The following is a 54721-nucleotide window of genomic DNA, read 5'->3' as shown; positions in this document are numbered from 1 at the left end:
TCGTCGGGCCGCTTTGCGGCACCGGCCGCGTAGCAGGCTTCCGGATCGTCGCCTCCGGCCGGCGCCGTGGCGGCGATGACGGCGTCCAGCGTGTCCCGTGCGGCCAGCAGGCCGGCCACGGCCTCGTTGATGCGTTCACGTTCCTGGTTCAGGTCGGGCAGCATGCCAGAACAGGCTGGCGCCAGGGTCTGCCCGTCGTCGACCATGCAGGGCATCAGTTCGGCGATCGTGACGGTGTTGAGACCGGCGCCGAGCAGCATGCGGATGCCCCGCACTGTGGCTATGTCCTCTTCCGTGAACTCGCGATATCCGCTTGGCCGCCGCGATGGCTTGAGCAGCCCCTGCTCCTCGTAATAGCGCAGCAGGCGTTGGCTGACCCCGGTCCGCCGGGAGAACTCCCCCATGCGCATGTGACGACCACCACGTTCAGTTGACTCTCACATCGATGTGAGACAGCAGTCTATGCCGCATGACGAACCAGCGATCAGCAAGCCCGCAGCACGCACCCGTTACCGTCATCGGCCTCGGCCCTATGGGCCTCGCCCTCGCCGAGACGCTTCTGGAACACGGCCACCCCACGACCGTCTGGAACCGCACCCCGGAGAAAGCCGACAGCCTCGTCACCAAGGGCGTCCACCGCGCGGGGACCGTCGCCGAGGCGGTGTCCGCGAGCCCTGTCACGATCATGTGCCTGAAGGACTACGAGACCATGTACGCGGTCCTCGACTCCGCTGGTGACGCCTTGAAGGGCCGCGCATTGGTAAACCTCAACTCCGGTACCCCGAATGAGGCGCACGCAGCGGTCAGCTGGGCAACCGAGCGAGGCGCCGCCTATATGGACGGCGCGATCATGGTGCCGCCGCCGCTCGTCGGGCACCCCGACTCCGTCTTCCTTTATAGCGGTTCACAGGATGTCTTCGACAAGCATCGGGCGACGCTGGCGGGCATGGGCACCCCCCGGTACCTCGGCTCCGACCCCAGCCTGGCGGTGCTGTACAACGCGGCACTGCTCGACATGATGTACGCGACCATGAACGGCTTTCTGCACGCCACCGCGCTGGTCGGGTCAGCGAACGTCTCGGCGGTCACGTTCGCCGATCTCGCACTCAACTGGTTCATGCCCTCAGTGGTGGACTCAACCCTCACCGAGCAGGCTCCCGACCTGGACAAGGGCAACTACCCCGGCGACGTGGGCACCATGGAGATGAACCTCAACGCGCTTGAGCACATCACCCGCACTTGTGTGGAGCAGGGCATTCACTCCGACCAGCCGCGGCTGATGAAGGCGATCGCTGAGCAGGCGATCGCCGAGGGCTACAGCGGCAAGAACTACCTGGCCGTGTTCGAAGTCTTCAAGAAGGCGACACACGCTTCGTGACCTCATACGACGCTGAGGCGCACTACTGACAGGGCGAACGTTGCCTGATGCGGCACTAGCCACGCCCGGGGCACGATTAAGCCCCTGCTGGGGGGTATGCATCGGAGGCAGCGGCACCTCACCCACCTGGGGAGCGACGTGGGGCACCAACCCGTCGCCCCCGAGAGGTACCGGACCCTGACGGAGGGCACCGGTGAGACGGTCGGACACTAAGAAAACGCCCCGCCGCCCGAAGGCGGCGGGCTCTCACACAGCTACTCGGCAGGCTCGTACGTGACGGTCTGATCAGGACTCTCGGCGGCTACGTGCCGAACACGGACACCGGGCACGCTCTGGAGGCGCAGACCCGGCCGTTCTACAGCCCCCGGCAGTTCGCTAACGGGTCGAACGCGTCCGTCGTCGTCCATGAGCTGGCCCATCAGTGGTACGGCGACCTGGTCTCCGTGCGCGGCTGGAAGGACATCTGGGTCAACGAGGGCTTCGCGCGGTACGCCCAGTGGCTGCGGTCCGTGCACGAGGGCGAGGGCACGCGCAGGAGCTGGCCAACTACGCGTACGCCTCGCACCCGACCAACGGTCCGTTCTGGACCGTGAAGCCCCATGACCCGGGGCCGGAGCACCAGTTCGACATCGCGGTCTACGACCGGGGCGCACTGGCCGTGCACGCGCTGCGCAACGAGATCGGGGACGAGGACTTCTTCGCGATCCTCAAGGGGTGGCCCGAGCGGTACGCCCACGGCAACGCGTCAGTGGCCGACTTCCAGCGGTACGCCGAGGAGGTCTCCGGCAAGCCGCTGGCCACGCTGTTCGACACCTGGCTGTTCCAGCCGTCGAAGCCGGACGCGCACGCGCACTGACCGACTGCCGGGCACCGACCGGCGGGGCTCAGGCGGCGTCCCCGTGGTCGTAGACGGTCACGGGGACGCCGCGCCGCGCGAGCCGCTCGGTGATGAGCGGCTCGACGCGAGACCACTTGCCGCCGGCCAGGCCGCAGCCTATGCGGGGCATGTGCACCGAGGCTCCCAGCTCGGCGGCCTTGTCGGCGAGGCGGGCGAGGGCCGTGTCGATCGCCTCGTAGCGGACCGGGACGCCCTTGCTGCCCGTGCGCATGCCGCGCTGGCCGATCATGTTGGCCACCCACACGTACGGCTCGACCTGGACGAACTGGACCGCGCCCAGTGCGAAGTCGTTCGTCGCGCGGTCGCGGTGCCAGGCGCGGTAGGCCGCCTCCGGCTCCGGCCAGCGGCGCGAGACGGCCAGGACGAAGCCCTTGCCCCAGCCGCCGAGGTCGTTGCAGACATGGGCGATCACCTTGACGCCCTTGACCGACGGGACGGTGGCGTCACCCCGGACATAGCTGATCTCCGACATGACGCCACCGTAGGGGCCACCACTGACAGTGACCGTGGACCGGTGGTTCTTCGCTGCTTGATGAGCTGCTTGATGAGCTACTTGGTGAGCCTGCCCAGCTCCTGCTCGGCGGCGTTCCGCGCCACCCTGCGGCGGACGCCGAACCAGCCGGCCACCAGCATCACCGCGATCACGGGCACGAGCAGCACGGTCTTGCGGCCGACCTCGTGGTCGTTCCACATCAGGACGATCACGGCCAGCAGGAAGGCGATCGTGACGATCTCCGTGACGGGGCTGCCGGGCAGCCGGAAGTGCGGCCGCTCCACCAGGCCCGCGCGCGCCCGGCGTACGAAGACCAGGTGGCAGATCATGATGATCACCCAGGTGCTGATGATGCCCAGGGAGGCGACGTTCAGGACGATCTCGAAGGCCTTGTCCGGCACCAGGAAGTTGAGGCCGACGCCGAGGACGCAGACCGCGCAGGTCAGCAGGATGCCGCCGTAGGGGACCTGGCTGCGGCTCATCACGCCGGTGAACTTGGGCGCGGAGCCCGCCATCGCCATGGAGCGCAGGATGCGGCCGGTGGAGTACAGGCCGGAGTTCAGGGAGGACATCGCCGCGGTGAGGACGACGAGGTTCATCACGTCACCGGCGGCCGGCACGCCGATCCCGGACAGCACCGTGACGAAGGGGCTCTCGTCGCCCGAGTAGAGCGAGCTCGGCAGCAGGAGGGCCAGCAGGACGACCGAGCCGACGTAGAACAGGGCGACGCGCCACATGATCGAGTTCACCGCGCGGGGAACGATCTTGTGCGGCTCGGCGGTCTCGCCCGCGGCGACGCCGACCAGCTCCAGGGCCGCGTAGGAGAAGATCACGCCCTGCATGACCAGGATGACGGGCATGGCGCCGTGCGGGAGGATGCCGCCGTGCTCGGTGATCATGCTCATGCCTGGGGTGTGGCCGCCCACCTCGTGCTGGGTGGCCAGCAGGAAGATACCGATCAGCATGAAGGCGACGAGGGTGGCGACCTTGACGATCGCGAACCAGAACTCCATCTCGCCGAAGATCTTCACCGAGATCAGGTTCACGGCCAGGACCACCGCGAGGGCGATCAGGGCGAGCACCCATTGCGGGATGCTCGTGAACATACTCCAGTAGTGCGTGTACAGCGCGATCGCGGTGATGTCGGCGATGCCGGTCGTCGACCAGTTCAGGAAGTACATCCAGCCGGCGACGTAGGCGCCCTTCTCGCCGAGGAACTCGCGCGCGTACGACACGAAGGACCCGGAGGAGGGCCGGTAGAGCACCAGTTCGCCGAGGGCCTTGACGACGAAGAAGGCGAAGACGCCGGCGACGAGGTAGGCGATCGCGAGTGCCGGGCCCGCGTCGCGCAGGCGCCCGCCGGCGCCGAGGAAGAGGCCGGTGCCGATGGCGCCGCCGATGGCGATCATGTTGACGTGGCGGGCCTTGAGGTCCTTGCTGTAGCCGGCGTCACCGGCGTCCGCGGGTCGTTCGGCCGCCTGGGGGTGGGCGGCGGCCTGTGCCGTGGCGACGGCTTCCTTGCTCACGGGTGGTACCAATCTCTGGTGCGCCCGGGCGGGGTACGCCCAGGTCGTCCGTACAGCGACAAGGCCCGCACCACCCTTCGCGGCACAGACCAAGGCAGCACCTTCCCACGACTCTGTGTTGACATGCGGTGTCTCATGTCACACAGCGTGACTTGTCACAAGATCCGTCAGTCGTCTCCACATGAGGCGCGAGAGGTGTCACAGCACTGGTGAGACAGCGATACTGCTGCACATGACGACGACCGACACCGAGGAGCCGACCCTCACGATCGACGAGCTGGCCGCGCGGGCCGGCGTCACGGTGCGCACGGTTCGCTTCTACGGCACCAGGGGGCTGCTGCCGCCGCCGGCGATCGGCCCGCGCCGGGTGGGGCACTACGGCGGCGAGCACCTGGCCCGGCTGGCGCTGATCGAGGAGTTGCAGCACCAGGGCATGACGCTGGCCGCCATCGAGCGGTATCTCAAACAGCTGCCGCCGGACCTGAGCCCGCGCGACCTCGCGCTGCACCGCGCGGTGGTGGCCTCCTGGGCGCCGGAGACGGTGGAGAGCGTCACGCGTGAGGAGCTGGGCCGGCGGGCGGGCCGGCCGCTGACGGACGACGAGGTGGACCGGCTCACGGCGATGGACATCGTCGCGCGGGACGGCGCGGTCCCGGACGGTGACGCCTACCGGGTCGACGCCGGGCTGCTCCGGCTCGGCGTCGAGCTGCTCGACGTGCCCTTCTCCCCCGAGACGGTCCTCGCCGCCCGTACGGCCCTGCTGGAGCACTCCCGCGCCGCCGCGCGCGACCTGTCGCGGCTGCTGCGCGACGCGGTCGCCGAACGCGACGCGCGGGACGTGCGGTCCCTGTCCGCACACATGCACCCGCTCGTGGTGCAGGCGCTGCTGACCACGTTCCAGCGGTCGCTGCGGGAGGAGCTGCGGGAGTGGCTCGGCGGGGACGGCGAGGGCGGCGAGGACTGAGCCGCTTTCTCAGCGGCCGTCGGTGAAGACCTCCCCCTTGTCCGCCTTCTCCACCAGCAGCGCGGGCGGCGTGAACCGCTCGCCGTAGCGGTCGGCGAGCTCCCGCGCGCGGGCCACGAAGCCGGGCAGACCGCCCTCGTAGCCGTTGATGTACTGGAGGACGCCGCCGGTCCAGCCGGGGAAGCCGATGCCGAGGATCGAGCCGATGTTGGCGTCGGCCACGGAGGTCAGTACGCCCTCCTGAAGGAGTTTGACCGTGTCGAGCGCCTCCGAGAAGAGCATGCGCTCCTGCATGTCCGCGAAGGGGATCTCGTAGCCGGGCTTCGTGAAGTGCTCCCGCAGGCCCGGCCAGAGCCCCGCCCGCTTTCCGTCGTCCCCGTACTCGTAGAACCCGGCGCCGCCGCTGCGGCCGGGGCGCTCGAACTCGTCGACCATGCGGTCGATGACGGCCTCGGCGGGGTGCGCGGTCCAGGTGCCGCCGGCCTCCTCCACTGCCCGCCTGGTCTCCTTGCGGATCTTCCGGGGCAGCGTGAGGGTCAGCTCGTCCATCAGCGAGAGCACCTTGGCCGGGTAGCCGGCCTGGGCCGCCGCCTGTTCCACGGAGGCGGGCTCGATGCCCTCGCCGACCATCGCCACGCCCTCGTTGATGAAGTGGCCGATGACCCGGGAGGTGAAGAAACCACGCGAGTCGTTGACCACGATCGGCGTCTTGCTGATCTGCCGGACCAGGTCGAAGGCGCGCGCCAACGCCTCCTCCCCCGTCCGCTCACCCTTGATGATCTCGACCAGCGGCATCTTGTCGACCGGCGAGAAGAAGTGCAGCCCGATGAAGTCCACCTGACGCTCGACACCCTCGGCCAGCGCGGTGATGGGCAGCGTGGAGGTATTCGAGCACAGCAGCGCGTCCGGGGCCACGACGTCCTGGACCTCCTGGAACACCTTGTGCTTGAGAGAGGTGTCCTCGAAGACGGCCTCGATGACCGCGTCACAGCCCGCGAGGTCGGCCACCTCGGCGGTCGGCGTGATACGGGCCAGCAGCGCGTCCGCCTTCTCCCGGCTCGTACGGCCCTTGGCCACCGCCTTGGCGCACAGCTTCTCCGAGTAGCCCTTGCCCTTGACGGCCGACTCCAGGGCGACGTCCTTCAAAACCACCTCGATGCCCGCACAGGCACACGAGTAGGCGATGCCCGCACCCATCATCCCGGCACCGAGGACGGCGACCTTCGCCACCTTGCGCGGCTCCACGCCCACGGGGCGGTTCGCACCGGAGTTGACGGCCTGAAGGTCGAAGAAGAACGCCTGGATCATGTTCTTCGAGGTCTGCCCGGCGGCCAGCTCGACGAAGTAGCGGGCCTCGATGACCTGCGCGGTCTCGAAGTCGACCTGGGAGCCCTCCACGGCGGCGGCCATGATGTTGCGCGGGGCCGGGTAGGGGGCGCCGTTCGTCTGCTTGCGCAGGTTGGCGGGGAAGGCGGGCAGGTTGGCCGCGAACTTGGGGTGGGCGGGGGTGCCGCCGGGGATGCGGTAGCCGGGCCGGTCCCAGGGCTGGGCGGACTCGGGGTTGGCGTCGATGAAGGCGCGGGCCGCGGCGAGCATGTCCTCGCGGGTGTCGGCGACCTCGTCGACCAGGCCGTTCTCCCGCGCTCGGCGCGGGTTGTACTGGGTGCCCTGGAGGAGCACCTTCAGCAGCGCGTCGGTGATGCCGAGCATCCGGACGGTGCGGACGACGCCGCCGCCTCCGGGGAGCAGGCCGAGGGTGACCTCGGGGCAGCCGATCTTGGAGCCGGGCGCGTCGAGGGCGACGCGGTGGTGGCAGGCGAGGGCGATCTCGTAACCGCCGCCGAGGGCCGCGCCGTTCATGGCGGCGACGACCGGCTTGCCGAGGGTCTCGATGCGGCGCAGGTTCCGCTTGATGGCCATGCCGCCGTCGAAGAGGTCCTGGGCGGTCTCCGGCGTGACGCGGATCAGGTCGCGCAGGTCGCCGCCGGCGAAGAAGGTCTTCTTGGCGGAGGTGACGATGACGCCGCGGATCGAGTCCTTCTCGGCCTCGAGGCGGTCGGTGATCACGGCGAGGGACTCGCGGAACGCCTGGTTCATGGTGTTCGCGGACTGGTCGGGGTCGTCGAGGACGAGGGTGACGACGCCGGTGTCGTCCTGTTCCCAGCGGATGGTGGTGCTCTCGGTCGTCATGACAGGGGTCTCCAGTGAGGTCTTCGGTGGCCGTGGTGCCGTTTCCGCGGGGATCAGACGCGCTCGACGATCGTGGCGGTGCCCATGCCGCCGCCGACGCACAGGGTGGCGAGGCCGTAGCGCTTGTCCTGGCGCTCCAGTTCGTCGACGAGCGTGCCGAGGATCATCGCGCCGGTGGCCCCGAGCGGGTGGCCCATCGCGATGGCGCCGCCGTTGACGTTGACCTTGTCCAGGGACAGGCCCATGTTCTTGACGAAACGCAGGACGACCGCGGCGAACGCCTCGTTGATCTCGACGAGGTCGATGTCGTCGATGGTCAGCCCGGCCTTGGCGAGCGCCTTGCGGGTGGCGGGGGCGGGCCCGGTCAGCATGATGGTGGGCTCGGAGCCGGACACGGCGGCGGAGACGATCCGCGCGCGCGGGGCGAGCCCGTAGCGATCGCCCACCTCCTTGGAGCCGATGGCGACGAGGGAGGCGCCGTCGACGATGCCGGAGGAGTTGCCCGCGTGGTGGACGTGGTCGATCTGCTCCACCCAGTGGTACTTCTGCAGCGCCACGGCGTCGAAGCCGCCGAGTCCGCCGATGTCGGCGAAGGAGGGCTTGAGGCCCGCGAGGGAGTCGGCGGTGGTGCCGGGCCGCAGGTGCTCGTCGCGGTCGAGGACGGTGAGGCCGGCGCGGTCCCGGACGGGCACGACGGACCGCTCGAAGCGGTTCTCCTTCCAGGCGTTGGCCGCGCGCTCCTGGGAGAGGGCCGCGTACTCGTCGACGTCGCGGCGGGTGAAGCCCTCCAGGGTGGCGATCAGGTCGGCGCCGACGCCCTGCGGGACGAAACCGGTGGCGAGGTTGGTCATCGGGTCGTTGAACCAGGCGCCGCCGTCCGAGGCCATGGGCACCCTGGACATCGACTCGACGCCACCCGCGAGGACCAGGTCCTCCCAGCCGGATCGCACCTTCATCGCCGCCATGTTGACAGCTTCCAGACCCGAGGCGCAGAAGCGGTTCTCCTGGACGCCCGCCACGGTGTCCGGCAGCCCGGCCGCGACGGCGGCGATGCGGGCGATGTCGGAGCCCTGGTCGCCGACGGGGCCGACCACCCCGAGCACGACGTCGTCGATCGCGGCCGGGTCGAGGTCCGGGAAGCGGGCGCGGATCTCGTGGATGAGGCCGACGACCAGGTCGACGGGCTTCGTACCGTGCAGGGCGCCGTTCGCCTTGCCGCGTCCGCGCGGGGTGCGGATCGCGTCGTACACGTACGCTTCGGTGGTCACTGGCAGGCCTTTCGCTGAGGGTATTTGCGGGGCTGTTCAGCTGTTCGTTCGAGGGGCCCTCGGCAGGTCCCAGTCGCGGGCCACCGCCTCGGTGTCTGCACCCGGCCGGGCGGGCCCGGTGCGGACGTCGGTGGGGGTCACGGAGAAGCGGGGCGCGGGGGCCGGCTGGGTGATGCCTCCGTGGTCGGTGAAAGTGCCGCGGGCGGCGAGGTGCGGGTGGTGCGGGGCCTCGCGGAGCGACAGGACGGGGGCCACACAGGCGTCGGAGTCCGCGAAGACGGCCGTCCACTCCTCCCGGGTACGGGACCTGAACCGGGCGGCGATGGCCGCGCGCAGTTCGCCCCAGCGGGCCATGTCGTCGCGGGCCGGTGCCCGGTCGGGGATGCCGAGCAGCTCCATGAACTCGGCGTAGAACCGCTGTTCCAGGGCGCCGACCGCCATGTACCGGCCGTCGGCGGTCTCGTAGGTGCCGTAGAACGGGCAGCCGCCGTCGAGGAGGTTGGCGCCGCGCCGGTCCTGCCAGCCGCCGGCGGCGAGCATGCCGTGGATCATCGAGGAGAGGTGGGCGGTGCCGTCGACGATGGCGGCGTCGACGACCTGGCCGGTACCGGTCGCGCGCGCGTGGTGCAGGGCGGCGAGGATGCCGACGACCAGGTAGAGGGAGCCGCCCGCGTAGTCGCCGACGAGGTTGGCGGGGACGGCCGGCGGCTCGTCGGGGGCGCCGATCATGCCGAGGGTGCCGGTGAGCGCGATGTACCCGATGTCGTGACCGGCACGCTGGGCGAGCGGGCCCTCCTGACCCCAGCCGGTCATGCGGCCGTAGACGAGGCGCGGGTTGCGGGCGTGGCAGTGTCCGGGGCCGACGCCGAGCCGTTCGGCGACGCCGGGGCGGTAGCCCTCGATCAGCACGTCGGCGCGTTCGGCGAGGTCGAGGACCTGGGCCGGACCGCCCGGTGCTTTCAGGTCGACGACCACCGAACGCTTGTTGCGGTTGGTGACGTCGTGCGCGGGGTCGATCGCGAGGCCGGGGCCGCCGGGGCGGTCGACGCGGACGACGTCGGCGCCCAGGTCGGCCAGGAGCATGGCGGCGAAGGGCCCGGGCCCGATACCGGCCAGCTCGACCACGCGCACACCCGTGAGCGGGCCCTCACTCGGCGTGCGCCCCGCCGTCCTCGCCTCCGACATCGAGCCCCCAGGTCCGTGACACCACTGATGTAACACCAGTGATGCTAGAAACGTGTTCCACTGGGCACAAGACCGGAGCGAGCAAGCGCTTAGCCAATTATGGGGCAGGCTCTCCTCCGGACTCGCGGTCCTCACGCTAGCCTCGGCCACCGGCAACGGCGCGTGCTGCGGGCCCAGAGGGTGCCGCAGGGTGACGAAGGGATGTCATGACCAGGCTGAACACGGCCGACCGGCCGTACGACATCGTGCTCTTCGGAGCGACGGGGTTCGTCGGCGAACTCACCGCGGAGTACCTCGCCGCGCACGCGCCCGACGGGCTGCGCTGGGCGATCGCCGGCCGCAGCGAGGAGAAGCTGCGACGGCTGCGGGAGAGGCTGCACGGCGCGGCGGACGTCGGCGTGCTGCGCGCGGACGTCTCCGATCCGGCCTCGCTGCGCGAACTCGCCGAGCAGGCGCGCGTGGTGGCCACGACGGTGGGACCGTACGTCCAGTACGGCGAAGCGCTGGTCGCCGCCTGCGCGGAGACCGGGGCGGACTATCTCGACCTCACCGGTGAGCCCGAGTTCGTGGACCTGACGTACGTCCGTCATGACGCCCGCGCGCGGGAGACCGGCGCACGGCTGGTGCACGCCTGTGGTTTCGACTCCGTGCCGCACGATCTCGGGGTGTACTTCACCGTGCGGCAGCTGCCGGAGGGCGTGCCGCTGGCCGTGGACGGCTTCGTGACTGCCGACGCCACCTTCTCGGGCGGTACGTTCGCCTCCGCGCTGGGTCAGTTCGCGCGCGGCCGGCAGCTGCAGGCCGCCGCGCGGGAACGCCGGCGGCACGAGCCCCGGCTGGTGGGCCGACGGGCGGCGACGCCGACGGGCGCGCCGCGGTTCGCCGGGGAGGTGGGGGCCTGGGCGCTGCCGCTGCCGACCATCGACGCGCAGGTCGTGCGGCGCTCCGCGAAGGCGCTGGACCGCTACGGCCCCGACTTCCGCTACCGCCACTACGCGGCCGTCCGGCATCTGCCCGTCGCGGTGGGCGGGGTGGCGGCCGTGGGTGCGCTCGTGGCGGCGGCTCAGGTACCGCCCGCGCGGCGCTGGTTGTCCGGCCGACTCAAGCCGGGTGACGGGCCGAGCGCCGAGAAGCGGGCGAGGAGCTGGTTCTCGGTCCGCTTCGTGGGCGAAGGCGGCGGCCGGAAGGTGTTCACCGAGGTCTCGGGCGGCGACCCCGGGTACGACGAGACGGCGAAGATGTTCGCCGAGGCGGCGTTGTCCCTCGCCCTCGACGACCTGCCGCCGGTGGCCGGGCAGGTCACGACGGCCGTGGCGATGGGGGACGCGCTGATCGAGCGGCTGCGGACGGCGGGCATCCGCTTCCGGGTGGCCGCGGCCCGCTGACGGACCAGGCCCTCTGCCTGTCCGGCGGATCGTGCCGCGGGCGCGGGGGCCGGCACGCCCGTCCGCCGCGTCCTTCCCGCGTCCTGATCCGCCGGACAGGCCCTACCCCGACCACCCGACGATCGTGTAGATCATCCCGCCGATCCAGGCCAGCCCCGCCCCCACGGCGAGCACCAGCCCCGCGACCACGGCCCGCTCGACGGGCCGGCCGGGGTGGTGGGCGGACTGCTTGGGTGCGCGGTGCGTCGTCATGCGGCCCAGCCTGTCGCGGCCGACGGTGGGCGCACATCCGTACGGATACTCAGGTGGCCGCTGAGCACCGGCCCGCGCCACGAGCACGCGCCGTCAACACGGATTTGAGACTTCTCCCGCTGTCGTCCCCCATCGGCCCGTCACCACCAGCGCTCCTGTTCGGCAAAGTGCCAACAAGGAGTTCAATGAAACCCTTGAAGGCATGAAGTTCCTTCTCGAAGTCACCATGGACGAGGGCGCGCTCGCCGAGGACCCCGCGGGCGAGTTGCAGCGGATCCTGCGGTACTGGGGCGGCAACCTGAAGCACTACGCGCTGCGGCCCGGCGACGGTTCGGTGGTCCACGACTCGGCGTACCGGGAGGTGGGCCGCTGGAGCGTCGAGGGTCAGGCCGGGTAGGCGGTGGCCGCCCGCAGGGCCTCGCGGCACAGGGCGTCCGCCCTTCGGGTGGTCTCCGGCAGGCGGTAGTCCCGGGCCAGGGCCAGCGTGTGCGCGCAGGCGTTGCCGAGGCTCACACGATGGCCGACGGAGACGAAGACCGGCTTGACGCCGTCGCGGGTACGGACGGCCCGTCCGACCTCCTCGGCGCCGGCGAGCAGCGGGGACGAACTGCCGCGGGGCGCGTCCGGGTCGTCGTACGTGAAGGTGAACGGGTTCTTGGCCACGCCGATCGTGGGCAGGCCGGTGAGCACGCCGAGGTGGCTGGCGAGGCCGAAACGGCGCGGGTGGGCCAGGCCGTAGCCGTCGCAGACGACCAGGCCGGGCGGGCAGGGCAGCGCGTCCAGGGCGGCGAGGACGGTCGGGATCTCGCGGAAGGCGAGCAGGCCCGGCACGTAGGGGAAGGAGATCCGGCCGACGGCGGTGGCCTCGGCGACGACGGCGAGGGTCGCGGCGTCCAGTACGACGGCCGCCGCCGCGACGACGTCCCGTTCGTCGTCGTAGGCGACGTCCACGCCGGTCACCCGGCCCGTGCCGGGCGGCGGACCCGGCTCGTCGAGCACCACGCGTACCCGCAGTTCGTCCTGGACGGCGCGGGCTCGTTCCCCGGTCGCGGGCCAGCCGGCGGGAACCTGCACGGTCACGGTCGTCATGGTGGCCGCAAGCCTACGGGACAGCCGGAGTAGGCTCGCGATCATGTTCGTACTGGAACTCTCCTACACCGCCCCGCTCGACGCCGTCGACGCGGTGCTGGAGGAGCACGTGGCGTGGCTGGACGAGCTGTACCGGCAGGGGGTGATCCTGGCGTCCGGGCGCAAGGAACCCCGCGACGGCGGGGTGATCATCGCCGTGGCGGGGGACCGTGCGCGGATCGAGGAGATCACCGCGGGCGACCCCTTCGTCAGGGCCGGCGTGTGCGCGTACCGCGTCACCGAGTTCGTCGCCACGAGAACGGCGCCGGCGCTGGAGCGGTACCGGGAGACCCTCGGCCGGTAGCCGTACGGCTCACTTGCCGAGCGCGCGCTTGAGATCGCCCTTGTTCATGTTCGAACGGCCGCTGATGTCGCGGCGCTTGGCCTCCTGGTACAGCTGGTCGTAGGTGGGGCCCTGGGGACCCTGCCGGTTCCCGGACCGCTGGCCGCCCCGCTTGCTCGGCGACTTGTCCTGCGTGGACGTACGGCTGGCGGTCTTGGACTCGCCGGACTGGGCGCGCTCCTTGTTCACCGTCCGGGCGGCGATCTCCTTGGCGCGGCCGGTGCTCTCGCCACGGTCCTCGGCGCTGTCCTTGATGTGCTCGTACTGCCGCTCACGTTTGGAGCTCGAACCGCGTGGCATGTCCGCTCACTTCCTCTCACGTTCAGCGAACGGATACCCACGTTACGGACGAACACCCGGACCCGCGCGCCGTCAGCGCTCCAACCGGGCGACCCTTCCCTGCTCGCCGGCGGCCCAGCAGCCCAGGTCCGGGGTGCAGTCCACGGTGTCGTACGACCCCGTGTCGACGGTCCGCCAGGTGCGGCCGCCGTCGGTGGTGAGGTCCGTGCCGGTGGGGCCGACCGCGAGGGCGGCGGTGCGGCTGTACGGGAGCCAGGCGACGCCGGACCGGTAGGAGGAGGGCGACCGGTCGGCGGACCGCCAGGTGGTGCCGCCGTCGGTGGTCCGCGCCGCCGCTCGCGGGGAGGGCCGGTCGGGGCGGAAGTCGCCGCCGACGGCGAGGCCGTGGGCGCGGTCCCGGAACGCGAGGGCGAAGACGCCCCGGGCCGGATCCCCGGCCGGGACCGGGGTGTCGGAGGCCGTCCAGGTGAGCCCGCGGTCGGCGGAGTGCAGCACGCGCGCGCGTGCCGCGCCGCCGGTGGCCAGCCACACGTCCTTCGGTCCGGACGCGACCAGGCACTGGCCACTGGCCGCGAACCCGGCCTCGCCCTCCTGCGCGGCCGGCATGCCCTTGTCCGGCAGCACCTTCCAGGAGCGCCCGCCGTCGCTGGTCGACAGGATGCGGAACTTCCCGTCCACCGGGTCGCTCATGGCGAGGCCGTGGCGGCGGTCGAAGAACGTGAGGCAGTCGTAGAAGGCCCGCGGGTCGGAGTTGCGGAAGGACTCGGTCCAGGTCGCCCCGCCGTCGTCGGTGCGGTAGACCCTGGACGCCTCGCCCTCGCCGATGGCCAGGGCCACGGCCCGGCGGGCGTCGAACGCCTCGATGTCCCGGAACTGCAGCCCGCCGGCGCCCGGCGGCGAGACGTTCCGCCAGGTGTCGCCGCCGTCGGTGGTGCGCAGGACGGTGCCCTGGGTGCCGGCCACCCAGGCGGTGTGCCGGCTGACGGCCGCGAGCCCCCGGAACCGGACGTCGGACGCCCCGGTCTCCTTCGTCTCCCAGTGCGGTCGCTGGTGCGCCTGCGCGGGGGCGGCCGCCGTCAGCGCGGCCAGCGCCGCCGCGCACACCGCCCCGGCGATCACCGCCCGTCCCGTACGCCCGCCACCGGTTCGGGCGGACCGTGCCGTGCGTCGCATGCTCCCCAAGCGCCTCATGCCGGGCGAAGCTAGCCCACCGTCCGGGCGCCGTCCAGAGGACCGTGTGCGGCGCGCGCGTGCGGGCACGAGTGCCACAAGTGCCGTACGAGGCACAGGAGGAGAGGCGCGTCACTCCCGCGCATGAACGCGGTGACAGAGGTCACTCGGTCGTCGTGTGCACGGATTGGCTGATTCCGTCGTCTCTTCCAGTGCCAGGCCCGCACCAACCGGAAGCCCGTCCAGCCGTCACGAGGGAGCAAGGCGTTGTCCACCGTCATCGAGCAGCCCGTCGAGGCGCGTCTCGTCGCCGCCGCGCCGCGTATGCCCAGCATTCCCGCCACGCTGCACTACGACCGCAGCGATCCGTTCGCCGTCCGGATGACCTTCCCGGCCCCGGCCACCCTCGAGGGCGTGGAGGTCTGCTGGACCTTCTCCCGCGAGCTGCTCATCACCGGGATGCGGGAGCCGGACGGTCACGGCGACGTACGGGTGCGCCCGTACGGGTACGACCGGACCGTCCTGGAGTTCCACGCGCCCGAGGGCACCGCCGTGATCCACGTCCGCTCGGGCGAGCTGCGCCGCTTCCTTCAGGCCACCGGTGAGCTGGTGCCGGTCGGCCTGGAGCATCTCCAACTGGACCTGGACCACGACCTGGCGGAGCTGATGCGGGGGACCTGCTGACGACGCCCTGACGCTCCCGCGCCGGCAGCCTGTTGAGTTCCCCGTAATCGGCGCCGCCCGTCAGGGCGCCGTAGGTCCCCGCGTCCAGCAGCTCCCGCGCGGCGCGGTGGACCAGGGCGTGCGCGGCCTGCGCGAGCCCGATCCGACGCTGACCCGTGCCACGCCCAGCGCGGCCAGTTCCGCGACCGGCGGCACGCCGGGACCGGCCATCACGTTCAGCGGTCCGTCGACGCCGTCGGCGAGCTCCTTGACGGTCCCCGGGACGACGGCCCCGGGGACGAAGACCCCGTCGGCGCCCGCGGCGGGGTAGGCGGCGGCCCGTTCCAGGCGGCTGACTCGACCAGCGGAAGCCGGGACAGGGCCGGCGGGAACCCGACCTGGACGTCGCCCCGGCCGGCCCGTCTCAGCCGCCCGCCGACGCCACGGCCCGCGCCGTTTCCGCGCTCACCGCTCCCCACACCTCGCCCACGATCTTCCGCAGCCCGGGGGCCGCCGCTCCGCCGCGCTCGGTCAGCTCCGCGATCCGGCCCTCCCGGCGCGCGTCGGTCGCGGCCGGCCCGAGGGCCCGCAGTTCCGCGGCGGCCGCCAGCGCGGCCGTGGCCGCGTTCCGCTCCGAGACCTCCCCGGCCGGTACCGGGCCCTCCAGGACGTACCGCGTCTCCTCCCGGAGCGCCCGCACCGCGGCGCCCCGCGCCAGGAAGTACTCCACGGACGGGAACACGCCGAGGACGCGCTTCTTCTCGGCGCGCAGGTACCCCTCGGCCACCAGTTGCTCCCGGACGGCGTCGAAGGTGAGCCGCGCGTGCAGCCTCACCCAGGTGCGCCACCGGTGCGGCATCGACTCGCGGACGAGGTCCAGCAGCCCGTCGAGGACGGCGTCCCCGGTGCGGGAGTCCAGGTCGACGGGGGTGGCGATGCCCTCGTCGTCGGTGAGCAGGCCACGCTGGGCCAGTTCGGTGAGCGCGCCGGCGCGCACCAGGTGGTGGTGCCGGGCGGCGTCGGTGGCCCCGGGGCGCGCCGGGTCCCAGGCCAGCAGACAGAGCCGGGCCGGCAGTGAGAGCGGGCCGTCGGGCACGGGGCCTCCTTGGGGCCGTGGGACCGGATTCCCGGTAAGGCGTTGACAGCCCAGCCGGTCTCTCGTACGGTGTATAGCGCTTCTGTTGCCGCCGATTGGAGAAGGACGTTGCTCGTCTGAGGTCCTGAGACACCGCGTCACACCTGTCTTGTGTGTACGCCGCGTGCGACCTCGGCGTTCGAGCCGTCCTTGCGGAGCAGGGCCTTTTTCATGCCCGAGCACTCCCCGGGGCTCCTCCTTCCCTCGTCCGACGGCGCTCGCCGCCTCCCGGTGTCTCGATACGCGTTTGCCCCTGACCGCTTCAAGCAACCGCGGAGACCCTGTATGTCTACTTCCATCACGTGTACGTCCCTCTCGTTCGCCTGGCCCGACGGCACGCCCGTCTTCGAGGGACTCGACACCGCCTTCGGCCCCGGCAGGACCGGGCTCGTCGGTGTCAACGGGTCGGGCAAGTCCACCCTGTTGAAACTGATCGCCGGGCAGCTCACCCCGGCCGACGGCACGGCCCGCGTGGCCGGCGAGGTCGGTTACCTGCCGCAGAACGTCACGCTCGACACCGCGCTGCGGGTCGACGAGGCGCTCGGCATCGCCGCGCGGCGGGCCGCGCTGCACGCCATCGAGGCGGGCGACGTGGCCGAGGAGCACTTCGAGACCGTCGGCGACGACTGGGACGTCGAGGAGCGCGCCCTCGCCACACTCGGCGAACTCGGCCTCGGTCACGTCGGGCTCGACCGCACCGTCGGCGAGGTCTCGGGCGGCGAGTCGGTGCTGCTGCGGCTGGCCGCGCTGCTGCTGCGCCGGCCCGACGTCCTGCTCCTCGACGAGCCCACCAACAACCTCGACCTGTACGCGCGAAGGCGGCTGTACGCGGCCGTCGCCTCCTGGCCGGGGGTCATGGTCGTGGTCAGCCACGACCGCGAGCTGCTGGACCTCGTCGACCAGATCGCCGACCTGCGCTCCGGCGAGATCAGCTGGTACGGCGGGAACTTCTCGGCGTACGAGGAGGTCCTGGCCGTGGAGCAGGAGGCGGCCGAGCGGATGGTGCGCGTCGCCGAGTCCGATCTGCGCAAGCAGAAGCGCGAACTGGCCGACGCCCAGGTCAAGCTGGCCCGTCGCAAGCGGTACGGCCAGAAGATGTACGAGCAGAAACGCGAGCCGAAGATCGTCATGGGGGCACGCAAGCGCGCGGCGCAGGAGTCCGCGGGCAAGCACCGCATCATGCACGAGGAGAAGCTCGCCGAGGCCAGGGAGCGGCTCGACGACGCGGTGGATGCCGTGCGGGACGACGACGAGATCCGCGTCGACCTGCCGTACACGGCCGTGCCGCCGGGGCGCTCGGTGCTGACGCTGCGGGACCTGGAACTGGCCTACGGCGCCCGCGTGGAGGGCGGTTTCGATCTGCACGGCCCCGAGCGGATCGCGCTGATCGGGCGCAACGGCGCGGGCAAGACCACGCTGCTGCGCACGATCGCCGGGGAGCTGGAGCCGGTGGCGGGCGAGGCGACGGCGCACGTCCCGCTGCGGTTCCTGCCGCAGCGCCTGGACGTCCTCGACGGTGGGCTGAGCGTCGCCGAGAACGTGGCCCGGTTCGCGCCGGGCGCCACCAACAACCGGATCCGGGCGCGGCTGGCGCGCTTCCTGTTCCGGGGCGCCCGGGCCGACCAGCAGGCGGCGACCCTGTCCGGCGGCGAACGCTTCCGGGCGGCGCTGGCCGCGCTGATGCTGGCCGATCCCGCGCCGCAGCTGCTGATGCTGGACGAGCCGACGAACAACCTGGACATGGCGAGCGTGCGGCAGCTCACCGGCGCCCTGGAGTCGTACGAGGGGGCGCTGGTCGTGGCCAGTCACGACCTGCCGTTCCTGGAGTCGATCGGCATCACCCGCTGGCTGCTGATGGAGGAGGGAGAACTGAGGGAAATCACGCCAGAAGCTGTCGGGTATCCCGCCTAGCGTTCCCGGCATGAGCGAGTTCATCAGCATCACCGGAGCCAGGGAGAACAACCTCCAGGACGTCACGCTCCGCATCCCGAAGGGCCGGCTGACCGTGTTCACCGGCGTTTCGGGGTCGGGGAAGTCATCGGTCGTGTTCGACACGATCGCGGTCGAGTCGCAGCGCCAGCTGAACGAGACGTTCACCTGGTTCGTGCGCAACCGGCTGCCCAAGTACGAGCGGCCGCACGCGGACGCCCTGGAGGACCTCTCCCCCGCGATCGTCGTCGACCAGCGGCCGGTCGGCGGCCACTCGCGGTCCACGGTCGGCACGATGACCGACATCCACTCGGTGCTGCGGGTGCTGTTCTCCCGGCACGGCACGCCCAGCGCCGGGGCGGCGACGGCGTACTCGTTCAACGACCCGTCGGGCATGTGTCCCGACTGCGACGGCCTGGGCCGCAAGGTGCAGCCCGGCTGGGACCGCATCCTCGACCCCGCCAGGTCGCTGGCCGGCGGGGCGGTCCGCTTCCCGCCGTTCGCCGCGGGCACCTGGCAGGGGCAGGCGTACACCAACACGGACGAGCTGGACCCGGACAAGCCGGTCGGCGACTTCACGGACGCCGAGCGGACGTTCCTGATGCGCGGACGGCCCGGCAGCAAGGTCACCGTCAACGGCACGGGCGGCACCTGGACCACCGAGTACGAGGGCCTCGCCGACCGCTTCGAGCGGCTGTATCTCAAGCGGGACCTGTCGGCGATGAGCGAGAAGACCCGGAAGCTGGTGCGGCGGTTCCTGATCGAGGGCGACTGCCCCGAGTGCGGCGGCGCCCGGCTGAACGCGGCGGCGCTCGCGACCCGGATCGACGGGCACTCCATCGCCGACTGCTCTGCCATGCAGGTCACCGACCTGATCGCCGTACTGAAGCGGATCGACGATCCGGTGGCCCGGCCGATCGCCGGTGCCGCGGTCACCGCGCTGGAGCGCGTCGAGGCGATCGGCCTCGGCTATCTCAGCCTCGACCGGGAGACCTTCACCCTGTCCGGCGGCGAGGGGCAGCGGCTGAAGACCGTGCGGCACCTCGGCTCCAGCCTGACCGGGATGACGTACATCTTCGACGAGCCCACCGTCGGGCTGCACCCGCGCGACGTCGGACGCCTCGGCGACCTGCTGCTGCGACTGCGCGACAAGGGCAACACCGTGCTGGTCGTCGAGCACGACCCGGACGTCATCGCGTTGGCGGACCACGTCGTCGACATGGGCCCGCGGGCCGGCGCGGGCGGCGGCCGGGTGGTGTTCGAGGGGACGCCGGGCGAGCTGGCCGGGGCGGACACGCTCACCGGACGGTTCCTCGGACGCCGTACGGCGGTGAAGGAGGAACCGCGGACGGCGACCGGGGAGCTGTGGGTGAAGGGCGCCGGCCGCCACAACCTGCGGGACGTGACGGTGGCCTTCCCGACCGGAGTGCTGACCGCGGTCACCGGGGTCGCCGGGTCGGGCAAGAGCACGCTGGTCGCGGAGCTGGTCGCCGCCCACCCGGACGCGGTGGTCGTCGACCAGTCCTCGATCGGCGTCTCGGCGCGGTCGACCCCGGCGACGTACCTCGGGATCATGGACACGGTACGGAAGATCTTCGCGCGGGAGACGGGCGCGGAAGCCGGGTTCTTCAGCTTCAACTCGGCCGGCGCGTGCGGCACCTGCGAGGGGCGCGGGGTCATCTGGACCGACCTCGCTTTCATGGACCCCGTGACGACGACCTGCGACGACTGCGACGGCCGGCGCTTTCGCGACGAGGTGCTGCGGCTGACGATCGACGGCAGCTCCATCGCCGACGTGCTGGCGATGACCGCCGACCAGGCACTGGGGTTCTTCGCCGACACGGGCGTACGGCGGCGGCTGCGCGCCCTGCGCGACGTCGGCCTCACCTACCTCACGCTCGGGCAGCCGCTGTCCACGCTCTCGGGCGGCGAGCGGCAGAGGATCAAGCTGGCCACGCGGCTGCACCGGACGGGCGCGGTGTACGTCCTGGACGAACCGACCACCGGACTGCACATGTCGGACGTCGAGGGACTGCTCGCCCTGCTCGACCGGCTGGTCGGCACCGGCAACACGGTCGTGGTCGTCGAGCACAACCTGGACGTGGTGGCGCACGCCGACTGGGTGATCGACCTCGGTCCGGACGGGGGCCGGGACGGCGGCCGGGTGATCTTCGAAGGCACCCCGCGCGAGCTGCTCACGGCCCGCGGCTCCAGCACCGCGGAGCATCTGAGGAGGGCCGCGAGGGGCTGACTGGGGGTTCCGTACGCACGCGTCCCCGCTGCATGATGGCGAGTCGGCGCCGCGCCACGGGCGCCGGACCGCCAGCGCCGATACGGAGACCCCTCGTGCCCAGCAAGAAGGCCCTCGTCCGCCGCCCCAGCCCGCGACTGCCGGAAGGACTGGTGACCCATGTCGAGCGGGAGAAGGTCGACCACGGCCTCGCGGTCGAGCAGTGGGACGCGTACACCGAGGCCCTGCGCGCGCACGGCTGGGAGACGCTGGAGGTGGACCCGGCCGACGACTGCCCCGACTCCGTCTTCGTCGAGGACACGGTCGTCATGTACCGCAACGTCGCACTCATCACCCGGCCGGGCGCCGAGGCGCGGCGTGCGGAGACGGCCGGAGTCGAGGAGGCCGTGGCCCGTCTGGGCTGCTCGGTCAACTGGGTCTGGGAGCCGGGCACCCTGGACGGCGGCGACGTCCTGAAGGTCGGCGACACGATCTACGTCGGGCGCGGCGGGCGCACCAACGCGGCCGGCGTCCAGCAGCTCCGGGCCGCCTTCGAGCCGCTGGGCGCGCGGGTCGTCGCCGTACCGGTGAGCAAGGTGCTGCACCTCAAGTCGGCGGTCACCGCGCTTCCCGACGGGACGGTGATCGGGCACCTCCCGACGACGGACGTGCCGTCGCTGTTCCCCCGATTCCTTCCGGTACCGGAGGAGTCCGGCGCGCACGTGGTGCTGCTCGGCGGCGGCAAGCTGCTGATGGCGGCGAGCGCGCCGAAGACGGCGGAACTGCTCGCCGACCTCGGCCACGAGCCGGTGCTCGTCGACATCGGCGAGTTCGAGAAACTCGAGGGCTGTGTGACGTGCCTCTCGGTCCGGCTGCGGGAACTGTACGGCTGAGCCGGCCCGAACGTCAGCCGTCCGGCTCCGGACTGCGAGTCTCGGGGGCTTCACCCACCCCGGTGGACGGCAGCTGATCAGGGGCCTTTACAGTGCGTTTAACCTACGGTCTCGTAACCTACGGTTTCGTAGCCTACGATCCCGTAGGTTCCCCGGCACCGCTCGCCGGGCGCTTTCCGCTCTGTCGTACGTCCCCTGGAGTTTCTGTGACGATCGTCTCCCCGCACCTCGGCAGTTCCGCCGAATGGACCGACGCCCGGCTGCTGTACGCGCTGGAGGAAGTGGTCGAGACCGAACTCAACCGGCACCTGAAGGTCACCAAGGACTGGATGCCGCACGAGTACGTGCCCTGGAGCGACGGCCGCAACTTCCCCGGCTTCTTCGAGGACGGCGAGGCCTGGGAGAAGGGCCAGTCGAAGGTCACCGAGATCGGCCGGATCGCCCTGGTGGTGAACCTCCTGACGGAGGACAACCTCCCGAGCTACCACCACGAGATCGCGAGCCTCTTCGGCCGGGACGGCGCCTGGGGCACCTGGGTGCACCGCTGGACCGCGGAGGAGGGCAGGCACGGCATCGTGATGCGCGACTACCTGCTCGCCTCGCGCGCGGTCGACCCGGACAAGCTCGAGCAGTTCCGCATGGCCCACATGAGTGAGGGCTTCGAGTCGGACAACCGGCACTCGATGCTGCACTCGGTGGCCTACGTCGCCTTCCAGGAGCTGGCCACCCGCATCTCGCACCGCAACACGGGCCACCAGTCCGGCGACCCGGTCTGCGACCGCATGCTGGCCCGCATCGCGACCGACGAGAACCTGCACATGGTCTTCTACCGCAACCTGCTCAAGGCGGCCTTCGAGCTGGCGCCCGACCTGACGATGCAGGCGGTGCGGGACGTGGTCGTGAACTTCCGGATGCCCGGTCACGGCATGCCCGGCTTCGAGCGGGCCGCCGCGCAGATGGCGATCGGCGAGGTCTACAACCTGCGCATCCACCACGACGACGTGATCCAGCCGGTGCTGCGCTTCCTGAAGGTCATGGAGATCGACGGACTCGGCCCCGAGGGACAGGCGGCCCAGGAGGAGCTGGGGCTGTACATGGGCGGGCTGGACGCCGAGGCGTCCAAGTTCGACGAGAAGCTGGCGGCGCGCAAGGCGCGGATGGCGGCGCGGGCGGCGGGCTGACCCGCTACCCGTCCGCCGTCGTCGGGTCGGGGCCGCGTCCCGTGCGTCGTGCGTCGCCCACCGGGTGGCGGCGCGTGACGCGCGGCCGGTAGCACCGGGTGCGGGCGGGGCGGTTCGCAGGGCCGGGATCAGTGCGCGGTGCGCCGCAGTGCCAGCCGCTCCTTCTCCGACAGCCCGCCCCAGACGCCGAAGCGCTCGTCGTTGCTCAGCGCGTACTCCAGGCAGGCCGAGCGGATCGGGCACAGGGCGCAGATCCGCTTGGCGTCCCGTACCGAACTGCCGGGCTCGGGGAAGAAGAAGTCCGCCCCGGTCTGTGCGCACAACGCCTCCTCCTGCCAGGCGAGGTCGGGCGTCGTGATCATCTCGATGTGCATGGACAGCAGCGTGCCGGACGGTGAAAAACGTTCGATCAACGCGGGATCAACGCCGCGCCGGCGGACCTGTGGCCGACCCCCGATGGTCCTCCGCTCCGTGCGGGGACGCACGGCGGCGCGCGGGAGCGGTTGTCAGCGGCGGGTGGAAGACTCGGCAGTGCAGGCAACGGGACCCTTCCGAGGAGGGCGATGATGCTCACCACCCGTTTCGTCACCGGCGCTCCGAACTGGATCGACGTCGGCGCATCCGACATCGGCGGCGCCGCTTCCTTCTACGGTGGCCTCTTCGGCTGGCGCTTCCGGTCGGCGGGGCCCGAGGCCGGCGGCTACGGCTTCTTCGAGCTGGACGGCCGGATCGTGGCCGGCGGCATGCGGACGACGCCGGAGCAGGGCCCGTCGTCCTGGACGGTGTACTTCCAGACCCCGGACGCGGAGGCCGCCGCCAAGGCCTCCGAGCAGGCCCGGGGCGGTGTGCCCATGCGGCCCATGGACGTGATGGACCAGGGCACCATGGCGATCCTCGCCGACCGGGCCGGGGTGCCGTTCGGCGTCTGGCAGCCGCGGCGGCTGGGCGGCCTGACCGTGGCCGGCGAGACCGGCGCGCTGTGCTGGGTCGAGCTGTACACGGCGGACATCGCGGCCGCCGCCGCGTACTACCGGGCGGTGCTGGGACTGGAGACCTCGGCCGTCTCCTTCCCCGGCGGCACCTACACCTGCGTCAATCCGGCGGGCGAGGGCGAGGAGAGCATGTTCGGCGGCGTCGTTCCGCTCGCCGACGACCCTCTGGAGACGGACGGCCACTGGCTGCCGTACTTCGCGGTCGACGACACGGACGCCGCGGTCGCCCGGACCCGGGAGCTGGGCGGCACCGTGCGGATGCCCGCGACGGACATCGAGGGCGTCGGACGCCTCGCCCGCCTCGCCGACCCGTGCGGCGCCCGGTTCGCGGTACTCAGGCCGATGCCGCCGCAGGCGTAGGGCCTGTCCGGCGGATCGGGTCGGGGGCCTTGGACGCGTCTGCCCGGCGGATCGGGACGCGGACCAGCCCGGGGTGTCCCCCCGGCCTCGATCTCCCCATTCCTTCTCAGGTGGTCGCGCGTCGGACCAGGGTCGTCGGCAGGACGACGCTGGAGGGCGTGTCCGGCCCGGTCGCCGCGTCCGCCGCGGAGTTCCCCGCCCCGGCGCCGCGGTCCAGGCCGCGCAGCAGCAGGCGGGCCATCAGCCGGCCCATCTCCTCGATGTCCTGACGGACCGTGGTCAGCGGCGGGTCGGTCTGCTCGGCGACGGGCAGCATGTCGTCGAAGCCGACCACGGCAACGTCGTCCGGCACCCGCCGCCCGCGCTCGCGCAGCACCCGCAGGGCGCCCGCCGCGGTGAGGTCGTTGGCCGCGAACACGGCGTCCAGGTCCGGGCATCGGTCGAGCAGTTCCCGCATCGCCCGCTCGCCGCCGCCCGGGGTGAAGTCCCCGCGCGCGATCAGCCCCGGGTCGGCGTCGGCTTGGACGTCGCGGAAGCCGGCGAGCCGGTCGGCCGCGGACGTCTGGTCGAGCGGGCCGGTGATGTGCGCGATGCGGGTGCGGCCGAGAGCCGCCAGGTGGCGGACGGCGTCGCGGGCGCCGCCGCGGTTGTCACTGTCCACGTAGACCACGTCGTCCCGGCCGTCGTCCCAGCCGGGGCGCCCGCCGAACACGGTCGGCACGCCGGCGCTGCGGACGAGGCCGGGCAGCGGGTCGTCGAGGTGCAGGGAGAAGACGAGCGCACCGTCGACGTGGCCGCCGGCCAGGTAGCGGCCGACCCGGGCATGGTCCTCGCGGCCCTCCGTGAGCAGCAGTACGAGCTGGTTGTCGTGGGCCGTCAGTTCCTTGCTGATGCCGCGGAGTTGCTGGGCGAAGTAGGGGTCGGCGAAGATCCGGGTCTCCGGTTCGGCGGCGACGACGGCGACCGCGTCATGGCGTCGCGTCACCAGGCTGCGGGCGGCCTGGTTGGGGACGTAGCCGAGTTCCTCCACCGCACGCCGGACCCGCTCGGCCAGCGCTTCCCGCACCCCGTGCGCCCCGTTCACCACCCGGGACACGGTGGCCCGCGAGACCCCGGCGCGCTCGGCCACGGCCTCCAGCGTGGGACGCGGCGCGGTCTCGGTCACGGGCACTCCTCCTCGGCGACTGCGGCTCAGGATAGCGGCAGGCCGTCGGGCAGGAGAGCGCGGGAGAGAGCGCTCTCGGCGCCCCGGATCCGCTTGCGCGGGGCGCCGGTGCGGCGTCAGGATCGGCGTATGTTCATGAGGAAGGCTCATGACGCCTGATCGGGTCGCCGTCCCCTCAGTGCTGGTGCGCGGGGGCCTCCTCCCCGGTCGCGGCCTCCTCCCCGGTCGCGGCCTCCTCCCCGGTCGCGGTCTCCGGCCCGTGCGCGTGCTCGTGCGGGTCGTAGCCGGGGATCGTGCCGTCCGCCTTCTTCACCAGGAACAGGCCCACCATCCCCATGTCGGAATGGCTCTGCACATGGCAGTGGTACATCCATGCCCCGGCGCCCACCCCCTCCCCCGCGATGATCTGGAAGCCGAAGGAGTCCGCCGGACCGGTGATCTTGTTGTCGATGACCTGGCTCGGGTCGTCGGGCCCGGTGAGCATGCCGGTGCGGTTGTCCGCCCAGCGGTGACCGTGCATGTGGAAGGTGTGGTAATACTCGCCGTGCGTAATCATGACGATCTCGACGCGGTCGCCCACGGTGGCCTCGAAGTTCGGCCCGGTGTGGGGCTTCCGGTTGTTGATGAGCATGTCGTTGAAGACGATCGTGTGCGTGGCGTCCGGCAGCACGTCGCCCTTGCGGCGCACGATCACCGGCCCGTACAGGCCCTTGCGGATGCCGCCGCTGCCGTGTTCCGTGCCGACGACGTGGTCGTGGTAGTGCCAGTAGCCCGCGCTGCCCGCCCGCCAGGTGCCGTCGCCGCGGCGGCCGGGCTTGTGGGTGCGCCACGTGTAGGTGCGGGTGCCGCCGGGCTCGACGTCGCTCTTGTTCATCGCCGTGCCGTCGCTGGAGATCTCGTAGTCCAGGCCGTGGACGTGCAGACTCGCCCGTACGTCCATCGTGTTCGTGAACTCGATGTGCAGCGTGTCGCCCTCGTTCAGTTCGATCAGCGGACCGGGGATGGACGCCTTGCCCTTCTCGAAGCCGTAGCCCATCTGACCGTCGGGCAGCTTCTCGGCGTACATCTTGATGTGTCTCACCTCGCCCCCGGCCGGTGCCGTCTTCGCGGTGACCCTCTGGGCCGCGCCGGCCGCGCCCGCGGTCTCCGGAGCGATGGACAACGATGTCGCGACAGCCGCGCCGCCCAGCAGTACCCGTCGATTGAAGCCTCGCCTGTCCATGCCGAACTCCCCACGTTGATAAGGAATTTGCGGAGACGTAGCCGTGATTGGCCGTGATGAACCTGTGGGACGGTACCGGCTGCGGCCGCGTTTATCCACACTCAGGACAAAGTTCGTTCGATCCCGGTCATACCTATTGGCGAACCATGCAAAGAGGTCTAACTTCCTTGGCGCTGCTGCCGTGACCGAGGAGGTGCCCATGCCCTTAAGAGGGTTGAGCGCGAGAAGAAGAGGCTGGGCGGCGTTCGCGACCGCCGGTTTCGTCGCCGCGGGACTGTTGGCGGGCCCCACCGCCAGTGCGCGACCGGCGCCGGACCCGTCCCTGACAACGATGTCGATCAAGTCGCCGCCCGGCGGCGCCAACGTACGTGTGCTGATCTTCTACGGTTCCGCCGCGGCCGGGGACGAGTCCCCGGTCGTGAACGCCGGGATCGCGGCCATCGAGCGGATCGGGCTGTCCGGCCCGGCGAAGGAGCGCTTCAAGGTCGAGGCCACGGACAACGCCTCGGTGTTCACCAATGAGAAGAGGCTCGGCCGCTTCAACGCGGTCGTGTTCCTCACCGGCGGTGGTGACGTCCTCGATCCGGCGCAGGAGGCGGGTCTGGAGGCGTACATGGAGGCCGGTGGCGGGTTCGTCGGCATCCACGACGCGGCCCGCGCGGAGCCGTACTCGGACTGGTTCACCGGTCTGGTCGGCGCCCGCCCGGCCGCCTCCAGCCCGACCAAGGTCCAGCGGGCCACCGTCGAGGTCGGCGACCGGCGCCATCCGGCCGCCAAGGACCTGCCGGTGCAGTGGAAGCGGCCCGACCAGTGGATGAACTGGGTGGAGAACCCGTCCGGCGACGTGCACACCGTGGCCCGGGTGCGCGAGTCGACGTACCAGGCCGGTGCGAGCGCCAACGGCTGGGACCACCCGGTCAGCTGGTGCCGGGACTACGACGGCGGCCGGTCGTTCTACACCGGCATGGGCGGCACGGTGTCGTCGTACGACGAGACCGATTTCCGCGCCCATCTGCGCGGCGCCCTCATGTGGACGACCCGCCTGGCGCAGGCCGACTGCAAGGCGACCATCGACGGCAACTACAAGGCCGAGCGGCTCACCGAGCCCAACCAGCCCGGCCGGAACGACCAGATCGGCGAGCCGCACGGCCTGGTCACCGCGCCCGACGGCCGCGTGTTCTACATCGGCCGCGGCGGTGCGGACTCCTCCCAGCCCGTGGTCACCGACTGGAACGACCCGGACATCGGCAAGGGCAAGGGCGAGATCCACGTCTGGGACCCGAAGACCGACAAGGTCACGCTCGCCGGTGAACTGACCGTCTTCGGCAACAAGGGCGGCGGCGACGAGCTGACCAAGGTCGAGGAGGGCCTGCTCGGCATCGAGCTGGACCCGCGGTTCGAGCAGAACGGCTGGGTGTACCTGCACTACACGCCGCACTCCGAGATCAACCGCGAGACGCACATGGCCGAGCGCCGGGTCTCCCGTTTCACGCTCGACCAGGCGACCGACAAGCTGGACCTGGGCAGCGAGAAGGTGCTGCTCAAGTGGCCGGTGCAGATCCACAGTTGCTGTCATGCGGGTGGCGGGATGGCCTGGGACTCCAAGGGCAACCTGTACATCGCGACGGGTGACAACAACTCCAGCGGATTCAGCGGCGGTTACTCGGGCAACAACCCGGAGCCCAACTTCAAGGGCGTGTCCTTCGCCGACGCGCGCCGCACCGCCGGCAACACCAACAACCTCAACGGCAAGATCCTGCGCATCCACCCGGAGCCGGACGGGACGTACACACTCCCCGAGGGCAATCTCTTCACCGGCGAGGAGACCGCCGAGGGCGGCGGCAAGACGCGCGGTGAGATCTACGTGATGGGCGTCCGCAACCCGGCACGCATCTCCGTCGACCAGAAGACCGACACCCTCTACGCCGGCTGGGTCGGCCCGGACGCCGGCTCTCCGTCGCCGACGTGGGGTCCGGCGAAGTACGACACGTTCGCCGCGATCACCGAGGCGGGCAACCGGGGATGGCCGTACTGCATGGGCAACAAGCAGCCGTACCGGGACCGGAACCTGCCGGACCCGTCGAAGCCGCTGGGCTGGTACGACTGCGACGCCCCGAAGAACGAGTCGCCGAACAACGACGGCCTGGTCAACCTGCCGCCGGTGACCGGCAACAACATCTGGTACTCGCCGCAGGGCGGCGGCCCCGACTTCCCGCGCGACGAGAACGGGATCCCGTCGTACAAGCAGGAGGAGGCCACCTACAAGCTGCCCTGGCTCAAGGGCGGCGGCCAGGCCGCGATGAACGGCCCGGTCTACCGCTACGACGCCGACAGCACCAGCGAGACCAAGTGGCCCGCGTACTGGGACGGCAAGTGGTTCGTCGGTGACTTCTACGACTCGGACCAGCCGCGCAACGCGGTGCTGATGGACCCGAAGACGCAAGGGGACGGCGGTCTCCCGGTGCACTCGGAGTCGCTGAAGAAGATCGTGCCGGTCGGCAACGACGGCATCAAGAACCTGATGGGCTGGAAGTTCGGCCCGGACGGCGCGCTGTACGTCCTCGACTACGGCCGCGGCTTCTTCACCTCGGACTCCAAGTCGGCGCTGTGGCGGGTCACCTACGAGGGCGGTGGGCCGACACCGGCCGCCGGACAGCTGGCGAGGGGGTCTGAGTGATACGTCGACGAAGAATGTGGGCGGCCCTGTTGGCCGGCCTGCTGATGACGCTCGGTCTGCAGGCGACGTCCGCGTCCGGGCAGCCGGCGGCGGAGACCGAGGCCGCCGCGGACCAGGTCCTCACCTGGACCGCCGGCAACGACATCGCCAAGTACACGTCCGCGCCCGAGACGGCGGTGGCCGGTCCGGCCACGATCGTCTTCGAGAACAGTGAGGCGACCGGCAACACCACCGGCATGCCGCACACGCTGACGTTCATGACCAGCGACCCCGAGTACAACCAGGACGTCCAGCTGAACATCCTGGCCAACCCGGGCGACGACCAGGGCGGCAAGCACACCGCCGAGGTCACCCTCACCCCCGGCCGCTACATGTACCACTGCACGATCCCCGGCCACGGGGAGATGAAGGGCGTGCTCGTGGTGACCGAGGGCGGCGGTGGCGAGGACACCACGGCGCCCGAGACGTCGGCGGACGTGGGCGGCACGCAGAACGCCGACGGCCAGTACGTCGGGACGGCGAGCGTGACGCTCGGCGCCACCGACGAGGGCGGCTCCGGCGTCGACCGGATCGAGTACGCGATCGGTGCCGACGGAGCCTGGCAGCCGTACACCACGCCGGTCGTCGTCGACCAGGTCGGTGACCACACGGTGCGCTACCGGGCGTTCGACAAGGCGGGCAACGCCGCCGCCGAGAAGAGCGTGACGTTCACCGTGGTCGCCCCGGACAGCGACGACACGACCGCGCCGGAGACCTCGGCGACGGTCAGCGGTGAGAGGGCCTCCGACGATCCCGACGGCGCGTACATCGACATGGCGACGGTGACCGTCACCGCCTCCGACACCGGTTCCGGCGTCAACACCATCGAGTACGCGGTCGGTGACGGCGCCTGGCAGGCGTACACCGCGCCCGTGATGGTGCACGAGGTCGGCGAGCACACCGTGCGCTACCGCGCGACCGACAAGGCGGGCAACGTCGCGGCGGAGAAGAGCGTCGCCTTCACCGTCGTCGCCGCTCCCCCGCAGGACACCGCCCCGCCGGTGACCGGCGCGACCGTGGAGGGCACCAAGGACTCCGACGGCGCGTACGTCGGCAGCGCGAAGGTGACCGTCAGCGCCACCGACGAGGGCGGCTCCGGCGTGGCCGGCGTGGAGTACTCGCTCGACGCCGGGCCGTACCTCGCGTACACCGAGCCGGTGGTCGTCGACCGCGTCGGACGGCACACCGTGGCGTACCGGGCGAGTGACCGGGCCGGCAACACCTCCGAGCCGCTGACCGTGAGCTTCACGGTGGTGGCGGGCGAGGTGCCGGCGCCGCCCTGCCCGGAGTACGACGAACGCCTCACGGTGATCGTCGGCACGGTCGACACGGGTGTGCCGAACCGGGTCACGAACAACCGGTGCCGGATCAACGAGATGATCGAGGACGAGAAGGAGTGGACGTCCCAGCAGCTCTTCCTGAAGCACGTGCGGGAGGTCATGGACGCCCTCCTGGACGAGGGGGTCGTCGACCGGCGGGAGTACCGGGCGATCAACAAGGCAGCCCGGCAGTCGAAGATCGGCGCTCCGGGTCAGACCGAGGGCTACCGCACGATCCTCGACGGCACCCAGGCGTCGTTCGCGAAGTGGGAGCAGGTGGGCGGTGGTTCGTTCGCGCTCAACCCGGACGGCACCATCACCTCCGGCACCACGAAGCCGGGCCTCGGCATGCTGTGGTTCCCCGAGCGCAAGTACGGCGACTTCTCGCTGAAGCTCCAGTGGCGTGACGACGCCCCGGGCACCGGAAACGCCAACTCCGGTGTCTTCGTGCGGTTCCCGCAGGTCCACGACCACCCGGAGGAGTCGCGGCCGGAGTGGGTCGCCATCAAGTACGGGCACGAGATCCAGGAGTTCGACAGCCCCAGTGGCGACATGTACAAGACCGGCTCGGTCTACGGCTTCGACCGGGTGGGTCTCGCCGGGGCCGGTGTGACGGAGAAGGGCACCTGGAACGACTACGAGATCCGCGTGGTCGACCAGCACTACTCCGTCTACCGCAACGGCGTGCTGATCAACGAGTTCGACAACATCGGCGGCCAGGACTTCACCCCGCCGCGCTCGGACGACCCGGGCACGGACGGGCGGCGGTTCGCCTCCGGCTACATCGGACTCCAGGTGCACGGCACGACGGACGTGGTCTCGTACCGGGACGTCCGGATCAAGGAGTTGTAGTTCAGCTCTCCTGACGAGGGCGCGGCTTCTTCGCGCGGCTCGGCTGTACCCGGCTGGGTTCCCCCGGCATCTTCGGATACTCGGGCGGGTACGGCAGATCACCGAGCCCGTGGTCGTGCTCGTCCTTCGTCGCCAGTTCCAGCAGGGCGTCGAGGGAGTACGCCTGATCGTCCATGCCCGCGTGCACGTCGCCGAGTTCGGCGAAGCGCGCGGGCATGGTCGTGATGTCGAAGTCCTGCGGGTGCGCGACGCCCACCTCGTCCCAGCGCAGCGGTGCGGAGACGGGGGCGTGCGGGCGGGGGCGCACTGAGTAGGCGGAGGCGATGGTGCGGTCGCGGGCGGTCTGGTTGTAGTCGATGAAGATGCGCTCGCCGCGCTCCTCCTTCCACCACTTGATGGTCACCTGCTCGGGCATCCGCCGTTCCATCTCGCGTCCGACGGCGATGGCGGCTCGCCTGACCTGGGTGAAGGTCCAGCGTGGCTCGATCGGCACGAAGACGTGGATGCCGCGCCCGCCGGAGGTCTTGGGCCAGCCGCGCAGGCCGCCGAACTCCTCCAGTACCGCACGCAGTTCGTGGGCGGCGCGGGCGGCGTCGTCGTAGTCGGTGCCGGGCTGCGGGTCGAGGTCGATGCGCAGTTCGTCGGGGTGGTCGACGTCGTCGCGGCGCACCGGCCAGGGATGGAAGGTGAGGGTGCCGTACTGGGCGGCCCACAGCACCGCGGCCTCCTCGGTGGGGCACATCTCGTCGGCGCTGCGTCCGCTGGGGAAGGTGATGTGGGCGGTGGGGATCCAGTCGGGCATGCCCTTGGGCGCGCGCTTCTGGTAGAACCACTCGCCGGTGACGCCGTCCGGGTAGCGCTGAAGGGTGGTCGGCCGGTCGCGCAGGGCGCGCAGGATGCCGGGGGCGACCGCCTGGTAGTACCGGGCCACGTCGAGCTTGGTGTAGCCGTGCTCCGGGAAGAAGACCTTGCCCGGGCTGGACAGCCGCACGGTCCGTCCGCCCGCTTCCAGTTCCACCGCTTCCGCCATGCGAGCCACGGTAGGCGCACCGCCGGTACCTCGCACATCAGCGACGGCCCGCCCGGGTCCGCGCTCTCGAACCCACGTTCCCGGGCGGTACCGCGTCCGGCGCGGTCACCGGCACTCGGCCGGCTTCCTGCCGCCGTGCCGCGCCCCCGTCCTACTCGGCCGGCCTCCCGTTGCTCATCCGGACCAGGCGGCCGGTGAAGCGCCGGGCGACCATGCGGTCGTGGGAGACCATCACCAGCGCGCCCCGGTAGTGGTGCAGGGCTTCCTCGAAGTCCTCCACGAGCGCGGGCGAGAGGTGGTTCGTCGGCTCGTCCAGCAGCAGCAGGTCCACCGGAGCGAGCAGCAGACGGGCCAGTGCCAGTCGGCGCAGCTGCCCGGTCGACAGGTCACCGACCGCCGTCGTCAGGTCGGGCGGCCGGAACAGGCCGAAGCCCAGCAGAGCGCCGCGGTGGTCCTCGGGGACGCCGGGCTGTCCAGCGGCGAAGGCGGCCAGCAGGGTCCGCCGCGGGTCGGTGATCGCGGTCTCCTGGGGCAGCCAGCCGATGCGGTCCGGCCGCGCGCACGTGCCCCGGTCGGGGCGCAGATCGCCGGCGAGGACGCGCAGCAGCGTGCTCTTGCCGGCGCCGTTCGCCCCGGTGACCAGGATGCGCTCGCCGGGTTCGACGGTGAAGCCGGGCAGGTCGAGCCGGTCGCCGACGACGACACGGTGGAGATCGGCGACCGGTCCCTGGTGACCGGCCTCGCCACCCGCGACCCGGGCACCGAAGCGCAAGGGCTCCGGGGGCCGCGGCACCGGGTTCTCCTCCAGGCGCCGTACCCGCTCCTTCGCCTGCCGGACTCGCGCGGAGATCTGCTTCTCCACGTTGCGCTGGTGGCGCTGGTTGTCGCGGTCGGCGTTGGACCCGCTCCGGGGTCCGGCGGCCATGGTGTCGGCGGCGCGGCGGGCCAGGGCGCGCTGCTCCGCCAACTCCCGCTGCCAGTCGGCGTACTCCTGTTCCCAGCGACGCCGGGCGCCCGCCTTGGCCCGGAGGTACCCCGCGTAGCCGCCGCCGTGCCGGTGGACGGTGCGGCGCTCGCCGTCCACCTCCCACAGGGCGGTGGCGACGCGTTCCAGGAAGAGTCGGTCGTGGGAGACCGCCAGCACGCTGCCCCGGTGGGAGCGCAGACGCTCCTCCAGCCACTCCACGGCCGGGACGTCGAGATGGTTGGTCGGCTCGTCGAGCAGCAGCAGTTGCGGTGCGGCCGCCAGCAGGCAGGCCAGGCCCAGGCGGGCCTGCTCGCCGCCGGAGAGGCTGCCGAGCCGCCGGTCGGGCGCGATGCGCTGCAGACCCAGCCCGTGCATGGCCGCCTCGACACGGGCGTCGGCCGCGTAGCCGTCCCGGGCCTCGAACGCCTCCAGCAGCTCCCCGTACGTGGCGAGCAGCCCGTCGAGTTCGTCGCGGCCGGCCTCCGCCAGCGCCTGCTCGGCCCGGCGCAGTTCTCGCTCCAGGGCGCGCAGGTCGGCGAGGGCGTGGTCGACGGCGTCCTGGACGGTGTCGTCCGGGGGGAGGTCGGGGGTCTGCGGCAGGTATCCGGCGCCGCCCGGGGAATGGACGCGGATCCGGCCCGCGTCGGGCCGGTCGAGGCCGGCCAGCAGGCGCAGCAGTGTCGACTTGCCGGTGCCGTTCTCGCCGATGACGCCGATGCGCTCGCCGAGGGACACCGACTGGTGCACGCCGTCCAGCAGCGGCCGGCCTCCGGGCGCGCGGACGACGTCGTCCAGGACGACCTGGAACGAGCCCGGGCCGGGCCCGGACGTGGAAGGGGTTGTGGGGCAGGTGAGGGCGTCAGAAGTACGCCGGTGCATGGGTGATCCGCCATATCGGAAGACGTGAACAGGGCCGATACGGAGCGGGCAGCCGGAATCACGCCGCTTGCGCGCGGCGGCATCGGCGCCCGGACTCCCGGGGCGGTATCAGATGTAGAAGTAGTAGAACCTGATCACGCGTCCAGCTTAACAGGCGAGGAATCCGAGCCGCTCATACAGTCGGATCATGGATCTGCCCGTGATGCCGCCCGTGAAGCCGATGCTCGCCAAGTCCGTGGCGAAGATCCCGCCGGGCATGCACTACGAGGCGAAGTGGGACGGGTTCCGGTCGATCGTGTTCCGCGACGGTGCCGAGGTCGAACTCGGCAGCCGTACCGGCAAGCCGCTGACCAGGTACTTCCCGGAGCTGGTGGAGGCGGTGCGGGAACGGTTGCCCGAGCGGTGCGTGGTGGACGGGGAGATCGTGATCGCACGGGAGGGGCACCTCGACTTCGACGCGCTCACCGAGCGGATTCATCCGGCGGACTCCCGGGTGCGGATGCTGGCCGGGAAGACGCCGGCCTCGCTCGTGGCCTTCGATCTGCTGGCGCTGGACGACGATTCCCTGCTCGACGTGCCACTGGCCGACCGGCGGGCACTGCTGGTCCGGACGCTGTCCGAGGTGACGCCGCCCGTGCACGTGGCACCGGCCACGGACGACATCGAGGTGGCCCGGCAGTGGTTCGAGCAGTACGAGGGGGCGGGACTGGACGGAGTCGTCGCCAAGCCGCTCGACCTGCGGTACCGCCAGGACGAGCGGGCCATGTACAAGATCAAGCACGAGCGCACGGCGGACGTGGTCGTCGCCGGCTACCGCCTCCACAAGAGCGGCCCCGTGGTCGGCTCACTGCTCCTCGGCCTCTACGACGACCAGGGCGTCCTCCAGCACGTGGGGGTGAGCGCGGCCTTCACCATGAAGCGGCGCGCCGAACTGGTGGAGGAGCTGAAGCCGTTGCGCATGGACGACGCCCGGGGCCATCCGTGGGCCGCCTGGGCCGAGGAGTCGGCGCACGAATCGGCCCGGCTGCCCGGCGCCCCCAGCCGCTGGTCGGGCAAGAAGGACCTGTCCTGGGTGCCGCTCAGGCCGGAGCGGGTCGTCGAGGTGGCGTACGACCACATGGAGAACGGGGCGCGCTTCCGGCACACGGCCCGCTTCCGCCGCTGGCGCCCGGACCGGGCACCCGAGAGCTGCACGTACGCCCAGCTGGAGGAGCCGGTCCGCTACGACCTGGCGGAGATCCTCGGCGGGCCCTGACGAGGGCTCCCGAGGTCTTACGGCTTCCCCCAGGGCCTCACGGCTTCATCAGGACCTTGACCGCGCCGTCCTGCTTCTTCTGGAACATCTCGTACGCGTGCGGCGCGTCCGTCAGCGGCACCCGGTGGGTGGCGAAGTCGTCGACGCCGAGCGGGTCCTCGTCCGTCAGGAAGGGGATGATCTCGTCGCTCCAGCGGCGTACGTTCGCCTGCCCCATCCGCATCTGGATCTGCTTGTCGAACAGGGTGAGCATCGGCATCGGGTCGGCCATGCCGCCGTACACGCCGGACAGCGAGATGGTGCCGCCGCGGCGCACCAGTTCGATGGCGGTGTACAGGGCGGCGAGCCGGTCGACGCTGAAGCGCTCGGCCAGCGGGCCGCCGATGGCCCGGGGCAGCATCGCCGAGGCCTGCTGGGCGAGCTTGGCGGCGGCGCTGCCGTGCGCCTCGGTGCCGACCGCGTCGATCACGGCGTCGGGTCCGCGGCCGTCGGTCTCGTCCTGGATCGCCGCGACGAGTTCCTTCTCGTTGTCGAAGGAGCGCAGGTCGTACGTCTCCACGCCCCGCTCGCGGGCCCGCCGCAGCCGCTCCGGCACGAGGTCCACGCCGAACACCCGTCCGGCGCCCTTGACCTGGGCGACCCGGCAGGCCATGTCGCCGATCGGGCCGAGGCCGAGCACGGCGACGCTGCCGCCCTGGGGGACGCCTGCGTAGGTGACCGCCTGCCAGGCGGTGGGCAGGACGTCGGAGAGGTAGACGAAGCGGTCGTCGGCCGGCCCCTCCGGCACCTTGATGGGGCCGTACTGGGCCTGCGGCACGCGCAGGTACTCGGCCTGTCCACCGGGGACGGCGCCGTACAGGCGGGTGTAGCCGAACAGCGGGGCGCCCATGCCCTCGCCGGTGACCTGGGTGGTCTCGCACTGGGTCGGCAGTCCGGTGCCGCACATGAAGCAGTGCCCGCACGCGATCTGGAACGGCACCACGACCCGGTCGCCGGGCCGCAGACCGGTCACCTCGGAGCCGACCTCCTCCACGATGCCCATGGGCTCGTGGCCGAGGATGTCGCCCGGTGTCATGAACGGGGTGAGCACCTCGTACAGGTGCAGGTCGGAGCCGCACAGCCCGGAGGACGTGACCCGGATGACCGCGTCCGTCGGTTCCTGGATCCTCGGGTCGGGCACCTCCTCCACCCGCACGTCCCGCTTGCCCTGCCACGTCACTGCCTTCATCGCCTCGCGCTCCCTCCGTCGCCCGTGCCCGTCGGTCTTGCGTGGCGGCCGGGTACCCGGGGCTCCCGCCACCGAACCGCCGCCCGGTTTCGGCCGAACAGCGGATTCTGTGCCGCTTTCCGTGCGCCGTACCAGATTCGATCAGGTATGGCAATAAATGCTTCAAGAAGCGCACAATCAATGACACGGGACGGGCGGACGGGTGGTCGGAATGCGACGAGGGACGCACAGGCGGCGCGGCGCCGCACTGCTGACCGCGGTGGTGGCGGTCTCGCTGGCCGCGGGCTGCACCGCGGGACCCGGTGCGAAGGAGGACGGGCGGGCGCCGCAGCCGGAGCGGACGCACCGTGCGGACGGCTCCGGCTCGGTGCTCGCCGTGAAGGTCGACAACGTGCGGGCGGCCCGGCCGCAGACGGGCCTTGACACCGCGGACGTCGTCTACGCGGAACCGGTGGAGGCCGGGCTGAGCCGCCTGATGGCGATCTACGCGACCGAGTTGCCCGAGAGGGTGGGTCCGGTGCGCAGCGCCCGTGAGTCCGACCTGGAGCTGCTGCGCCAGTTCGACCGGCCGACGCTGGCCTTCTCCGGCGCGCAGAGCAAGCTGCTGCCGCTCATCGACGAGGCGCCCCTGCGCGCGGAGCCGCCGGGCGAGGGGTCCGACGCCTACGTCCGCGACGACGACCGGCCCGCCCCGCACAACCTCTACCTGCGGCCCGGCCGGCTGCTGCCGGAACCCGCGGGCGCCGACGCCCTGGCCACGGGCTTCCACTACGGCGAGGCTCCCGAGGGCGGCCGGTCGGTGTCCTCGCGCACGGTGCGCTACCCGTCGGCGTCCTTCGGCTTCACCTGGTCCGAGAGCGGTGACCGCTGGCTGGTCTCCATGGACGGCGCCCCCGCCCGGACGGCCGACGGCGGACGCCTGGCACCGGCGACGGTCGTCGTGCAGCACGTGACCGTGCGCGAGTCGGACTTCGGCGACTTCCGCGGCAACAACTCACCGTACGTGGAGTCGGTGGGCTCGGGACGGGCCGAGGTGCTGCGCGACGGGCGCTCGTACGACGCGGCCTGGAAGCGCGGCACGGCGGCGGACGGCACGTCGTTCACCACCGAGGACGGCACGGCGCTGAACTTCGCCGAGGGCCAGGTGTGGGTGGTGTTCGTCGATACGACGAAGGCCGACACGACGAAGGCCGACACGACGAAGGCGCGCTGATCAGCTCGGGGCCACCGCCGGCTCGGCCGGGTTGCGGAGCCCTTCGGCGGCGTCCGCGACCCGGCGGATCAGGTCGAAGAAGACGGCCTGCTCGTCGACGGAGAGCGGGGCGAGGAAGACCTGGTTCATCCGGGCCGTCCGCACGGTCAGCTTGCGGTGGACGCGCAGGCCTTCGTCGGTCGCGCGCAGCAGGAAACGACGGCCGTCCTGCGGGTCGCGGACCTTGTCCAGCAGCCCGCGACGGCCGAGCCGGCTGATCACCTCGGCGATGGTGGACCGGTCCAGCCCCACCCGCTCCCCCACCGTGCGCTGATCCAGACCCGGCTCGGCGACCAGCGCATTGAGGACCGCGAACTGCGGCGAGGTGGTCTCCTCCGAGACCATCGTGTTCCACAGCAGGTAGTGCGCCTGCTGCAGCCGCCGGGCCAGGTGCCCGGGGTGGGTGGTCAGGTCGACCGCGGCCATCTGCGCTCCTGTGGTCATTTCCATCGGTGCACTGACGATACATCGGGCGCACGGCGACTGTCCGCAGTCCCATCAGGCGATTCACCTCGCACTTTGTGAGGTCTTGACGCCCCGGCCGTCCGGTGGCAGCGTGTGGGAAACCTCGCTGAAATACTCAGTGCCCTGACTAATTCGCGGATTGAGTCCGCGATCCGGGGCGCCTGGAAGAGATGGGGCTTCTCGGATGGACAAGGTGGTGGCCACGGCCGGTGAGGCGGTGGCCGACGTGCCGGACGGCGCATCGCTGGCGGTGGGTGGTTTCGGGCTGAGCGGTGTGCCGAACGTGCTGATCCAGGCGCTGTACGAGCGCGGGACCGACGAGCTGTCGGTGGTCTCCAACAACTGCGGGGCGATGGACTCGGGGCTGGCGGTTCTGCTGGCCGCGGGACGGATCGCCCGGGTGACCGGGTCCTACATCGGGGCGAACAAGGAGTTCGCCCGGCAGTACCTGGGCGGCGAGCTGGAGGTGGAGATGATCCCGCAGGGCACGCTGGCCGAGCGGCTGCGGGCCGGCGGAGCCGGGATCCCCGCCTTCTACACCCCGGCCGGGGTGGGCACGCAGGTCGCCGACGGCGGGCTGCCGTGGCGTTACGACGGTTCCGGCGGCGTCGCGCTGACCTCGCCGCCGAAGGAGGTCCGCGAGTTCGACGGAGCGCGGTACGTGCTGGAGCGCGGTATCCGTACCGACTTCGCACTCGTCCGGGCGGCGAAGGGGGACCGGCACGGGAACCTGGTGTTCGCGAAGTCGTCCCGGAACTTCAACCCCCTCGCGGCGATGGCCGGGCGGGTCACCGTCGCCGAGGTGGAGGAGCTGGTCGAGCCCGGCGAGATCGACCCGGACGCGGTGCACCTGCCGGGGATCTTCGTGCAGCGGGTCGTCGCGCTGACGGCGGAGCAGGCGGCGGACAAGAGGATCGAGCGGCGGACGGTGAGTTCCTGATGGCCTGGACGCGTGAACAGATGGCCGCACGGGCGGCCCGGGAACTGCGGGACGGGCAGTACGTCAACCTCGGCATCGGCCTGCCCACGCTGATCCCGAACTACCTCCCACCGGACGTGGAGGTGACGCTGGAGTCCGAGAACGGGATCCTGGGCACCGGCCGCTATCCGACCGAGGCGGAGGTCGACCCCGACCTGATCAACGCCGGCAAGGAGACCGTGACGGTCCTGCCGGGCGCCTCCTTCTTCGACTCGGCGCTGTCCTTCGGCATGATCCGGGGCGGGCACATCGACGTCGCCGTGCTGGGGGCCATGCAGGTCTCGGCCGGCGGCGACCTGGCGAACTGGGCGATCCCGGGCAAGATGATCACCGGGATCGGCGGGGCGATGGACCTCGTCCACGGTGCCCGCACCGTCATCGTGGTGATGACCCACACCGCCAAGGACGGCTCACCCAAGATCCTCCAGGAGTGCGCGCTGCCGCTCACGGGCAAGGCGTGCGTGGACCGGGTCATCACCGACCTGGGCGTCCTCGACGTGACCGACGACGGCCTGCTCCTGGTCGAGACCGCGCCCGGGGTGAGCCTCGACGAGATCACCGCCAAGACCGATGCCAAGCTCGTCATCGCGGAGGGACTCAAGTGAAGGACGTCTACGTCGTCGACGCGGTCCGCACCCCGTTCGGCAAGTACAACGGCTCCCTGGCGGGCGTACGCCCGGACGACCTGGCCGCCCACGCGATCCGGGAACTCCTCGCCCGCACGCCCGATCTGGATCCGGCCCGGGTCGAGGACGTGTACTTCGGCAACGCCAACGGCGCCGGCGAGGAGAACCGCAACGTCGCCCGCATGGCCGCCCTCCTGGCCGGCCTGCCCACCACCGTCCCCGGCGTGACCGTGAACAGGCTGTGCGCCTCCGGCCTCGAAGCGGTGATCCAGGCCGCGCGGGCCATCGCCGTCGGCGACGCGTCGATCGCCCTCGCGGGCGGGGTGGAGTCGATGACCCGGGCGCCGTACGTGCTGCCCAAGTCGGACCGGCCCTTCCCGGCCGGGCACACCGAGCTGTACTCGACCACGCTGGGCTGGCGCATGGTCAATCCGAGGATGGACCCGCAGTGGACCATCCCCCTCGGCGAGTCGGCCGAACTCATCGCCGACAAGCACAAGATCACCCGCGAGCAGCAGGACGAGTACGCCCTCACCTCCCACCTCAAGGCCGCCCGCGCCCAGGCCGACGGCCTGTTCGACGGCGAACTCGCGCCCGTCCCGGTGCCGCGGCGCAAGGGCGACCCGGTCGACTTCGCCGCCGACGAGTGCGTGCGCCCGACCGCCTCCCTGGAGGCCATGGCCAGGCTGAAGCCGTCCTTCCGCACCACCGACGGCACGGTCACCGCCGGGAACGCCTCGCCGCTCAACGACGGCGCCGCGGCCCTCCTCCTCGTGGACGAGGAGGGCCTGAAGGCCACCGGCCGCGAACCCCTCGCACGCATCTCCGCCACCGGTGTCTCCGCGACCGACCCGCACTACTTCGGCCTCGCCCCCGTCGAAGCCGTGGGCCGCGCCCTCGCCAAGGCCGGCAGGACCTTCGCCGACCTCGACGTCCTCGAACTCAACGAGGCCTTCGCCGCCCAGGTGCTGGGCTGCGTCGCCGAGTGGCCCGAGTTCGACCCCGCGATCCTCAATCCCCAGGGCGGCGCCATCGCGCTGGGCCACCCGCTGGGCGCCTCCGGTGCCCGCCTCGCCGGCACCGTCGCCCACCAGCTCGCCCGCAAGGGCGGCGGCACCGGTGTCGCCACCCTCTGCATCGGCGTCGGCCAGGGCCTCGCCCTGGTCCTCGACCGCTAGTCACGTCACCCACGGGAAACCCCATGACTCTCACTCAGCACGACATCGACGCGGAGATCGCGGCCGAGCACGCCGCGTACGAGAAGCGGATCGCCGACGGCGCGCCCGTCGAGCACCATCCGCGCCGCGACTACACCCCGTACCGCTCCTCGGTGCTGCGCCACCCGAAGCAGCCGCCGGTCGCCATCGACGTCACCAAGGACCCGGAGCTGGTGGAGTTGTCCTCCCCCGCCTTCGGGGAGCGGGACATCACCGAGATCGACAACGACCTGACCCGGCAGCACACCGGGGAGCCGGTCGGCGAACGCATCACCGTCTCCGGCCGACTGCTCGACCGCGACGGCAAGCCCGTGCGCGGCCAGCTCGTCGAGATCTGGCAGGCGAACTCGGCCGGGCGCTACGCCCACCAGCGCGAGCAGCACGACGCGCCGCTGGACCCGAACTTCACCGGCGTCGGCCGCACCCTCTCCGACGACGACGGCTTCTACCGCTTCACCACCGTGCAGCCGGGCCCCTACCCGTGGCGCAACCACGTCAACGCCTGGCGCCCGGCCCACATCCACTTCTCGGTGTTCGGCTCGGCGTTCACCCAGCGGCTCGTGACGCAGATGTACTTCCCGAACGACCCGCTCTTCCCGTACGACCCGATCCTGCAGTCCGTGACCGACGACGCGGCGCGGCAGCGGCTGATAGCGACGTACGACCACAGCCTGTCCGTGCCCGAGTTCTCGCTCGGCTACCACTGGGACATCGTGCTCGACGGCCCGAACGCCACCTGGATCGAAGAAGGACGCTGACCGCCATGACGAAGATCGACACCAGCGGCCCGGAGACCGTGCTGCCCACGCCTTCGCACACGGTCGGCCCGTTCTACGGCTACGCGCTGCCCTTCCGCGGCGGCGAGGACATCGCGCCCGCGGGTCATCCGGACACGATCACCGTGCACGGGTACGTGTACGACGGCGAGGGCAACCCGCTGCCGGACGCGCTCCTGGAGGTGTGGGGGCCGGACCCCGACGGCAAGCTGCCGACCGCCGACGGCTCGATGCGGCGCGATCCGGCGTCCGGCGGCTTCCTCGGGCGCAACGGCGTGGAGTTCACCGGCTTCGGCCGCATCCAGACCGACGCGAACGGCCACTGGTACGCGCGGACGCTGCGGCCCGGGGCACGCGGAGCCGGCGCGCCGCACGTCAGCGTGTGCGTGTTCGCACGCGGCCTGCTCGTGCACCTGTTCACCCGGATCTACCTGCCGGGTGACGAGGCGGTGCTCGCCGCCGACCCGCTGCTGTCCCGGGTGGACGCGGAGCGCCGCGACACGCTGATCGCCGCGGAGGAGGGCAGCGGGACGTACCGTTTCGACATCCGCCTTCAGGGCGAAGGCGAGACGGTCTTCCTGGAGTTCCAGTGACATCAGCTGCCGACACTGGCCTGCTCGCCCCCGGGTGGGCGGGCTCGCCGGCCGCCGACGCGACCGACGACCGCGCCCAGTTGCGGGCGCTGCTCGACGCGGAGGCGGCCCTGACCCGGGCCCAGGCCGGGCTGGGGCTCGCCCCCGCCGAGGCGGCGGCCGCGGTGACCGAGGCGGCCGACCCGGCCCGTTTCGACGTGCGCTCCCTGGCCGAGCGCGCCCGCGGTGGCGGGAACCCGGTCATCCCGCTGGTGGCCGACCTGACGAAGGCGGTCGGCGAGGAGTACGGGCCGTACGTCCACCGGGGCGCGACCAGCCAGGACATCCTGGATACGGCGACGATGCTGGTCGCCGCCCGCACCCTGGGCCTGCTCCTCCCCGACCTCGGCCGCACGGAGCGGGCGCTGGCCCGGCTGGCCGCCGAGCACCGGGACACGGCGATGCCGGGCCGGACGCTCACCCAGCACGCCGTGCCGACCACTTTCGGGCTGAAGGCGGCCGGCTGGCGCACGCTGGTCCTCGACGCGCGGGACCGGATCGTCACCGTACGCGACACGCTGCCCGCCCAACTCGGCGGTGCTGCGGGCACCTTGGCCGCCTTCGGGGCGTACGGCGCGACCGACCCCGCCGAGCTGCCGGCGGCGTACGCCCGTGAACTCGGTCTGCGGGCGCCCGCGTTGCCCTGGCACACGCTGCGCACCCCGGTCGCCGACCTGGCCGGCTGCCTCGCCTTCGCCGCCGGGGCGCTCGGGAAGATCGCCGCGGACGTACTGACGCTGTCCCGCACCGAGCTGGGCGAGGTCGCCGAGGGCAGCGGCGGCGGCTCGTCGGCGATGCCGCACAAGGCCAATCCCGTACGGGCCACCCTCATCGCGTCGGCCGCCCGGCGCGCGCCGCAGCTCGCGGCCACGTTGTACGGCTCGCTGGTCGCCGAGGACGAGCGGCCGGCCGGGGCCTGGCACGCCGAGTGGGAGCCGCTGCGCGACCTGCTGCGGCTGGCCGGCGGCGCCGCCCGCGACGCCGCCGAACTGACCGAGGGGCTGCGCGTGCGTCCGGACGCGATGCGTGCGCACCTCGGCCTCACGCACGGACTGATCGTGTCCGAGCGACTCTCCGCCGAGCTGGCGCCGCTGCTCGGGCGGGCCCGTGCCAAGGAGCTGCTCACCGAACTCGCCGAGCGGACGTACGCCGAGGACCGCGATCTTGGCGAACTGCTCGCCGAGGTACCGGAGTTGTCCGGGCTCGACCTCGGCCCTCTGACCGACCCCACCCGTTACACCGGCTCCGCCGGAGCCCTGACCGACCGCGCTCTGGAGCGACGTTGACCATGCTCAACCACCTGACCGAAGGCCCCGCCTCCGCTCCCCCGCTGCTGCTCGGGCCCTCGCTGGGCACCTCGTACGCCCTGTGGGACGAGGTGGCGCCCGAGCTGTCCATCGGGCACCGGGTGATCCGCTGGGATCTGCCGGGGCACGGAGGTTCGGCGGCGGAGCTGATCGGGCCGGGCGCCACCGTCGGCGACCTCGCCGGCCTGGTGCTCGCGCTCGCCGACTCGCTCGGGGTGGAACGGTTCGCCTACGCCGGGGTGTCGCTGGGCGGCGCGGTGGGTCTGCACCTGGCCGTGCACCATCCGGAGCGGGTGTCGTCGCTGGCCGTCGTCTGCTCGTCGGCGCACTTCAACGGTGCGAAGGCGTGGGAGGAGCGGGCGGCGGCGGTGCGTGCGGAAGGGCTGGCGAAGCTCGCGGACGGGGCGGACGGCCGGTGGTTCACGCCCGGGTTCACCGTGCCGAGGCTGGTCCAGGACCATCGGGACGCCGACCCGGGGGCGTACGCCGCCTGCTGTGACGCGCTGGCCGCGTTCGACCTGCGGGACCGGCTCGGCGAGATCTCCGCGCCGACGCTGCTGATCGCGGGCCGCGAGGACCCGGCGACCCCGCCGGCGCATCTGCGGGAGATCGCCGACGCGGTGCCGGGCGCGACGCTGACCGAGCTGCCGGGGGCCTCGCACCTGGCGCCGGCGGAGCGGCCCGAGGCGGTGCTGACCGCACTGCGGACGCACTTCGACGGCGGTGCCGGGCGGGGCATGGCGGTGCGGCGCGAGGTGCTCGGGGACGCGCACGTGGACCGGGCGCAGGGGCGGCAGACCCCGTTCACCGCCCGCTTCCAGGACTTCATCTCGCGCTATGCCTGGGGCGAGATCTGGACGGACGAGACCCTCTCGCGCCGCGAGCGCAGCATGATCACGCTGACGGCGCTGGTCGCGCACGGCCACTACGAGGAGCTGGCCATGCACGTACGGGCGGCGCGGCGCAACGGCCTGACGCCGGACGAGATCGGCGCGGTGCTGCTGCAGACGGCGGTGTACTGCGGGGTGCCGGCGGCGAACTCGGCGTTCGCGGCGGCCCAGCGGGTGCTGGCCGGGGAGGACGGCAGCGCCGAAGAGGACGGCGCCACCCGCTGACCTCAGCCCACCTGTCCCGCGGCCAGCGCCTCGCGGGCCCGCGCCACCAGTCCGTCCGCACCGCACGAGTCCGCCAGCGCGAGGCCCCGGTTCAGCTCGGCCTCCGAGCGGGCCGCGATGCCGTACTCCACGCGGGCGGCGGCGTGCTCGTACTGGCAGGGTGAGGCCTCCAGATAGGCGACGGCCTGCGCGGCGAGCCGGACCGCGCGCTGCCCGGTCTCCAGCGCGGCGGCGCACCGCAGGGCCTCCCCTATGGCGGTGTCCGTGCCGAAGCGCTCGGCCTGGCGGCGGGCGTCGGTGACCAGCCGGGCGGCGCGGCCCGGGTCCTCCGTGGCAAGGGCCCGCGCCAGCTCGGTCGCCCAGGGATGCACCACCGGATTGTGCCTGCCGCGTGCGGCCGCCGCCTTCTCGGCCGTCTCCAGCTCGTTGACGCCCTCCTTGGCGCGGCCGGTCGCGAACAGCAGCCGGGCCCGCACGGGGCGGGGGTCGGGCAGCACGATCGTGGACGGGTACGGCGGGTCGAAGCCGTAGCGGTCGGCGACGGACCGGGCCTCCTCGACGTGGCCGCGGGCGAGCAGTGTGTCGATCAGGTTGCAGGTGGCGGACCAGTACAGCGGCAGGCCGCGGCCGACCCGTTCGGCGATGCGCAGCGATTCGCGCAGGGACTTCTCGGCCTCCCTCAGTCTGCCCCGCCTGCGGTGGCCGAGACCGACGTAGGCGTGCGCGAGGGCGAGGTGGCCGCCGCTCCAGCCGGCTGTCTCGTAGGTGCTCAGCGCCTCGGTGAAGAGTGCCTCGGCGCGGTCGAGCCGGTCGGTGTAGGCGTAGCAGTTGGCCAGCATCATCGGCAGTTCGAGGCCCCACTCGGTGTCGGTCCAGCCGAGCCCGGAGGCGAGGCGGCCGTTGACCAGGGCCCGGTCGCACAGTTCGACGACCTCTTCGGCGTTCTCACCGCGCGTCATGGCGTCGAAGCCGCGCAGGATGAGCAGGGCGCGTTCCGCGTTGTCGCGGCCGGTGCAGGTACCGGCGAGTTCGGCGAGTCGCTCGGACCGGCCGGGCGAGGACGTCTCCCCGGGGTGGATGCCCTCCCACATGTACTGGACGGCCTGCAGTCGAAGCCGCACGGACGGGTCCGGGTTGCGGGCGGCCTCCGCCCGGACGGTGCGGACGGCCTCCTCCAGCTGGTCGTTGTGGAGCAGGGCCTCGGAGAGCCGGAAGACGGCGTTGACGCGCTGCTCGCCGTCCAGGCCGGGCATGGCGAGGGCGGTGCGCAGGTGGCCGATGGTGGTGGCGGGCGCGGTGAGGAGCGTGGCGCAGCCCAGTTCGTAGAGCACGCGCGCGTGGGTGTCGGGCAACGGCGGCTCCTGGAGGGCGCGTTCGAGGCAGCGGCGGGCCGCGTCGGGGGCGCCGACGGCGAGGTGCTCGCGGGCTGCTTCGCGCAGCTGCTCGACGACTTCCTGGTCGTCGTCGGGATACACCTGGAGCAGGTGGCGGGAGGCGGCCGCGGCGCCGAGTCCGGAGTCGGTGACCAGCTGGGCCGCTATGCCGTGCATCGCCGTGCGCAGCGCGTCGGGGATGGAGTTGTAGACGGCGGTGGCGATCAGCGGGTGGACGAACTCCAGGTCGTCCGCCGCGGGCTGCCCGGCGGCGGGGTCGGGCACGGAGAGGATGCGGGCGCTGCACAGCAACTCGGCGCAGCGGGCGGCGTCGCCGCGGTCGAGGGTGGCGAGCCGGGCCACCATGTCGACGGTGATGCCGCCGCCGAGAATGGCGGCGGCCCAGGCGAACCGGGTGGAGTCGACGCCGAGTTGCTCCAGGCGGGCGACGAGGCCGCCGCCCCGGGCCGAGCGGTTCAGGTCGCGCAGTTCGGCGGCCTGCGACTCGACCGGTTCCAGTTCGCTGTCCTGGACCTTGGCGAGGAGTTCGACGGTCTCGTAGGGGTTGCCGCCGGTCACGGCCCACACCTCTCGGCAGAACGCGGCGTCGGCGTGAGCGCCCAGCGTGGCGCGGGTGAGCCCGGCCGTCGCGGCGGGGGTGAGGGCGTTCAGCGGGGCGAGGGGCCGGCCCGCGGCGGAGGCCGCGTCCAGGTGGCGGGCGCTGTCGCCGCTGACGTCACCGGGGCGGCGGGCGAACACGACCAGCACCGAGGTCTCGTCGAGCCGTTCGGCGAGCGCGGCGAGCCAGCGCAGGGTCTCCTGGTCGGCCCAGTGGGCGTCGTCGATCAGCAGGACCAGCGGCCACTCCCGGCGGGCCAGCCGGCGTACGGCGGCGACCAGGCCGTCGCACACGCCCTGCGGGTCGGCCTGCCGCTCGCCCGGGTCCGCTATGCCGAGGGCGGGGCCCGCGATCTCGTACCAGTCGCCGAGGTACTCGCGCGCCTCCTCCGGGAGCATGGACACGAGTGCGGGCTGGAGCAGTTGGCGTACGACGTTGAAGGGGACGGACCTGAGTGTCTCGCCGCCGCGCGCGGACCAGACGGTGCAGCCCCGGGCCTCGGCGAGGCGGCGGGTCTCGGCGAGCAGCGCGGTCTTGCCCAGTCCGGCCTCGCCCCTGGCCTCCAGCAGGGTCCCGGAGGACGAGCGGTCCGCGCACAGGGTGTCGACCGCCCGCGTGATGGTGGCGACTTCCTCGTCGCGCTCCCAAAGGGCGGCCGAACCGGCGGCCGTTCGCCCTACCTCCGTCATCCCGCTACCTCCCCGAGTCGCCCGAATGACGTACAGACCTTGAGCCTAACCGTCCGATCGCGCAAGTGCCGGGGTGTCGGGACAGCAGTTGCCGTGACGGGTGACATGCGGTAAAGCGCGGACGACGCGCCGGCCCCGTCATCAGCCAAGGCACTGTTCGGCGACCGTCAACCCGTCGTGAGCGGCGGCGGGGCGGCGGGGCGGCGGGCGGTCCCGTGTCGCCGAACCCGGGCCTCTCATCCCGCTTTCACCGACGCCTCCTACGGTGGGCACATGACGCAGGAGACTCCTCCCGGGTGGTACCCGGACCCCGGACAGAAGAATGACGGTCCCGCCACCGAGCGCTGGTGGGACGGCAAGGCGTGGACGGACCAGGTGCGTTCCACGGGTCCGGCCGCCGCGTGGGGGCCTCCTACGCAGCCGCCGGCGCACGACACCGCGCCCGGGCCGTATCCCGTGCACCCGGGTTATCCGGGACTTCCCGTGCAGGCGCCGTCCGCGCGGCGGCGCCGGCTGCGCACCGGCATAGCCGTCGCGGCCGCCGTGGCCGTGCTGGCCGGCATCGGGGTCGGCGTGTACGTGCTGGCCGACGACGGTTCGGGCGGCAACAGCGCGGGATCCTCGCAGCAGGACCGGCGCGGTCCCGGTGGCCGGGACGACCCCTTCGGCGACTCGGGCGGCGGCGAGGGCGGCGAGTCGCCCTCGCCCGGCTCCCCGGACGGGTCCGAACCGCCCACGATCGACAGCGGGTCGGTGACGGACCCGGTCAGCGGGATCAGCCTGCCCATTCCGGACGGCTGGTCCGGGCAGCAGTTGGAGGTCGGCGCGACGGTGACGTCGGACGACAGCTACAAGTGCCCCGGCGACACCTCCAAGACCTGCACCAAGGGCGGCGCCTACTCGGCTCCCGCGGTGGTGCTGGGCACCAAGGGCGGCACCGCGGAGGAGGTCGCCAAGGCCGACATCGAGGCGAACGCCGAGGAGTCCTACGGCGGCGAGTCCTACGGCGCGATCACCTCGCACGAGGAGCTGGCGTCCAAGGCGGTCACGGTCGCCGGGCAGAAGGGCTACCTGGTCCGCTGGAAGGCGGTCACCAGCAAGGGCGCCGACGGCTACGTCGAGTCGCTCGCCTTCCCCTCCCCCGCCGATCCCGAGCGCATCGTCGTCGTCCGCTTCGGCGTCGACGTCGGGGAGAAGGAGGCGGTGATCGACGAGATCACCAAGGGCATCGAGGTGGACTCCAGCGGCGGGGGCGGCGGACAGGACGTGTAATGCCTGACGGCAGGGGTGGCCTGGGGTTTCTAGCCGGTCGGCCGTTGATTTCTGCGGCGTGTTGGGAGCTTCTGGAATCGGTTGCGGTTGACCGTAGGTGACCCGGGTTGACCCTGGTGGGCGAGATCTGTCTCCCATGCGTCTCCCATGGAGAATGACGAGCGGCCCCCGGCGCGCATGGCGCTGGGGGCCGCTCTATATGAACCAGGGTGGGGCCTGCCACCCTGGGAGGCGACGAACGCCCCACCCTGGCCACTCCATTCAACGCGTGCACTGTGCAATCGTCACGGGGTAATCGTTCACTCGTTCGAGTGAGTTTGCTCTCCCTTTACCCAGGGGCGGGGTAGACCACCCACCCGCCGACGAGGGGGTACTCACGACGAGTGGGCGGCCACGTCGACGCGGGCCGGCTCAGGGTCCGCGTCGAGTCTGCGCGGGGCGAGCCTTCCACCCTCGCGACCGATGCCCCCGTGACACCACCGTGTGTGGACGGCACGCGATTGCGGCCGGTTCACACGGGGTGCGGGGCGGTTGCACGCTGTTCAACTTTGCGGAAAGCCCTCCCGAAGATGCCCTCCGCGTACCCGGCTCTGATCGAAAAATGCCTGATACATCAGGCTGACTTATGATGATCTTCGTCAGAGCGTTTGTCGAGTGCACGAATCCGATGACGACGCCTGGCTCCTAGAGCACAGCCACGTCCTCGGCGACCGCATCCGCGCCGCACGCATCCACCGCAACCTCACCCAAGAACGCCTCTACCTAGGCGCCGGCATCAGCCGTGACGTCCTGCAACGCATCGAATCCGGCCGCCACAACCCGACCCTCTTCACCTTGTTGCGGATCGCGCGTGTCCTCGACGTACCCCTGGCCGACCTCGTGAGGTGAGCGGCCCGCCCCCGACGGGGGACGGAGACGGGCCGCGGTCAGATGGTCACGGCTTGGGCGGGATCACGAATCCCCGGACAGGCCGTTCCTCCTGCGGGTCACGCGAGGCGGGCTGCTGCGAGCGCTTCCACGCCGTCACCAGATCCGCGTAGCGCGGGTCGATCCATTCAGACACGGTGCCTCCCTTCGCCAGGCAGGCTACGCGACGCCGGGCTTCGGCTTGGGCGTGATGATGATGGTGCACTCCGGAGCGTGCTGGCATTTCGCCGCCACCGAGACGAGGGTCTCGTCGGACGGCGGCCCCCAGAGCTCCGGGTCCGCTTCCCAGCCGAGTGCCGCGATGGTCTCGCGGGTCCGGTCCAGGATGGGCGGGTCGTAGTTGGTGGGGTCGTAGCCCGGATAGTGGTGCACGAACTTGCCCTTGCCGCCGAGCCTCTCGCACAGTTCGGCGTACATCGCGGTGTGCAGGATCAGGGCGTGCCAGCCCTCGTCGACGATCCGCGACGGCGCCAGGCCGAGGTCCGGGTTGGTCGCGCAGGCCGCCACGAACTTCAGGCCCTCGTCGACGATCCGGCCGGCCAGCTCCTCGGACATGTCGGGGTTGGCGTCCATGACGGTGCCTCGGACGCTGGCGAACTGCTCGTCCGTGATGAGCATGCGCACCAGCTCGGGCACGGGCACGGTGGGGTTGTCCGGCGGGTCCATGGGGCCCGGAGGTATGGTCACGGGATCTCCTTCTGCTGGTACGGATGGGGATGGCCCGCCCGAGTCGGGGCGCCTTGCCGGGATGACCCGGCTCGGGCGGGAGTCTGCGGAACTGTCACCGGCGCCCGTCACGGACCAGGCGGTACAGGGCACGGCTGATGTCGCAATGCTCGGCCGCATCGGTGCACTGCTCACACATCGCAGCGTGGTTGAACAGTCCTCGGTGCGCCCGGTCGGCCGTGTGCCGGGGGCAGGCGCGCGGCCACCAGCGTCCCTCGGGGCCGGTCTTCTCGCCGAGGTCCACAGCGGTTTCTGTCGTGAGCTGCTCGGTGCCCCACACGCAGACGGCGCCGCGCGCCTGATCGGCGGTCAGGGCGTCGAACGGCGGCAGGAGTAAGAGGGCCAGCACGTCCGGCGGTATGGCGTGTGTGCTGGTTGTCGCGTCGCTCGGCATGACGGGGCCCCCTACAGGCGCAGTGCTCTGGCTCACACCGTGACCGTAAGGGGCCTGCATCGAAGGCAGAGGCAGGAATCCTGCCCCTCTGCGTCAGGCGGCCAGCAGCCCGAGCTTGACCGCCAGCTCCGACGCGCGCCGGCGTCGCTCTGGCTGCTTCGCTTCGGTCTCTTCCAGGACGATCCGGCGGGCGTACCCGTTGTACTTGATCGTCTCCGGGGCAGCCTCGTGTGCCTTGTCCAGCGTCGCCAACGCCACGTCCGGCTGCCCGTCGAGTTGGTAGCCGCGGGCCTCCTCGATGCGATGCCGGGCTCGGCGCGGGCGGGACTTGATGACGGCCTTGTCCGCCTTGGCGGCCTGCCGCACGGACTCCCCGCCCTGGTGCAACTCGACTGCAACTGTCACCGCGTGAGCACCCATGATGGCCCGGGAGAAGGACGTCACGGGGTGGTAGTAGTCCACGGGCAACTTCTTTGACGTCTTCTCCGCCTTGTCCCACCAGCCCCACGCCGCACCCGTCTCGCCGCGCCGGGCGGCGGTGTAGCCGGCCTCGAACTGCAAGGCTCCCGCGATGGCCAGCACGTGGGCGGGGGCGTCGGGGAGCTGGGGTTCGAGGTAGCGGAGGGCTTCGAGGGTGACGGCGTCGGCGGCGTCGAAGTGGGCGGGGCCGGAGTCGCGGTGGGCTTGGGCGGTGAGCCAGGCGGCCATACCGATGGCGTGGGAGTCTTCGCTGTCTTGGGCTGCGACCATGCCGCGCTCGGCGACGCGCCAGAGGAGCGCGGCGTCGGGCTGGTAGGCGACGAAGAACTGCGACAGGGAGTACACCTCGGACAGGACTGCTTGGGCGGCGCGCCGGTCGGCCGCCGTGTCGGCCTGGCGAACGGCGAGTTGCGCGTCCCGGATCAGGTCCGGGAGTAGCTCGCCGACGACCTGCCGGTGGTTGGGTGCCTCGTGGCGGGCGGACCAGGCGCGGTCGAGGCGGTGCCGCAAGTGCTGAGTGGATGGAGCCGCACGGTCCGCGGTGAAGGGGAATGCGTCCACGGCGGCCTTGACGGCGGCGAGGCGCGGGTGCCCGGGGCCGATGAACAGGTCGACGTGCATGGCCTGGTCGCCGGTGAGGTCGGCGAGGTCGCGGACGCGGAGGAGTTCGGCGATGCGCAGGATCATGGGGAGCTTCGGTGCTTGGATGAGGCCGTTCTCAACCTGTTTCACCCAGGAGGGGGACTTGCCAAGGAGGCCGGCGAGGACGGGTCGGGTCATACCGCGGCGTTGGCGGTAGATCTGCATTCGCTGGCCGAATGCGAGGGGGTTGGAGTACGGGTCCGGGGTAGCATCGGATGGCATGGTCTCGCCCTTCTCCTGGTACGGGTCGCACTGTCCAGGGTAGGGGCGGGACCGTTTTCGTGTGGGGGTGTTGTGGTGGGTGAGGCCGTAGTCTGGGGATCATGTCCCCCGATTCCGTGACCGGTACTCCGGTGCGTTCTGCTGACGAGCTGAATGCGGCGATCCGCGCTCTGTGGTCGCATCCGCAGGTGCCGCTCACGGATGGGCAGCGTCAGGAGTACGCGCGGCTGTGCGCCGAACTCGCGGCCGTCCAGCGCGGGGACGTGGCCACAGCGGCGTAATCCGTCCCCGCTTGCCGTCTACTCAGTCACTTCGGATGCCGCCGCCTGGGCCCTGACCTCGACAATCTTGGCTTCCAGTTCAGGAATGGCACCCTCCAGACGCGCACGCTGGTCACCGGTGAGCTGGTCTCCCGCGAGAGCAGCCCGCATTCCGTCGACGCCCTGCTGCAGTCGATCGGCGTCCGGGAGTACGGCGTTGCGCCGATCCTTCGGACGGCCGTGCTTGTTGAGCACGCGGTACAGCCGTGACGGCGGGAAACCAGCCGCCATGGCGATGGCCTTGCGGTCGGCGTGCGGGCCGGTTACGTCGGCCATCACGATGGCCAGCTCCCGGAACGCCTCCAGGTGCTGGATTACGTGGGATGTCTGGGCGATGGTCTGGGTGAGGTCTTCGAAGGAGCGGGCGTGGCGGGGGTATTCGACTCCGACGGAGTTGCGGATGGCAGCAGCGAGTGCGTCGGCAAGGTCCGGTGCGATGTCGAAGACGACGTCCTTGTTGCCCTCAGCGTCGCCGATCTCGGCGAACTTCTTCTTCATGAGCCAAACGATACACGTATAGCGTTCGATACACCATGGGTCGGGACCACAACGCCAGAGGGCCCCGCCCGCGTGCTGCGGACAGGGCCCTCACGTGCGTCCGGTCAGTTCAGGATGTGATCCAAATACCACACCCCGAACCCGGTCCACGCGACGGCGAAGCAGACCGCGCCCGCCTTCGTGTGGACGCGGAACCAGCGGCGGGTCGACTCGCTGAGCGTGTCGCCCTGTCTCGCATTCCGCAGCGCGTAGGTCTCGAACACCGCGCCCGCCAGGATCAGACCGCCCCACACGGCGTCGCCCGCGTTCACCGGCCGACCGCCTGCCACAGCCCGAGTGCCAGCCCGGACGCGCCGACCAGCGCCGCGATCGACGGCAACGGCCACCGGGCCTTCTCCAGCCCGGCCACACGCTGCTCCAACTCGGCGAGATCCTTCTCCGTCCGGTTCGACCGCTCGACGAGGACCGCGCACGCAGTCTTGATCTCGCCGAGGTCCCGTCCGAATCCCGCAAAATCCCCCCTGAGATGCGCGAGTTCCGTGGTGAGCGCCGTAGTCTCCGGCGGCGTCACTCACGCACCCCGGCCGCACCACCGACCTCGGTCCGCAGCCACGACGGCAGCAGCCCCTGCACCGACGGCAGGGCCATCACCCGCGCGAACCCACCCGCGACCGCCAGCGCGCCGGCCACCCACGGCAGGGACTCCGGCACCCCCGACGCGTCCACGATGAACGGCAGCGCGACCGCGGTACCCACGGCAGTCTGGAGGACCGTCCGCGCGGTCCTCTTCGTTGAGTCCTTCGGCATGTCAGTTCTCCTTCTTCAGTTCGGCGACCGCCGTGAACAGCGCGTCGACCTTCTCTTCCGTGCGGACGGCCGCGTTGTAGATCGACCGCAGATAGGACTGCGGCGTCCAGTTGGGGTTGTTCTCGACGTCCGGCGCGCTCGGCGGGGCTTGGATGATGTCCGTGAACCACGTTGCGGTGGCGACGTCGTGCTTGGTCAGGTCCGCCATGGGGGCCTCCTCCTGCTCAGAGTTGCTGGGGGTCTTGCTGTCGAGGCGGTCGCTGATCCGGGCGCGCATCGACGACATGGTGAAACCGCGCGGGTCGACCTTCCCGGGCTGCCATTCGAGGTGGCCGATCACGCTGCGTTCGTTCCAGCCGTGGTGGCGGCAGATCGCGGCCGAGGCCCGCTCGATCGCTTCGAGCTGAGCGGCGGGCCAGGGGTCTTTGCCGTCGCCGAGGTTCTCGCACTCGAAGCCGTAGAAGTGGCGGTTGCCGTCGGTGTTCGTCTCGTTGTCGGCGGGCAGCGGCTTCTCGTCGATGACGGCCCGGAGGACGTCGTCGTCGCCGGACCCGGCGTGGTTGGCGCGGCCGTAGCCGACGACGTGGATGTGGCCCTGCTTGCAGATCACGCCGTGGCAGAGCGGGCCGGGCAGGCCCGAGTAACCCTTGCGGCAGACTTCCACGGTGTGGTCGTGTCCACGCGTCACGGTGTGGTGGATCATCACGCCGTTGACGGGACCCCACGGGCCCTTGTGGTTGCGGTTGTGGTGCGCCGGGGACTTGCCGTTCGTCTGGTGCTCGATGACCGTGAGGCCCTCGGCCTTCAACGTGGCCAGGTACTCCGCGTAGGACATGGGTGCTGCCATCGCTATACCTCCTGCTCAGGGATGACGACCGGCGTTGCCT

At 71.6% G+C, this 54721-nt stretch carries 55 protein-coding genes and 1 pseudogene (2 of these 56 cut by a window edge); 26 read left to right on the top strand and 30 right to left on the bottom strand.

The window, feature by feature from the left end; all coding sequences use genetic code 11:
- Nucleotides 1–410, bottom strand: the 5' portion of a protein-coding gene (locus ACFW48_RS17645) for a MerR family transcriptional regulator (RefSeq protein ID WP_386315600.1). Its footprint begins 37 nt before the window's first position; 410 of the gene's 447 nt are visible here — the first part of the coding sequence; its start codon is at nucleotides 408–410; the stop codon falls past the left edge of the window.
- Nucleotides 411–469: 59 nt separating this feature from the next.
- Here ACFW48_RS17645 and ACFW48_RS17640 point away from each other — a divergent pair, with 59 nt between their 5' ends.
- Together ACFW48_RS17640 and ACFW48_RS17635 are read left to right on the top strand one after the other, a co-directional pair.
- Nucleotides 470–1378: an NAD(P)-dependent oxidoreductase gene (locus ACFW48_RS17640; protein WP_386315598.1), complete on the top strand. Its 909-nt coding sequence runs from the start codon at nucleotides 470–472 to the stop codon at nucleotides 1376–1378.
- Between the two features lie 293 nt (nucleotides 1379–1671).
- Nucleotides 1672–2228: pseudogene (locus ACFW48_RS17635) on the top strand (M1 family aminopeptidase); the annotation flags it as partial.
- Between the two features lie 34 nt (nucleotides 2229–2262).
- Here ACFW48_RS17635 and ACFW48_RS17630 read toward each other — a convergent pair.
- Both ACFW48_RS17630 and ACFW48_RS17625 read right to left on the bottom strand, forming a co-directional pair.
- The gene (locus ACFW48_RS17630) at nucleotides 2263–2748 is read right to left on the bottom strand and encodes a macro domain-containing protein (protein WP_386315596.1); all 486 of its coding nucleotides are present in this window, start codon (nucleotides 2746–2748) and stop codon (nucleotides 2263–2265) included.
- Between the two features lie 77 nt (nucleotides 2749–2825).
- The gene (locus ACFW48_RS17625) at nucleotides 2826–4295 is read right to left on the bottom strand and encodes an amino acid permease (protein WP_386315594.1); all 1470 of its coding nucleotides are present in this window, start codon (nucleotides 4293–4295) and stop codon (nucleotides 2826–2828) included.
- 232 nt (nucleotides 4296–4527) lie between these two features.
- On the opposite strand from ACFW48_RS17625, the gene ACFW48_RS17620 reads away from it, so the two are divergent.
- Complete coding sequence (locus ACFW48_RS17620; RefSeq protein WP_386315592.1) at nucleotides 4528–5259, top strand: MerR family transcriptional regulator; 732 nt, start codon at nucleotides 4528–4530, stop codon at nucleotides 5257–5259.
- Nucleotides 5260–5268: 9 nt separating this feature from the next.
- On the opposite strand, the gene ACFW48_RS17615 is transcribed toward ACFW48_RS17620, so the two are convergent.
- From ACFW48_RS17615 to ACFW48_RS17605, 3 genes are read right to left on the bottom strand one after another with little or no spacing between them, the layout of a single operon-like run.
- On the bottom strand, nucleotides 5269–7449 hold the full coding sequence (locus ACFW48_RS17615) for a 3-hydroxyacyl-CoA dehydrogenase NAD-binding domain-containing protein (RefSeq protein WP_386315590.1): 2181 nt from the start codon (nucleotides 7447–7449) through the stop codon (nucleotides 5269–5271).
- 53 nt (nucleotides 7450–7502) lie between these two features.
- Nucleotides 7503–8717, bottom strand: a complete 1215-nt coding sequence (locus tag ACFW48_RS17610; protein WP_386315589.1) for an acetyl-CoA C-acetyltransferase — start codon at nucleotides 8715–8717, stop codon at nucleotides 7503–7505.
- Between the two features lie 36 nt (nucleotides 8718–8753).
- A complete protein-coding gene (locus tag ACFW48_RS17605) occupies nucleotides 8754–9902 on the bottom strand; it encodes a CaiB/BaiF CoA transferase family protein (protein WP_386315587.1) in 1149 nt (382 codons plus the stop codon).
- Nucleotides 9903–10108: 206 nt separating this feature from the next.
- On the opposite strand from ACFW48_RS17605, the gene ACFW48_RS17600 reads away from it, so the two are divergent.
- The gene (locus ACFW48_RS17600) at nucleotides 10109–11287 is read left to right on the top strand and encodes a saccharopine dehydrogenase family protein (protein ID WP_386315585.1); all 1179 of its coding nucleotides are present in this window, start codon (nucleotides 10109–10111) and stop codon (nucleotides 11285–11287) included.
- A gap of 102 nt (nucleotides 11288–11389) precedes the next feature.
- Here the strand turns inward: ACFW48_RS17600 and mmpA are convergent, their stop codons facing one another.
- Complete coding sequence (gene mmpA / locus ACFW48_RS17595) at nucleotides 11390–11539, bottom strand: morphogenic membrane protein MmpA (protein WP_310869968.1); 150 nt, start codon at nucleotides 11537–11539, stop codon at nucleotides 11390–11392.
- Between the two features lie 202 nt (nucleotides 11540–11741).
- Between mmpA and ACFW48_RS17590 the strand changes: the two genes are divergently transcribed.
- On the top strand, nucleotides 11742–11936 hold the full coding sequence (locus ACFW48_RS17590; RefSeq protein WP_386315583.1) for a hypothetical protein: 195 nt from the start codon (nucleotides 11742–11744) through the stop codon (nucleotides 11934–11936).
- Here ACFW48_RS17590 and ACFW48_RS17585 read toward each other — a convergent pair.
- Entirely contained in the window at nucleotides 11924–12628 is a 705-nt protein-coding gene (locus tag ACFW48_RS17585; protein WP_386315581.1) for an endonuclease V, read from the bottom strand. The two genes, ACFW48_RS17590 and ACFW48_RS17585, sit on opposite strands and share 13 nt — an antisense overlap.
- Before the next feature lie 43 nt (nucleotides 12629–12671).
- On the opposite strand from ACFW48_RS17585, the gene ACFW48_RS17580 reads away from it, so the two are divergent.
- A complete protein-coding gene (locus ACFW48_RS17580) occupies nucleotides 12672–12971 on the top strand; it encodes a YciI family protein (RefSeq protein WP_386315579.1) in 300 nt (99 codons plus the stop codon).
- A gap of 9 nt (nucleotides 12972–12980) precedes the next feature.
- Here the strand turns inward: ACFW48_RS17580 and ACFW48_RS17575 are convergent, their stop codons facing one another.
- Together ACFW48_RS17575 and ACFW48_RS17570 are read right to left on the bottom strand one after the other, a co-directional pair.
- The gene (locus tag ACFW48_RS17575; protein ID WP_386315578.1) at nucleotides 12981–13310 is read right to left on the bottom strand and encodes a plasmid stabilization protein; all 330 of its coding nucleotides are present in this window, start codon (nucleotides 13308–13310) and stop codon (nucleotides 12981–12983) included.
- 72 nt (nucleotides 13311–13382) lie between these two features.
- Nucleotides 13383–14483 (bottom strand): WD40/YVTN/BNR-like repeat-containing protein, encoded by a 1101-nt coding sequence (locus tag ACFW48_RS17570; protein ID WP_386315576.1) that lies wholly within the window; start codon nucleotides 14481–14483, stop codon nucleotides 13383–13385.
- Between the two features lie 264 nt (nucleotides 14484–14747).
- On the opposite strand from ACFW48_RS17570, the gene ACFW48_RS17565 reads away from it, so the two are divergent.
- A complete protein-coding gene (locus tag ACFW48_RS17565) occupies nucleotides 14748–15164 on the top strand; it encodes an SsgA family sporulation/cell division regulator (protein WP_386315574.1) in 417 nt (138 codons plus the stop codon).
- Between the two features lie 60 nt (nucleotides 15165–15224).
- Here ACFW48_RS17565 and ACFW48_RS17560 read toward each other — a convergent pair whose 3' ends face one another.
- A complete protein-coding gene (locus ACFW48_RS17560) occupies nucleotides 15225–15491 on the bottom strand; it encodes an isocitrate lyase/phosphoenolpyruvate mutase family protein (protein ID WP_386315693.1) in 267 nt (88 codons plus the stop codon).
- A gap of 76 nt (nucleotides 15492–15567) precedes the next feature.
- Nucleotides 15568–16239 (bottom strand): GPP34 family phosphoprotein, encoded by a 672-nt coding sequence (locus ACFW48_RS17555; RefSeq protein ID WP_386315573.1) that lies wholly within the window; start codon nucleotides 16237–16239, stop codon nucleotides 15568–15570.
- A 324-nt stretch (nucleotides 16240–16563) separates the two neighbouring features.
- Between ACFW48_RS17555 and ACFW48_RS17550 the strand changes: the two genes are divergently transcribed.
- From ACFW48_RS17550 to ACFW48_RS17535, 4 genes are all read left to right on the top strand, one after another.
- Nucleotides 16564–18189, top strand: a complete 1626-nt coding sequence (locus tag ACFW48_RS17550) for an ABC-F family ATP-binding cassette domain-containing protein (protein ID WP_386315572.1) — start codon at nucleotides 16564–16566, stop codon at nucleotides 18187–18189.
- 10 nt (nucleotides 18190–18199) lie between these two features.
- Nucleotides 18200–20458 (top strand): ATP-binding cassette domain-containing protein, encoded by a 2259-nt coding sequence (locus ACFW48_RS17545; protein ID WP_386315571.1) that lies wholly within the window; start codon nucleotides 18200–18202, stop codon nucleotides 20456–20458.
- Nucleotides 20459–20553: 95 nt separating this feature from the next.
- A complete protein-coding gene (ddaH, locus tag ACFW48_RS17540; RefSeq protein WP_386315570.1) occupies nucleotides 20554–21330 on the top strand; it encodes a dimethylargininase in 777 nt (258 codons plus the stop codon).
- Between the two features lie 206 nt (nucleotides 21331–21536).
- Nucleotides 21537–22511, top strand: a complete 975-nt coding sequence (locus ACFW48_RS17535) for an acyl-ACP desaturase (protein ID WP_386315569.1) — start codon at nucleotides 21537–21539, stop codon at nucleotides 22509–22511.
- 128 nt (nucleotides 22512–22639) lie between these two features.
- Here the strand turns inward: ACFW48_RS17535 and ACFW48_RS17530 are convergent, their stop codons facing one another.
- Nucleotides 22640–22885 carry a WhiB family transcriptional regulator gene (locus ACFW48_RS17530; protein ID WP_386315567.1) on the bottom strand — a complete coding sequence of 82 codons (246 nt, stop codon included), beginning with the start codon at nucleotides 22883–22885 and terminating at the stop codon, nucleotides 22640–22642.
- A 192-nt stretch (nucleotides 22886–23077) separates the two neighbouring features.
- Between ACFW48_RS17530 and ACFW48_RS17525 the strand changes: the two genes are divergently transcribed.
- On the top strand, nucleotides 23078–23863 hold the full coding sequence (locus ACFW48_RS17525) for a VOC family protein (protein ID WP_386315566.1): 786 nt from the start codon (nucleotides 23078–23080) through the stop codon (nucleotides 23861–23863).
- Nucleotides 23864–23969: 106 nt separating this feature from the next.
- Here the strand turns inward: ACFW48_RS17525 and ACFW48_RS17520 are convergent, their stop codons facing one another.
- Nucleotides 23970–25028, bottom strand: a complete 1059-nt coding sequence (locus ACFW48_RS17520) for a LacI family DNA-binding transcriptional regulator (RefSeq protein ID WP_386315564.1) — start codon at nucleotides 25026–25028, stop codon at nucleotides 23970–23972.
- Between the two features lie 175 nt (nucleotides 25029–25203).
- Entirely contained in the window at nucleotides 25204–26250 is a 1047-nt protein-coding gene (locus ACFW48_RS17515) for a multicopper oxidase domain-containing protein (RefSeq protein ID WP_386315562.1), read from the bottom strand.
- Nucleotides 26251–26449: 199 nt separating this feature from the next.
- On the opposite strand from ACFW48_RS17515, the gene ACFW48_RS17510 reads away from it, so the two are divergent.
- Together ACFW48_RS17510 and ACFW48_RS17505 are read left to right on the top strand one after the other, a co-directional pair.
- The gene (locus ACFW48_RS17510) at nucleotides 26450–28927 is read left to right on the top strand and encodes a ThuA domain-containing protein (protein WP_386315560.1); all 2478 of its coding nucleotides are present in this window, start codon (nucleotides 26450–26452) and stop codon (nucleotides 28925–28927) included.
- 14 nt (nucleotides 28928–28941) lie between these two features.
- Nucleotides 28942–31137, top strand: a complete 2196-nt coding sequence (locus tag ACFW48_RS17505) for an OmpL47-type beta-barrel domain-containing protein (protein WP_386315691.1) — start codon at nucleotides 28942–28944, stop codon at nucleotides 31135–31137.
- 1 nt (nucleotide 31138) lies between these two features.
- Here the strand turns inward: ACFW48_RS17505 and ligD are convergent, their stop codons facing one another.
- Nucleotides 31139–32167 carry a non-homologous end-joining DNA ligase gene (gene ligD, locus ACFW48_RS17500; RefSeq protein ID WP_386315558.1) on the bottom strand — a complete coding sequence of 343 codons (1029 nt, stop codon included), beginning with the start codon at nucleotides 32165–32167 and terminating at the stop codon, nucleotides 31139–31141.
- Nucleotides 32168–32318: 151 nt separating this feature from the next.
- Nucleotides 32319–34013 carry a TlrC/CarA/OleB/SrmB family ABC-F type ribosomal protection protein gene (locus ACFW48_RS17495; protein WP_386315556.1) on the bottom strand — a complete coding sequence of 565 codons (1695 nt, stop codon included), beginning with the start codon at nucleotides 34011–34013 and terminating at the stop codon, nucleotides 32319–32321.
- 187 nt (nucleotides 34014–34200) lie between these two features.
- Between ACFW48_RS17495 and ACFW48_RS17490 the strand changes: the two genes are divergently transcribed.
- Nucleotides 34201–35268, top strand: coding sequence for an ATP-dependent DNA ligase (locus ACFW48_RS17490; RefSeq protein WP_386315554.1), 1068 nt, complete (start codon nucleotides 34201–34203; stop codon nucleotides 35266–35268).
- A 37-nt stretch (nucleotides 35269–35305) separates the two neighbouring features.
- Here the strand turns inward: ACFW48_RS17490 and ACFW48_RS17485 are convergent, their stop codons facing one another.
- Nucleotides 35306–36496 carry a zinc-dependent alcohol dehydrogenase gene (locus ACFW48_RS17485; protein WP_386315553.1) on the bottom strand — a complete coding sequence of 397 codons (1191 nt, stop codon included), beginning with the start codon at nucleotides 36494–36496 and terminating at the stop codon, nucleotides 35306–35308.
- Nucleotides 36497–36707: 211 nt separating this feature from the next.
- Here ACFW48_RS17485 and ACFW48_RS17480 point away from each other — a divergent pair, with 211 nt between their 5' ends.
- On the top strand, nucleotides 36708–37709 hold the full coding sequence (locus ACFW48_RS17480; protein WP_386315551.1) for a DUF3048 domain-containing protein: 1002 nt from the start codon (nucleotides 36708–36710) through the stop codon (nucleotides 37707–37709).
- Here the strand turns inward: ACFW48_RS17480 and ACFW48_RS17475 are convergent, their stop codons facing one another.
- Nucleotides 37710–38174: a MarR family winged helix-turn-helix transcriptional regulator gene (locus ACFW48_RS17475; protein ID WP_386315689.1), complete on the bottom strand. Its 465-nt coding sequence runs from the start codon at nucleotides 38172–38174 to the stop codon at nucleotides 37710–37712.
- Nucleotides 38175–38397: 223 nt separating this feature from the next.
- Here ACFW48_RS17475 and ACFW48_RS17470 point away from each other — a divergent pair, with 223 nt between their 5' ends.
- From ACFW48_RS17470 to pcaD, 7 genes are read left to right on the top strand one after another with little or no spacing between them, the layout of a single operon-like run.
- A complete protein-coding gene (locus tag ACFW48_RS17470) occupies nucleotides 38398–39153 on the top strand; it encodes a CoA transferase subunit A (protein ID WP_386315550.1) in 756 nt (251 codons plus the stop codon).
- On the top strand, nucleotides 39153–39797 hold the full coding sequence (locus tag ACFW48_RS17465) for a CoA transferase subunit B (RefSeq protein ID WP_386315548.1): 645 nt from the start codon (nucleotides 39153–39155) through the stop codon (nucleotides 39795–39797). The genes ACFW48_RS17470 and ACFW48_RS17465 overlap by 1 nt, the downstream gene beginning before the upstream one ends.
- Nucleotides 39794–40996 carry a thiolase family protein gene (locus tag ACFW48_RS17460; RefSeq protein ID WP_386315546.1) on the top strand — a complete coding sequence of 401 codons (1203 nt, stop codon included), beginning with the start codon at nucleotides 39794–39796 and terminating at the stop codon, nucleotides 40994–40996. The genes ACFW48_RS17465 and ACFW48_RS17460 overlap by 4 nt, the downstream gene beginning before the upstream one ends.
- A gap of 23 nt (nucleotides 40997–41019) precedes the next feature.
- Complete coding sequence (gene pcaH / locus ACFW48_RS17455) at nucleotides 41020–41793, top strand: protocatechuate 3,4-dioxygenase subunit beta (protein ID WP_386315544.1); 774 nt, start codon at nucleotides 41020–41022, stop codon at nucleotides 41791–41793.
- Between the two features lie 5 nt (nucleotides 41794–41798).
- The gene (pcaG, locus tag ACFW48_RS17450; RefSeq protein ID WP_386315542.1) at nucleotides 41799–42404 is read left to right on the top strand and encodes a protocatechuate 3,4-dioxygenase subunit alpha; all 606 of its coding nucleotides are present in this window, start codon (nucleotides 41799–41801) and stop codon (nucleotides 42402–42404) included.
- Nucleotides 42401–43729, top strand: a complete 1329-nt coding sequence (pcaB, locus tag ACFW48_RS17445) for a 3-carboxy-cis,cis-muconate cycloisomerase (RefSeq protein ID WP_386315540.1) — start codon at nucleotides 42401–42403, stop codon at nucleotides 43727–43729. Before pcaG ends, pcaB begins: the two co-directional genes overlap by 4 nt.
- A 2-nt stretch (nucleotides 43730–43731) precedes the next feature.
- Nucleotides 43732–44865, top strand: coding sequence for a 3-oxoadipate enol-lactonase (gene pcaD / locus ACFW48_RS17440; RefSeq protein WP_386315539.1), 1134 nt, complete (start codon nucleotides 43732–43734; stop codon nucleotides 44863–44865).
- A 2-nt stretch (nucleotides 44866–44867) separates the two neighbouring features.
- Here pcaD and ACFW48_RS17435 read toward each other — a convergent pair whose 3' ends face one another.
- The gene (locus ACFW48_RS17435) at nucleotides 44868–47546 is read right to left on the bottom strand and encodes an ATP-binding protein (protein ID WP_386315537.1); all 2679 of its coding nucleotides are present in this window, start codon (nucleotides 47544–47546) and stop codon (nucleotides 44868–44870) included.
- Between the two features lie 273 nt (nucleotides 47547–47819).
- Here ACFW48_RS17435 and ACFW48_RS17430 point away from each other — a divergent pair, with 273 nt between their 5' ends.
- Together ACFW48_RS17430 and ACFW48_RS17425 are read left to right on the top strand one after the other, a co-directional pair.
- A complete protein-coding gene (locus ACFW48_RS17430) occupies nucleotides 47820–48818 on the top strand; it encodes a DUF2510 domain-containing protein (RefSeq protein ID WP_386315536.1) in 999 nt (332 codons plus the stop codon).
- A gap of 654 nt (nucleotides 48819–49472) precedes the next feature.
- Entirely contained in the window at nucleotides 49473–49706 is a 234-nt protein-coding gene (locus tag ACFW48_RS17425; protein ID WP_386315534.1) for a helix-turn-helix domain-containing protein, read from the top strand.
- A 46-nt stretch (nucleotides 49707–49752) separates the two neighbouring features.
- Here ACFW48_RS17425 and ACFW48_RS17420 read toward each other — a convergent pair whose 3' ends face one another.
- From ACFW48_RS17420 to ACFW48_RS17405, 4 genes are all read right to left on the bottom strand, one after another.
- Nucleotides 49753–49881, bottom strand: coding sequence for a hypothetical protein (locus ACFW48_RS17420; protein ID WP_386315532.1), 129 nt, complete (start codon nucleotides 49879–49881; stop codon nucleotides 49753–49755).
- A gap of 23 nt (nucleotides 49882–49904) precedes the next feature.
- Entirely contained in the window at nucleotides 49905–50411 is a 507-nt protein-coding gene (locus ACFW48_RS17415; RefSeq protein ID WP_386315687.1) for a glycine-rich domain-containing protein, read from the bottom strand.
- A 115-nt stretch (nucleotides 50412–50526) separates the two neighbouring features.
- Complete coding sequence (locus tag ACFW48_RS17410; protein WP_386315530.1) at nucleotides 50527–50865, bottom strand: hypothetical protein; 339 nt, start codon at nucleotides 50863–50865, stop codon at nucleotides 50527–50529.
- 93 nt (nucleotides 50866–50958) lie between these two features.
- Nucleotides 50959–52209, bottom strand: a complete 1251-nt coding sequence (locus tag ACFW48_RS17405; protein ID WP_386315528.1) for a helix-turn-helix domain-containing protein — start codon at nucleotides 52207–52209, stop codon at nucleotides 50959–50961.
- Between the two features lie 101 nt (nucleotides 52210–52310).
- On the opposite strand from ACFW48_RS17405, the gene ACFW48_RS17400 reads away from it, so the two are divergent.
- Nucleotides 52311–52490: a hypothetical protein gene (locus tag ACFW48_RS17400; protein WP_386315527.1), complete on the top strand. Its 180-nt coding sequence runs from the start codon at nucleotides 52311–52313 to the stop codon at nucleotides 52488–52490.
- Nucleotides 52491–52508: 18 nt separating this feature from the next.
- On the opposite strand, the gene ACFW48_RS17395 is transcribed toward ACFW48_RS17400, so the two are convergent.
- The 6 genes from ACFW48_RS17395 to ACFW48_RS17370 form a co-directional block, all read right to left on the bottom strand.
- The gene (locus ACFW48_RS17395) at nucleotides 52509–53027 is read right to left on the bottom strand and encodes a hypothetical protein (protein WP_386315525.1); all 519 of its coding nucleotides are present in this window, start codon (nucleotides 53025–53027) and stop codon (nucleotides 52509–52511) included.
- A gap of 104 nt (nucleotides 53028–53131) precedes the next feature.
- Nucleotides 53132–53338 (bottom strand): hypothetical protein, encoded by a 207-nt coding sequence (locus ACFW48_RS17390; protein WP_386315523.1) that lies wholly within the window; start codon nucleotides 53336–53338, stop codon nucleotides 53132–53134.
- Nucleotides 53335–53598, bottom strand: coding sequence for a hypothetical protein (locus ACFW48_RS17385; protein ID WP_386315522.1), 264 nt, complete (start codon nucleotides 53596–53598; stop codon nucleotides 53335–53337). The genes ACFW48_RS17390 and ACFW48_RS17385 overlap by 4 nt, the downstream gene beginning before the upstream one ends.
- The gene (locus ACFW48_RS17380; protein ID WP_386315520.1) at nucleotides 53595–53834 is read right to left on the bottom strand and encodes a hypothetical protein; all 240 of its coding nucleotides are present in this window, start codon (nucleotides 53832–53834) and stop codon (nucleotides 53595–53597) included. Before ACFW48_RS17380 ends, ACFW48_RS17385 begins: the two co-directional genes overlap by 4 nt.
- 1 nt (nucleotide 53835) lies before the next feature.
- Nucleotides 53836–54681 (bottom strand): N-acetylmuramoyl-L-alanine amidase, encoded by an 846-nt coding sequence (locus ACFW48_RS17375; protein ID WP_386315518.1) that lies wholly within the window; start codon nucleotides 54679–54681, stop codon nucleotides 53836–53838.
- A gap of 2 nt (nucleotides 54682–54683) precedes the next feature.
- Nucleotides 54684–54721, bottom strand: the 3' end of a protein-coding gene (locus ACFW48_RS17370) for a hypothetical protein (protein WP_386315516.1). Its footprint extends 193 nt past the window's final position; the window shows 38 of its 231 coding nt (coding positions 194–231); the start codon falls outside the window, past its right edge — the gene reads right to left on this strand; the stop codon is at nucleotides 54684–54686.

Origin of the sequence: Streptomyces sp. NPDC058812, from assembly GCF_042744565.1 — a bacterium.
Lineage (GTDB): Bacteria > Actinomycetota > Actinomycetes > Streptomycetales > Streptomycetaceae > Streptomyces > Streptomyces thinghirensis.
The sequence above is the reverse complement of the archived record's forward strand: the minus strand, read 5'-3'. Positions and strand labels throughout refer to the sequence as shown.

Bases quoted from the DNA above. Each gene is read 5' to 3' on its own strand.
- ACFW48_RS17640 (WP_386315598.1), top strand. From the start codon at position 470: ATGACGAACCAGCGATCAGCAAGCCCGCAGCACGCACCCGTTACCGTC.
- ACFW48_RS17630 (WP_386315596.1), bottom strand. From the start codon at position 2,748: ATGTCGGAGATCAGCTATGTCCGGGGTGACGCCACCGTCCCGTCGGTC.
- ACFW48_RS17620 (WP_386315592.1), top strand. From the start codon at position 4,528: ATGACGACGACCGACACCGAGGAGCCGACCCTCACGATCGACGAGCTG.
- ACFW48_RS17615 (WP_386315590.1), bottom strand. From the start codon at position 7,449: ATGACGACCGAGAGCACCACCATCCGCTGGGAACAGGACGACACCGGC.
- ACFW48_RS17605 (WP_386315587.1), bottom strand. From the start codon at position 9,902: ATGTCGGAGGCGAGGACGGCGGGGCGCACGCCGAGTGAGGGCCCGCTC.
- ACFW48_RS17600 (WP_386315585.1), top strand. From the start codon at position 10,109: ATGACCAGGCTGAACACGGCCGACCGGCCGTACGACATCGTGCTCTTC.
- mmpA (WP_310869968.1), bottom strand. From the start codon at position 11,539: ATGACGACGCACCGCGCACCCAAGCAGTCCGCCCACCACCCCGGCCGG.
- ACFW48_RS17590 (WP_386315583.1), top strand. From the start codon at position 11,742: ATGAAGTTCCTTCTCGAAGTCACCATGGACGAGGGCGCGCTCGCCGAG.
- ACFW48_RS17585 (WP_386315581.1), bottom strand. From the start codon at position 12,628: ATGACGACCGTGACCGTGCAGGTTCCCGCCGGCTGGCCCGCGACCGGG.
- ACFW48_RS17580 (WP_386315579.1), top strand. From the start codon at position 12,672: ATGTTCGTACTGGAACTCTCCTACACCGCCCCGCTCGACGCCGTCGAC.
- ACFW48_RS17575 (WP_386315578.1), bottom strand. From the start codon at position 13,310: ATGCCACGCGGTTCGAGCTCCAAACGTGAGCGGCAGTACGAGCACATC.
- ACFW48_RS17570 (WP_386315576.1), bottom strand. From the start codon at position 14,483: ATGCGACGCACGGCACGGTCCGCCCGAACCGGTGGCGGGCGTACGGGA.
- ACFW48_RS17550 (WP_386315572.1), top strand. From the start codon at position 16,564: ATGTCTACTTCCATCACGTGTACGTCCCTCTCGTTCGCCTGGCCCGAC.
- ACFW48_RS17545 (WP_386315571.1), top strand. From the start codon at position 18,200: ATGAGCGAGTTCATCAGCATCACCGGAGCCAGGGAGAACAACCTCCAG.
- ACFW48_RS17530 (WP_386315567.1), bottom strand. From the start codon at position 22,885: ATGCACATCGAGATGATCACGACGCCCGACCTCGCCTGGCAGGAGGAG.
- ACFW48_RS17525 (WP_386315566.1), top strand. From the start codon at position 23,078: ATGCTCACCACCCGTTTCGTCACCGGCGCTCCGAACTGGATCGACGTC.
- ACFW48_RS17515 (WP_386315562.1), bottom strand. From the start codon at position 26,250: ATGGACAGGCGAGGCTTCAATCGACGGGTACTGCTGGGCGGCGCGGCT.
- ACFW48_RS17510 (WP_386315560.1), top strand. From the start codon at position 26,450: ATGCCCTTAAGAGGGTTGAGCGCGAGAAGAAGAGGCTGGGCGGCGTTC.
- ACFW48_RS17505 (WP_386315691.1), top strand. From the start codon at position 28,942: ATGTGGGCGGCCCTGTTGGCCGGCCTGCTGATGACGCTCGGTCTGCAG.
- ligD (WP_386315558.1), bottom strand. From the start codon at position 32,167: ATGGCGGAAGCGGTGGAACTGGAAGCGGGCGGACGGACCGTGCGGCTG.
- ACFW48_RS17495 (WP_386315556.1), bottom strand. From the start codon at position 34,013: ATGCACCGGCGTACTTCTGACGCCCTCACCTGCCCCACAACCCCTTCC.
- ACFW48_RS17490 (WP_386315554.1), top strand. From the start codon at position 34,201: ATGGATCTGCCCGTGATGCCGCCCGTGAAGCCGATGCTCGCCAAGTCC.
- ACFW48_RS17485 (WP_386315553.1), bottom strand. From the start codon at position 36,496: ATGAAGGCAGTGACGTGGCAGGGCAAGCGGGACGTGCGGGTGGAGGAG.
- ACFW48_RS17480 (WP_386315551.1), top strand. From the start codon at position 36,708: ATGCGACGAGGGACGCACAGGCGGCGCGGCGCCGCACTGCTGACCGCG.
- ACFW48_RS17475 (WP_386315689.1), bottom strand. From the start codon at position 38,174: ATGGCCGCGGTCGACCTGACCACCCACCCCGGGCACCTGGCCCGGCGG.
- ACFW48_RS17470 (WP_386315550.1), top strand. From the start codon at position 38,398: ATGGACAAGGTGGTGGCCACGGCCGGTGAGGCGGTGGCCGACGTGCCG.
- ACFW48_RS17465 (WP_386315548.1), top strand. From the start codon at position 39,153: ATGGCCTGGACGCGTGAACAGATGGCCGCACGGGCGGCCCGGGAACTG.
- pcaH (WP_386315544.1), top strand. From the start codon at position 41,020: ATGACTCTCACTCAGCACGACATCGACGCGGAGATCGCGGCCGAGCAC.
- pcaG (WP_386315542.1), top strand. From the start codon at position 41,799: ATGACGAAGATCGACACCAGCGGCCCGGAGACCGTGCTGCCCACGCCT.
- pcaD (WP_386315539.1), top strand. From the start codon at position 43,732: ATGCTCAACCACCTGACCGAAGGCCCCGCCTCCGCTCCCCCGCTGCTG.
- ACFW48_RS17435 (WP_386315537.1), bottom strand. From the start codon at position 47,546: ATGACGGAGGTAGGGCGAACGGCCGCCGGTTCGGCCGCCCTTTGGGAG.
- ACFW48_RS17430 (WP_386315536.1), top strand. From the start codon at position 47,820: ATGACGCAGGAGACTCCTCCCGGGTGGTACCCGGACCCCGGACAGAAG.
- ACFW48_RS17415 (WP_386315687.1), bottom strand. From the start codon at position 50,411: ATGGACCCGCCGGACAACCCCACCGTGCCCGTGCCCGAGCTGGTGCGC.
- ACFW48_RS17410 (WP_386315530.1), bottom strand. From the start codon at position 50,865: ATGCCGAGCGACGCGACAACCAGCACACACGCCATACCGCCGGACGTG.
- ACFW48_RS17405 (WP_386315528.1), bottom strand. From the start codon at position 52,209: ATGCCATCCGATGCTACCCCGGACCCGTACTCCAACCCCCTCGCATTC.
- ACFW48_RS17400 (WP_386315527.1), top strand. From the start codon at position 52,311: ATGTCCCCCGATTCCGTGACCGGTACTCCGGTGCGTTCTGCTGACGAG.
- ACFW48_RS17395 (WP_386315525.1), bottom strand. From the start codon at position 53,027: ATGAAGAAGAAGTTCGCCGAGATCGGCGACGCTGAGGGCAACAAGGAC.
- ACFW48_RS17380 (WP_386315520.1), bottom strand. From the start codon at position 53,834: ATGCCGAAGGACTCAACGAAGAGGACCGCGCGGACGGTCCTCCAGACT.
- ACFW48_RS17375 (WP_386315518.1), bottom strand. From the start codon at position 54,681: ATGGCAGCACCCATGTCCTACGCGGAGTACCTGGCCACGTTGAAGGCC.